58 protein-coding genes (1 of these 58 only partly in view) are annotated in these 53,654 nt (G+C 67.7%); 26 read left to right on the top strand and 32 right to left on the bottom strand.

Annotation, left to right across the window (positions count from 1 at the left end):
• Positions 1-126: 126 nt before the first annotated feature.
• The 14 genes from LPB142_RS11955 to LPB142_RS11905 all read right to left on the bottom strand — a co-directional run bounded on the left by LPB142_RS11955 (position 127) and on the right by LPB142_RS11905 (position 12,209).
• Entirely contained in the window at positions 127-981 is an 855-nt protein-coding gene (locus tag LPB142_RS11955; protein WP_071166510.1) for a ParB N-terminal domain-containing protein, read from the bottom strand.
• The gene (locus tag LPB142_RS11950; RefSeq protein WP_083392681.1) at positions 978-1,517 is read right to left on the bottom strand and encodes a ribonuclease H family protein; all 540 of its coding nucleotides are present in this window, start codon (positions 1,515-1,517) and stop codon (positions 978-980) included. The genes LPB142_RS11955 and LPB142_RS11950 overlap by 4 nt, the downstream gene beginning before the upstream one ends.
• Positions 1,518-1,677: 160 nt before the next feature.
• Complete coding sequence (locus tag LPB142_RS11945; protein WP_071166509.1) at positions 1,678-1,923, bottom strand: hypothetical protein; 246 nt, start codon at positions 1,921-1,923, stop codon at positions 1,678-1,680.
• Complete coding sequence (locus tag LPB142_RS19090) at positions 1,920-2,306, bottom strand: DUF4349 domain-containing protein (RefSeq protein ID WP_156894373.1); 387 nt, start codon at positions 2,304-2,306, stop codon at positions 1,920-1,922. The genes LPB142_RS11945 and LPB142_RS19090 overlap by 4 nt, the downstream gene beginning before the upstream one ends.
• 316 nt (positions 2,307-2,622) lie before the next feature.
• Positions 2,623-3,264 (bottom strand): recombinase family protein, encoded by a 642-nt coding sequence (locus LPB142_RS11935; RefSeq protein WP_071167239.1) that lies wholly within the window; start codon positions 3,262-3,264, stop codon positions 2,623-2,625.
• Between the two features lie 265 nt (positions 3,265-3,529).
• Positions 3,530-3,889 (bottom strand): hypothetical protein, encoded by a 360-nt coding sequence (locus LPB142_RS19085; RefSeq protein ID WP_156894372.1) that lies wholly within the window; start codon positions 3,887-3,889, stop codon positions 3,530-3,532.
• Between the two features lie 406 nt (positions 3,890-4,295).
• The gene (hemP, locus tag LPB142_RS18505; RefSeq protein ID WP_082872887.1) at positions 4,296-4,460 is read right to left on the bottom strand and encodes a hemin uptake protein HemP; all 165 of its coding nucleotides are present in this window, start codon (positions 4,458-4,460) and stop codon (positions 4,296-4,298) included.
• Positions 4,457-4,618 (bottom strand): hypothetical protein, encoded by a 162-nt coding sequence (locus LPB142_RS19080; protein ID WP_156506804.1) that lies wholly within the window; start codon positions 4,616-4,618, stop codon positions 4,457-4,459. The genes hemP and LPB142_RS19080 overlap by 4 nt, the downstream gene beginning before the upstream one ends.
• 212 nt (positions 4,619-4,830) lie before the next feature.
• The gene (gene cydX / locus LPB142_RS11930) at positions 4,831-4,953 is read right to left on the bottom strand and encodes a cytochrome bd-I oxidase subunit CydX (protein WP_068765814.1); all 123 of its coding nucleotides are present in this window, start codon (positions 4,951-4,953) and stop codon (positions 4,831-4,833) included.
• A 15-nt stretch (positions 4,954-4,968) separates the two neighbouring features.
• Positions 4,969-6,132 carry a cytochrome d ubiquinol oxidase subunit II gene (cydB, locus tag LPB142_RS11925; protein WP_068765815.1) on the bottom strand — a complete coding sequence of 388 codons (1,164 nt, stop codon included), beginning with the start codon at positions 6,130-6,132 and terminating at the stop codon, positions 4,969-4,971.
• A 4-nt stretch (positions 6,133-6,136) separates the two neighbouring features.
• On the bottom strand, positions 6,137-7,735 hold the full coding sequence (locus tag LPB142_RS11920; RefSeq protein ID WP_071166507.1) for a cytochrome ubiquinol oxidase subunit I: 1,599 nt from the start codon (positions 7,733-7,735) through the stop codon (positions 6,137-6,139).
• Positions 7,736-7,897: 162 nt separating this feature from the next.
• On the bottom strand, positions 7,898-9,583 hold the full coding sequence (locus LPB142_RS11915; protein WP_071166506.1) for an amino acid ABC transporter ATP-binding/permease protein: 1,686 nt from the start codon (positions 9,581-9,583) through the stop codon (positions 7,898-7,900).
• Positions 9,580-11,250 carry an ABC transporter ATP-binding protein/permease gene (locus LPB142_RS11910; protein WP_071166505.1) on the bottom strand — a complete coding sequence of 557 codons (1,671 nt, stop codon included), beginning with the start codon at positions 11,248-11,250 and terminating at the stop codon, positions 9,580-9,582. Before LPB142_RS11910 ends, LPB142_RS11915 begins: the two co-directional genes overlap by 4 nt.
• A gap of 92 nt (positions 11,251-11,342) precedes the next feature.
• The gene (locus LPB142_RS11905; protein ID WP_198037829.1) at positions 11,343-12,209 is read right to left on the bottom strand and encodes a bile acid:sodium symporter family protein; all 867 of its coding nucleotides are present in this window, start codon (positions 12,207-12,209) and stop codon (positions 11,343-11,345) included.
• A gap of 117 nt (positions 12,210-12,326) precedes the next feature.
• On the opposite strand from LPB142_RS11905, the gene LPB142_RS11900 reads away from it, so the two are divergent.
• Together LPB142_RS11900 and LPB142_RS11895 are read left to right on the top strand one after the other, a co-directional pair.
• Positions 12,327-12,941, top strand: a complete 615-nt coding sequence (locus LPB142_RS11900; RefSeq protein ID WP_071166503.1) for an SCO family protein — start codon at positions 12,327-12,329, stop codon at positions 12,939-12,941.
• The gene (locus LPB142_RS11895; RefSeq protein WP_071166502.1) at positions 12,938-13,489 is read left to right on the top strand and encodes a TlpA family protein disulfide reductase; all 552 of its coding nucleotides are present in this window, start codon (positions 12,938-12,940) and stop codon (positions 13,487-13,489) included. The genes LPB142_RS11900 and LPB142_RS11895 overlap by 4 nt, the downstream gene beginning before the upstream one ends.
• Before the next feature lie 56 nt (positions 13,490-13,545).
• On the opposite strand, the gene LPB142_RS11890 is transcribed toward LPB142_RS11895, so the two are convergent.
• The 10 genes from LPB142_RS11890 to nosZ all read right to left on the bottom strand — a co-directional run bounded on the left by LPB142_RS11890 (position 13,546) and on the right by nosZ (position 23,944).
• The gene (locus tag LPB142_RS11890) at positions 13,546-14,466 is read right to left on the bottom strand and encodes an ABC transporter permease (protein ID WP_198037828.1); all 921 of its coding nucleotides are present in this window, start codon (positions 14,464-14,466) and stop codon (positions 13,546-13,548) included.
• A 13-nt stretch (positions 14,467-14,479) separates the two neighbouring features.
• The gene (locus LPB142_RS11885; protein ID WP_083392679.1) at positions 14,480-14,992 is read right to left on the bottom strand and encodes a hypothetical protein; all 513 of its coding nucleotides are present in this window, start codon (positions 14,990-14,992) and stop codon (positions 14,480-14,482) included.
• Position 14,993: 1 nt separating this feature from the next.
• Complete coding sequence (locus tag LPB142_RS11880) at positions 14,994-15,857, bottom strand: ATP-binding cassette domain-containing protein (protein WP_071166500.1); 864 nt, start codon at positions 15,855-15,857, stop codon at positions 14,994-14,996.
• Positions 15,858-15,866: 9 nt separating this feature from the next.
• The gene (locus LPB142_RS11875) at positions 15,867-16,844 is read right to left on the bottom strand and encodes a NapH/MauN family ferredoxin-type protein (RefSeq protein ID WP_068765824.1); all 978 of its coding nucleotides are present in this window, start codon (positions 16,842-16,844) and stop codon (positions 15,867-15,869) included.
• Positions 16,841-17,656 carry a 4Fe-4S dicluster domain-containing protein gene (locus LPB142_RS11870; RefSeq protein WP_068765825.1) on the bottom strand — a complete coding sequence of 272 codons (816 nt, stop codon included), beginning with the start codon at positions 17,654-17,656 and terminating at the stop codon, positions 16,841-16,843. The genes LPB142_RS11875 and LPB142_RS11870 overlap by 4 nt, the downstream gene beginning before the upstream one ends.
• Positions 17,653-18,936, bottom strand: a complete 1,284-nt coding sequence (gene nosD / locus LPB142_RS11865) for a nitrous oxide reductase family maturation protein NosD (RefSeq protein ID WP_156894371.1) — start codon at positions 18,934-18,936, stop codon at positions 17,653-17,655. The genes LPB142_RS11870 and nosD overlap by 4 nt, the downstream gene beginning before the upstream one ends.
• A 14-nt stretch (positions 18,937-18,950) precedes the next feature.
• Positions 18,951-20,135, bottom strand: coding sequence for a hypothetical protein (locus LPB142_RS11860; protein ID WP_071166498.1), 1,185 nt, complete (start codon positions 20,133-20,135; stop codon positions 18,951-18,953).
• 70 nt (positions 20,136-20,205) lie between these two features.
• The gene (locus tag LPB142_RS11855) at positions 20,206-20,922 is read right to left on the bottom strand and encodes a c-type cytochrome (protein ID WP_068765828.1); all 717 of its coding nucleotides are present in this window, start codon (positions 20,920-20,922) and stop codon (positions 20,206-20,208) included.
• 16 nt (positions 20,923-20,938) lie between these two features.
• Entirely contained in the window at positions 20,939-21,589 is a 651-nt protein-coding gene (locus tag LPB142_RS11850; protein ID WP_071166497.1) for a c-type cytochrome, read from the bottom strand.
• 69 nt (positions 21,590-21,658) lie between these two features.
• Positions 21,659-23,944, bottom strand: a complete 2,286-nt coding sequence (nosZ, locus tag LPB142_RS11845; RefSeq protein ID WP_068765830.1) for a Sec-dependent nitrous-oxide reductase — start codon at positions 23,942-23,944, stop codon at positions 21,659-21,661.
• Positions 23,945-24,145: 201 nt separating this feature from the next.
• On the opposite strand from nosZ, the gene LPB142_RS11840 reads away from it, so the two are divergent.
• On the top strand, positions 24,146-24,601 hold the full coding sequence (locus tag LPB142_RS11840; protein WP_068765831.1) for a copper chaperone PCu(A)C: 456 nt from the start codon (positions 24,146-24,148) through the stop codon (positions 24,599-24,601).
• A 52-nt stretch (positions 24,602-24,653) separates the two neighbouring features.
• Here the strand turns inward: LPB142_RS11840 and menA are convergent, their stop codons facing one another.
• A complete protein-coding gene (menA, locus tag LPB142_RS11835; RefSeq protein ID WP_082872900.1) occupies positions 24,654-25,571 on the bottom strand; it encodes a 1,4-dihydroxy-2-naphthoate octaprenyltransferase in 918 nt (305 codons plus the stop codon).
• A complete protein-coding gene (locus LPB142_RS11830) occupies positions 25,568-26,374 on the bottom strand; it encodes a ubiquinone/menaquinone biosynthesis methyltransferase (RefSeq protein ID WP_068765832.1) in 807 nt (268 codons plus the stop codon). Before LPB142_RS11830 ends, menA begins: the two co-directional genes overlap by 4 nt.
• 162 nt (positions 26,375-26,536) lie before the next feature.
• On the opposite strand from LPB142_RS11830, the gene LPB142_RS11825 reads away from it, so the two are divergent.
• The 6 genes from LPB142_RS11825 to LPB142_RS11800 all read left to right on the top strand — a co-directional run bounded on the left by LPB142_RS11825 (position 26,537) and on the right by LPB142_RS11800 (position 30,606).
• Entirely contained in the window at positions 26,537-27,238 is a 702-nt protein-coding gene (locus tag LPB142_RS11825; RefSeq protein WP_068765833.1) for a Crp/Fnr family transcriptional regulator, read from the top strand.
• Between the two features lie 81 nt (positions 27,239-27,319).
• Entirely contained in the window at positions 27,320-27,760 is a 441-nt protein-coding gene (gene msrB / locus LPB142_RS11820; RefSeq protein ID WP_068765834.1) for a peptide-methionine (R)-S-oxide reductase MsrB, read from the top strand.
• Between the two features lie 66 nt (positions 27,761-27,826).
• Entirely contained in the window at positions 27,827-28,873 is a 1,047-nt protein-coding gene (locus LPB142_RS11815; protein WP_068765835.1) for an aldo/keto reductase, read from the top strand.
• The gene (locus LPB142_RS11810) at positions 28,851-29,207 is read left to right on the top strand and encodes a hypothetical protein (protein WP_068765836.1); all 357 of its coding nucleotides are present in this window, start codon (positions 28,851-28,853) and stop codon (positions 29,205-29,207) included. Before LPB142_RS11815 ends, LPB142_RS11810 begins: the two co-directional genes overlap by 23 nt.
• Positions 29,195-29,704, top strand: coding sequence for a lipocalin family protein (locus tag LPB142_RS11805; protein ID WP_083392678.1), 510 nt, complete (start codon positions 29,195-29,197; stop codon positions 29,702-29,704). The genes LPB142_RS11810 and LPB142_RS11805 overlap by 13 nt, the downstream gene beginning before the upstream one ends.
• Positions 29,701-30,606, top strand: coding sequence for a DMT family transporter (locus LPB142_RS11800; RefSeq protein ID WP_068765837.1), 906 nt, complete (start codon positions 29,701-29,703; stop codon positions 30,604-30,606). Before LPB142_RS11805 ends, LPB142_RS11800 begins: the two co-directional genes overlap by 4 nt.
• Here LPB142_RS11800 and LPB142_RS11795 read toward each other — a convergent pair.
• Positions 30,603-31,331, bottom strand: a complete 729-nt coding sequence (locus LPB142_RS11795; RefSeq protein ID WP_068765838.1) for an NUDIX hydrolase — start codon at positions 31,329-31,331, stop codon at positions 30,603-30,605. The genes LPB142_RS11800 and LPB142_RS11795 overlap by 4 nt on opposite strands.
• Positions 31,332-31,507: 176 nt before the next feature.
• On the opposite strand from LPB142_RS11795, the gene LPB142_RS19430 reads away from it, so the two are divergent.
• From LPB142_RS19430 to LPB142_RS11775, 4 genes are all read left to right on the top strand, one after another.
• Positions 31,508-32,326 carry an EF-hand domain-containing protein gene (locus tag LPB142_RS19430; protein WP_071166496.1) on the top strand — a complete coding sequence of 273 codons (819 nt, stop codon included), beginning with the start codon at positions 31,508-31,510 and terminating at the stop codon, positions 32,324-32,326.
• A gap of 68 nt (positions 32,327-32,394) precedes the next feature.
• Positions 32,395-32,979 (top strand): RNA polymerase sigma factor, encoded by a 585-nt coding sequence (locus tag LPB142_RS11785; RefSeq protein WP_071166495.1) that lies wholly within the window; start codon positions 32,395-32,397, stop codon positions 32,977-32,979.
• Positions 32,972-33,352, top strand: a complete 381-nt coding sequence (locus LPB142_RS11780) for a dihydroorotate dehydrogenase (protein WP_156894370.1) — start codon at positions 32,972-32,974, stop codon at positions 33,350-33,352. Before LPB142_RS11785 ends, LPB142_RS11780 begins: the two co-directional genes overlap by 8 nt.
• A gap of 5 nt (positions 33,353-33,357) precedes the next feature.
• The gene (locus LPB142_RS11775; protein ID WP_071166493.1) at positions 33,358-33,849 is read left to right on the top strand and encodes a periplasmic heavy metal sensor; all 492 of its coding nucleotides are present in this window, start codon (positions 33,358-33,360) and stop codon (positions 33,847-33,849) included.
• A gap of 34 nt (positions 33,850-33,883) precedes the next feature.
• Here the strand turns inward: LPB142_RS11775 and LPB142_RS11770 are convergent, their stop codons facing one another.
• A complete protein-coding gene (locus tag LPB142_RS11770; RefSeq protein WP_071166492.1) occupies positions 33,884-35,281 on the bottom strand; it encodes a diguanylate cyclase in 1,398 nt (465 codons plus the stop codon).
• 99 nt (positions 35,282-35,380) lie between these two features.
• On the opposite strand from LPB142_RS11770, the gene LPB142_RS11765 reads away from it, so the two are divergent.
• From LPB142_RS11765 to dacB, 7 genes are all read left to right on the top strand, one after another.
• Positions 35,381-35,659, top strand: coding sequence for a DUF3572 domain-containing protein (locus LPB142_RS11765; protein WP_071166491.1), 279 nt, complete (start codon positions 35,381-35,383; stop codon positions 35,657-35,659).
• Positions 35,660-35,675: 16 nt separating this feature from the next.
• Positions 35,676-36,377 carry an HAD family hydrolase gene (locus tag LPB142_RS11760; protein ID WP_071166490.1) on the top strand — a complete coding sequence of 234 codons (702 nt, stop codon included), beginning with the start codon at positions 35,676-35,678 and terminating at the stop codon, positions 36,375-36,377.
• A gap of 78 nt (positions 36,378-36,455) precedes the next feature.
• Positions 36,456-38,183, top strand: coding sequence for a DUF4153 domain-containing protein (locus tag LPB142_RS11755; protein WP_156894369.1), 1,728 nt, complete (start codon positions 36,456-36,458; stop codon positions 38,181-38,183).
• A gap of 61 nt (positions 38,184-38,244) precedes the next feature.
• A complete protein-coding gene (locus tag LPB142_RS11750) occupies positions 38,245-38,829 on the top strand; it encodes a heme NO-binding domain-containing protein (protein ID WP_071166488.1) in 585 nt (194 codons plus the stop codon).
• On the top strand, positions 38,826-39,878 hold the full coding sequence (locus LPB142_RS11745; RefSeq protein ID WP_083392677.1) for a GGDEF domain-containing protein: 1,053 nt from the start codon (positions 38,826-38,828) through the stop codon (positions 39,876-39,878). Before LPB142_RS11750 ends, LPB142_RS11745 begins: the two co-directional genes overlap by 4 nt.
• A 71-nt stretch (positions 39,879-39,949) precedes the next feature.
• The gene (locus LPB142_RS11740) at positions 39,950-40,558 is read left to right on the top strand and encodes a nicotinate-nucleotide adenylyltransferase (RefSeq protein WP_071166486.1); all 609 of its coding nucleotides are present in this window, start codon (positions 39,950-39,952) and stop codon (positions 40,556-40,558) included.
• Positions 40,559-40,621: 63 nt separating this feature from the next.
• Positions 40,622-42,049, top strand: coding sequence for a D-alanyl-D-alanine carboxypeptidase/D-alanyl-D-alanine endopeptidase (gene dacB, locus LPB142_RS11735; RefSeq protein ID WP_071166485.1), 1,428 nt, complete (start codon positions 40,622-40,624; stop codon positions 42,047-42,049).
• Here dacB and LPB142_RS11730 read toward each other — a convergent pair.
• Positions 42,040-42,972: a type IV pili methyl-accepting chemotaxis transducer N-terminal domain-containing protein gene (locus tag LPB142_RS11730; protein WP_071166484.1), complete on the bottom strand. Its 933-nt coding sequence runs from the start codon at positions 42,970-42,972 to the stop codon at positions 42,040-42,042. The two genes, dacB and LPB142_RS11730, sit on opposite strands and share 10 nt — an antisense overlap.
• Before the next feature lie 128 nt (positions 42,973-43,100).
• Positions 43,101-43,523, bottom strand: a complete 423-nt coding sequence (locus LPB142_RS11725; RefSeq protein WP_068765928.1) for a tellurite resistance TerB family protein — start codon at positions 43,521-43,523, stop codon at positions 43,101-43,103.
• Positions 43,524-43,631: 108 nt separating this feature from the next.
• Here LPB142_RS11725 and LPB142_RS11720 point away from each other — a divergent pair, with 108 nt between their 5' ends.
• Entirely contained in the window at positions 43,632-45,233 is a 1,602-nt protein-coding gene (locus LPB142_RS11720) for a lysine--tRNA ligase (RefSeq protein WP_068765852.1), read from the top strand.
• A 33-nt stretch (positions 45,234-45,266) separates the two neighbouring features.
• Here LPB142_RS11720 and LPB142_RS11715 read toward each other — a convergent pair whose 3' ends face one another.
• Entirely contained in the window at positions 45,267-46,169 is a 903-nt protein-coding gene (locus tag LPB142_RS11715) for a CHAD domain-containing protein (protein ID WP_068765853.1), read from the bottom strand.
• Between the two features lie 287 nt (positions 46,170-46,456).
• Here LPB142_RS11715 and LPB142_RS11710 point away from each other — a divergent pair, with 287 nt between their 5' ends.
• Complete coding sequence (locus LPB142_RS11710) at positions 46,457-48,745, top strand: glycosyl hydrolase family 28-related protein (RefSeq protein ID WP_071166483.1); 2,289 nt, start codon at positions 46,457-46,459, stop codon at positions 48,743-48,745.
• 60 nt (positions 48,746-48,805) lie between these two features.
• Here LPB142_RS11710 and LPB142_RS11705 read toward each other — a convergent pair whose 3' ends face one another.
• Positions 48,806-49,285 carry a HugZ family pyridoxamine 5'-phosphate oxidase gene (locus LPB142_RS11705; RefSeq protein ID WP_068765855.1) on the bottom strand — a complete coding sequence of 160 codons (480 nt, stop codon included), beginning with the start codon at positions 49,283-49,285 and terminating at the stop codon, positions 48,806-48,808.
• A gap of 420 nt (positions 49,286-49,705) precedes the next feature.
• Here LPB142_RS11705 and acs point away from each other — a divergent pair, with 420 nt between their 5' ends.
• The 4 genes from acs to LPB142_RS11685 form a co-directional block, all read left to right on the top strand.
• Positions 49,706-51,679, top strand: a complete 1,974-nt coding sequence (gene acs / locus LPB142_RS11700) for an acetate--CoA ligase (protein ID WP_197474216.1) — start codon at positions 49,706-49,708, stop codon at positions 51,677-51,679.
• Between the two features lie 4 nt (positions 51,680-51,683).
• Positions 51,684-52,376 carry an adenylate kinase gene (locus tag LPB142_RS11695; RefSeq protein WP_071166482.1) on the top strand — a complete coding sequence of 231 codons (693 nt, stop codon included), beginning with the start codon at positions 51,684-51,686 and terminating at the stop codon, positions 52,374-52,376.
• A gap of 65 nt (positions 52,377-52,441) precedes the next feature.
• Entirely contained in the window at positions 52,442-52,699 is a 258-nt protein-coding gene (locus LPB142_RS11690; protein ID WP_071166481.1) for a DUF4212 domain-containing protein, read from the top strand.
• Between the two features lie 15 nt (positions 52,700-52,714).
• Positions 52,715-53,654, top strand: partial view of a sodium:solute symporter family protein gene (locus LPB142_RS11685; RefSeq protein ID WP_071166480.1) — the 5' portion only. 935 nt of this gene lie beyond the right edge of the window; 940 of the gene's 1,875 nt are visible here — the first part of the coding sequence; the start codon lies at positions 52,715-52,717; the stop codon falls past the right edge of the window.

The raw sequence follows: 53,654 nt of genomic DNA, 5'->3' as shown, positions 1-53,654 counted from the left end.
CACGAAGCGGCCATCTGGGGCTTCGGGAGGTGGATGGGGGCGTGCTAAGCCGCCCCGCCTTTGCGCTATCGGATCGGCGCCAAAAAGGTGCAAATGCACCCTCCTACTACATGCACCCTTCGGGGCTCAGAAGGCTGCATCGGAGTCGTCGTCTAAGTCCTCGGCGTCATAGCTTGTCGCTGCCATCGCCAGCCACTCGTCGGCCTCGTCGTCGTCGCCCCCGAGAAGGTAGGCCAGCATCGCCTTCATGGCTTGCTCGCCCAGCGCGACCTGAATAGCCTCATAGACCGCTTCGCTTTCGCACAGGATCGCCCGTTCGGGATGCTTGCGCCGGTCCACGAGGTCACGAATATCGGCTGCCAGCCTCTCGATTTCAGCGCGGCGCTCGGCCTCGTCCAGTCCTCCTGCCCAGTCATCGCTCTCTGCCATAGTCTTTCGATCTCGCGCCCATGAGCCGGTGATTTCGATCTTCTCCTCGTGCATGGTGCGAAAACGTGAGCGCATGTATTTGACTGCCCGCTCCGAAACGTCAGCCAGAAAGGCGATCTCTCTGACCTTGAAACGAGGCGTCACCGGCTCGCGCACGAAGCGCCATGCGGCGTCCATCCTTTCCGCTTGGGTCAGCCCCAAGGTCCGCTTCGAGTTCGCCTTCAACGCGGCTCCGAGCGCCGCCCTGCGATCCACCCCGACAAGGATCAAGGCAGGGATTTCACCCAGCCATTTTGCCGCCTGATAGGCCGCGACCCGGTGCTCTCCGTCCAGCAAGACGAGCGTTTCGGGCTTGTCGGCGTTCGGTTGCCAGAGAAGAACCGGATCGAGCGCCCGCCCGGTGTTTCTGAGGGTGCTCGCGAGATCTGCCTTGTGGGCCGGATCGGTGCCCCCGGCGCGGAAACAGAAATCGCCGCTGCGCGTGATCTGGTTGAGAGTGACCGAAGCCACTCTCTGGGTGATCGCTTGCGCGGGGTTGGGCACTGCCGTCATCGCGCGCTCATCTCTTCGGCCTTCCGTGCGGCGGCATAGGCGAGTTTGTCGGCCCGCTCATTGTGTTCGGTGCCGTTATGGCCACGAACCCACGCGAACACCACGTTGCGCCCCTCGGCAGCCTGTTCGAGCCGTTCCCAAAGGTCGCGGTTATCGGGTGCCTTGCCGTCGCTCTTCTTCCAGCCGTTCGCCTTCCACTTTTCCAGCCATCCGTTCATGGCGTTCGGTATCAGGTTTGCATCGCAGAAGATGGTGACTTGTTCGGTGGTCGGTGATCCGAGCTGTTCGAGCGCTACACAGGCGGCGGTCATCTCCATACGGATGTTCGTTGTCGGCGCCACCTCGTGCCCCTTGCGCTCGCGCCGCTTGACGAGGCGTCCGTCGGCGCTCAGCCGAAGCGTCAAGATACCGTAGCCACCGGGGCCGGGGTTTCCGATGCAGGAGCCATCGGTGTAAATCTCAATACGGGTCTGGCCCTCGGAGGGCTGGGCACCGCACAGGGTTTTAGCCGAAGAGGTGCAGGTCGTGTTGTTCATGTCAGGTCCTTTCAATGAACACGAAAAAACCGCCACCGGATTGGCCGGGGCGGTTGGCTGATTGCGTTTGTATGGGTTAGGGGTGGCCGATTGTTTGGTCCTATGCTGCGGGGCAAACAGACTTGATTTCGTGCTCCTCCGAAGGTGCGGCAGTGCCCCGTCACGAGGCGCTAACGATCCCCATGTGGTGCTCGGCAACGCGCCGATGCAGGGCCACCTCGGGGTCGTCGAGCTTCCGCCCGTCAGCGATCATCTCTGCGGCATAATACAGGGCGTCAGCTGCGGTCCTGAGCGAGTTCATGGCGTAGAACCTCTGGGGACCGATGCGGTTTGCTCGGGCGGTATCGTCAAGGTGGTCAGCAAGAGCGATTGCAGCGGTTGAGAAGGCTTGGCTCGTGGTGTTCATGTCTCGGCCTCTTTCCTTCTTGCCGCATCATGGAACATCGCGCGCGCCAGAGGGATCAGCCCGTCAATGTCCCTGCCGCTGGGCATAAACCGCTTGGCATCCTCTGCGGCTTCCTCAAACGAGTGAAGCAGGGCTGGCAGATCAGGGTTCCCTGCCTTCAACGCGGCCACAGTTGCTTCCGCCAGTTCTTGCAGCCCAGCCAGCACTTTCTTAGCGCGCTGGAGCGCGAGCAAGTTTTCTTGCAGGGCCGAGAGTCTTTCGTCGATCTGGGCAACTTCACTGTCGCGTTTTCGGATGAGTTCCCGAAGGCGCTCCTCTTGGGCGCGAAGGTGGGCGCGTTCTTCGGATAGGTGGACGAGCTCTTCGGATTTGGTGTCGGACATAGCGTGATCTCCGTTGGTGCAGTTCGGGAGCAACTATGGGAGCCGCCGCAAGTCTTTGTAATGATGCAATTTTACAACCACCAGATAAGTTGTCTGCGCGCGAAATGAGCCCCGGCAGAGGGTTAGCAATCTTCTGGGCCCAAGGAGGGCCGGTTATCCACAGGCTCTGGGCCCAAACAAAAAAACAGATAGTGAGCCGCATGTTGCCAAACTGCAACACATGCTCAATCGTGGAACCAGAGCGTCAGGAGGGCCCCGACCACGAGCACCCCGTTGATCCCCCAGAAGGCCACATTCAAGATCGTCTCGACCATGTTCACGCTCCCCTCACGGCCCACCGGGCGAGCGCGGCCAGTGCCGCCGCTGGGTCCTGTATGATCCGCCTCACGGCCCCACGGGATAGCCCGAGCTCCTTGGCGATGGTGGGCGTGCCTGTGCCGCTACGGTGGCGCTCAAGGACACGCTCTAGGGTATCCCGGTCATAGCTTGGCTTCCTGCCCCGGTATGCGGCGATATTCTCCCGTGCGGCCGCTATGCCCGCCTTCTGGGCCTCTTTGGTGGCCTCGGCCTGTGCCTGTGCGGTGGCCGCCATGAAGGCTATCAGCGCGTCTCTCACGGCCTCCTGCATGGGGTCCTTGGTGGCCCCGTCAAAGGTCAGCCCGTTGATGACGGTGCGGATGACGACCCCCTTGCGCATGAAGTGGCGAATGGTGTCGGTCACGTCCTGATAGTTGCGCCCGAGACGATCCACCCAGCGGACCACAAGGGTGTCACCCCGGCGCAGCATATCAAAGAGACGCTTACCTTCCGGTCGTTCGGCTAGCGTCGTGCTCACCCCGGATACGCCGTGGTCCGCCAATACCTCGTCAATGACAAAGCCCGCAGCTTCGGCTTGGGCCTTCTGGTGGGAAAGGTTTTGCTCCGCGGTCGAAACACGCGCGTAGAGGATCGTTGCCATGCTCATTCTCCTATGGCCTCAAGGGTAATGGCTTTTGATATTGTGGCCGTAGATGCAAGTCAACAGTCAACGGCCATCCCTGACGGCGCTAACCGTGGTGGCCTCTGAGGTATACCCTAGGCGCCACTTCGTGTGGGCCTGTTAGGTCAGCCTGAAAAGCGCGCGAGGCACACTCCGCGCGCAGTTAAGTGGGCGCCGGGGGGGGGCTGGGGGGTAGCGCGTGGCATCAACTGTCGAGTTCGGCGTCTCAGATTTTTGCAGCGAACTACGCCGATCGTTCTCGCTCTCGCCGCCATCGCCCTTCTTCAGCCTCAAGTGCGCGGGTGAATGCTGCGTAATGAGCCTTCTCTTTAGACCGAATGTAGAGATAGCCGACGACACCGCACGCCAAACCGGCAAGTATCGCCGGTCCCTCAAAGGTCGGATTATCTGCGTCGAGTCCAGCGAGGCCAACCAACTCTGACATTCCCAAAAAGAAATAGGTAGCAGTGAACCCGCCGAACAATCCGCCAAAGCCAGCTATTGCGGCTGAAGTTTTTGGACTGGGCGATGCCTTTTCGGCTTCGACTTTCGCCGCTTTCCAGCGTTCCAGTGGCAGCAGAGCTTCCCGTCTTTGCTCGGTCATGTAACCCCTCAATGCTAGTTCGCTGAAAAGATTCCAGCAATTACCCGATTAGACAAGATACCGCGCCACGGTTGAATCGTCGCAAAGAACTACTATGTCTGGGCACACATCTTCACCACGCCGAGCACACACGGCGCAAATTTCCGGGCGAGCGGTGTCTGGTAAGTTTTTGAGAGAAATGGAGAATAATGCGCTCGGCCGGAGTTCGATTTCCGAAAGTGCAGCGCGCCGCCCGCTCCAGGAAATCCCCCCTTCAGATCGACCCGGCGCGGCTCTGGCCTGTGCGGTATGCCGCGCGAGCGGGTTCCGGCCGGCTGATCGCAAATGAAAACGGGCCGGATCACCGGCCCGTTTTCGGTTTGCGCGATGCGGTCCTCGGAGGGACGCTGACGACCGCCGGCCGCGCTCACTTCGTCAAGATCAGCTTGCCCGCGCGGGTGATGCGCAGGGTGTAGACCTGTCCGTGCAACACGATATTGGCCTGATTGCCGCCGCCGGTGAGCTCTTCGGCGTCATGGGCGGGCAGGGCGGCCACGCGCGTGGGCGCGGTGAAATCTTGCAAGATCGTCATGGCATCCTCTCGATACGGTCCAGCATCATCTCAAGCCCGCCGCCTGCGGGCGGCAGCGAGCTGCACAGCGCCTCGACGATATCTCGCAGGCTGAGCGCGGGGCGCTGGATCAGGTCTGCGGCCCCGGGGATGGGGCCGGGAAGCGGCGGTCGGTTCATGTCCGGTCTCCTTTCGGGTGCTGGTCGGTGCGACTGGCGATGCGGATAACCTGACTTAATAACTCAGGTTTGTAAAGCCTGATTCTTTTACTTTGTTATTTTCGGGCGGTCACAAAAAGGCGGGGCCGCCCCCGGCGGCTGGAAACCGGAGGCGGCCCCTGAACCGGGCCACGCGGGACGGCGCGGCCCGGAAGGCGCGAGGCGGGCAGGCCTCAGGGCTCGGGGTCGTGATCGCCGGCGAGGCGGCGATCCTCTTGCATCTCGAGCCACATCGCATTCACCACCGCGATCAGCGCGGCGAGCGGGAGCCCCAGGATCCAGGCAAAATACCACATGATATCAATCCTTTCTCAGTAGAGGGTGTCGCCGTGCTCGGTGACTTCGGCCACCGTCACCTTGCCCCAGAGCACTTTGTAGACCCAGGCCGTATAGGCGAGGATCAGCGGCATGAAGATCACCGTGACGATCAGCATCACGAAGAGCGTCAGATGCGAGGAGGAGGCATCCCAGACGGTGAGCGAGGCCGAGGGCATGGTCGAGGAGGGCAGGATGAAGGGGAACATCGTCAGCCCGACCGAGGCGATGACGCCGAAGATCCCGAGTTTCGAGAACAGCAGCGTCGAGACCTCGCGCCCGGCGCGCAGGCCGAGCGTGGCCAGCGCGATGCCGAGGAAACCCAGCGCCGGGGCGACCGCGATCCAGGGCCGCGCGGCATAGGCCGAGAGCCACGAGCCCTCGCGCACGACCTCGGTCAGGAGCGGGTTCGAGGGCCCGTTCGCGACCACCGGCGAGACGATGTGATAGCCCGGGATCGCGGCGCCGAGCCAGAGCCCCGCGAGCGCATAGGTCAGGAGCGCCACCCCCCCCGCCACGGTGCCGATCTTGCGCGCGCGCATCTGCACCGCGCCTTCGGTCTTCAGCGTGAGCCAGGCCGCGCCATGCATCAGCAGCATCGAGAGCGACACCACACCGGCGAGGAGCGCAAACGGGTTCAGAAGCCCGAGGAATTTCGCGTAAAACGCACCGGGGTAGAGCGGCATCAGATCCTCGGTCAGCTCGAAGGGCACGCCTTGCAGCACATTGCCCACCGCCACGCCGAAGATCAGCGCCGGCACCGCGCCGCCGACGAACAGCGCCCAATCCCAGCCCGAACGCCACGCCGGCGAGGGCCGTTTCGAGCGGTATTTGAACCCCACCGGCCGCAAGATCAGCGCCGCGAGCACGGCAAACATCGCCAGATAGAAGCCCGAGAAACTGACCGCATAGAGCGGCGGCCAGGCGGCGAAGATCGCGCCGCCGCCGAGGATGAACCACACCTGGTTGCCCTCCCAGACCGGGCCGACGGTGTTGATCACCACCCGCCGCTCGGTATCGCCCTTGGCGACGAAGGGCAAAAGCGCGCCCACGCCCATGTCGAACCCGTCGGTCAGCGCAAAGCCGATGAGCAGCACCCCGAGGAGCCCCCACCAGATCAGGCGCAGCAGGTCAAAGCTGATAAGCTCATGCAAGATCATGATGTTACTCCGCCGGGTTGAGGGTGGGTTTGGCGCTCAGCCGCGCTTCGTGGCGGCGCTGCCAGGTTTCGGTGAGCTCGACATCCTGCACCGGGCCCTTGCGGATATATTTCACCATCAGCCCCATCTCGATGATGAACAGCACCGTGTAGAAGGCGACAAACCCCGCCAGCGTGATCAGGAGATCGGCGACGGAGAGATGCGAGACCGAGAGCGCGGTCGGCAAGATCCCGTCGACCGTCCAGGGCTGGCGGCCGAATTCCGCGGTGAACCAGCCAAGCTCGGCCGCGATCCAGGGCGCGGGGATCACCGCCACCGCGAGGCGCAGCGCCCAACGCGGGTAGGTCATGCCCTTGAAATTCGTCACCACGAAGAAATAGCCGAGCACCAGGATGAAGCTGAAGCCGAGCGCGACCATGATCCGGAAGGACCAGAAGAGCGGCCAGACGGTCGGCACCGTATCCCAGGCGGCTTTCTCGATCATCTCGGGCGTCGCCATCCGCGGGTCATCGACATAGCGTTTGAGCAGGAACGCAAAGCCGAGGTTCGGCGCATGGGCCTTGAAGGCCTCGAGCTCTTCGGGCGTGGCCGTGCCCTTCGCCGCGCGGATCTTCATCAGCTCGTCATAGGCGACGATCCCGTCGGCCACCCGCACCTTCGCCTGCGCGACCAGATCCTTGATCCCGGGGATCTCGGTGGTCAGCGAGCGGGTGCCGATCAGCCCCATCGCATAGGGGATATGGACGGCATATTTCGTCTCGCGATCCTCGTTCGAGGGCAGGCCGAAGAGCGTGAACTCCGCCGGCGCGGGCTGGGTCTCCCACATCGCCTCGATCGCGGCGAGCTTCATCTTCTGGTTATGGGTGGCCGAATAGCCCGATTCGTCGCCCAGGATCACCACCGAGAAGGCCGAGGCGAGCCCGAAGGACGCCGCCACCGCGATCGAGCGGCGGGCGAGCTCGGTATGGCGCCCCTTGAGCAGATACCAGGCCGAAACGCCCAGCACGAAGATCGAGGCGGTGACATAGCCCGCCGAGACGGTATGGACGAATTTCGCCTGCGCGACCTCGTTGAAGACCACATCGAAGAACGAGGTCATCTCCATGCGCATCGTCACCGGGTTGAACTCGGCGCCGACCGGGTTTTGCATCCAGCCGTTCGCGATCAGGATCCAGAGCGCGGAGAAGTTCGAGCCGATCGCGACGAGCCAGGTTACCGTCAGGTGCCCGACGCGGGAGAGTTTCTCCCAGCCGAAGAACATCAGCCCGACGAAGGTCGCCTCCATGAAGAAGGCCATCAGCCCCTCGATGGCCAAGGGCGCGCCGAAGATATCGCCGACATAATGGCTGTAATAGCTCCAGTTCATGCCGAACTGGAATTCCATGGTGATGCCCGTGGCCACGCCCAGCACGAAGTTGATGCCAAAGAGCGTCGCCCAGAATTTGGTGATCTGGCGCCAGATCGGCCGCCCGGTCATCACATAAACCGTCTCCATCACCGCCACCAGGACCGAAAGCCCGAGCGTCAGCGGCACGAAGAGGAAGTGATAAAGCGCGGTCATGGCAAATTGCAGCCGTGACAGCTCCACGATATCGAGATCCATCCGTCCTTCCTTTCTGTCGAAACCGCGGGGAGGCCGCGGGGAAAGGTGCATCTGTCTAAAATATTTTACAAAGATGCATCTTGATCTGTCTTCTGCCTTCCCGGGCCGTGGATCAAATGCGCTTTTCGTCGCAGCGGGCGGCTCGGGGCGATGTGTGCCCGCTCAGCGCCCGGGCAGCGCGAGGCGGCGGTCGGCGCGGGCGAGGTCTTCGGGGTGGTGCGAGACGAAGAGGATCGCCGTCGCGGGCAACAGGGTGCGCAGCGCGGTGAGGGTGGTGGCGGCGGTGGCGAGGTCGAGCCCCTCGGTCGGCTCGTCGAGGAGCAGAACCTCCGGGGCGCGCACCACCGCGCGGGCGAGCGCGAGGCGCTTGATCTGGCCGCCCGAGAGCCCCGCGCCGCCTTCGCCGAGCCGCGCCGAAAGCCCGCCGCGGGGGGCGAGATCGGCCCAGAGATCAAAGGCTTCGAGGAGGGCGCGGGCGCGACCCGGGTCGAGCGCCGCCCCCTCGGGCAGCGCCAGCGCAAGGTTCTCGGCGATCGTGCCGCCGATCAGCTGCGGGCGCTGCGGCACGAGGGTGAGGCGGGCGCGCAGATCCGCCTCGGGCCAGGCGCCAAGCGGCGCGCCAAGGAGCGTCAAGCGGCCCGCGCTCGGCGTGAGGAGGCCCGCGAGCGTGGCGAGAAGGGTCGATTTGCCAACCCCCGAGGGGCCGGTGAGCGCCACCGTCTCGCCGCGCGCGAGGGCGAGATCGAGCGGGCCGAAGAGCGCGCGGGCCGCGCCCGGGCGGGTGAAGGCGAGGCTTTCGGCGCGGAGAACCGGCCCGGCGGCGGTCGCGGGCGGCGCGGCGGGCGCGGGGGCGGGGGCGGCGCCGGGGGCGGCGCCCGCTTCGGGGCCGGTGAGGTCGAGCACGCGCGCGCCCGCGCCGCGGATCCGCCCGAGATCGGCCATGCCGCGCCGCAACTGGCCGAGCGTCTCGCCAAGCGCGAGCGCGACGAAGATGCCGATCGCGGCGCGGGGGGCGCTGAGGCTCCCCGCCTCGACCAGCGTGACGCCGATCGCGAGGGCGAGCGCGGTGGCGGTGGCGGTGGTGAGAGCGAGCAGGGCGCCGTCCTGCCGCTCGATGCGGGCGGCGGTGCGGCGGGCGTCATGCTCGGCGCGCGCCTCGTCCAGAACGCGGGCGAGCGCGGCGGTGAGCGCGCCCGCGGCGGCAAGATCGACGCGCGCGCGCCCGAGATCGAGCGCGCCCGCGCGCAGCGCCTGCGCGGCGGTCTCGGCGGCCTCGGCCGGCGGCGCGCCCGCCCGCGCGGCATGGGTTAAAAGCACAGCGCCGCCAAGGGCATAGCTTGCCGAAACCGCGAGCGCGATGGCCGGCGCGGTGAGCTGCCACAGCGCCACGGCCGCGCCCAGATGGGTCGCCGCCGCCGCCAGCCCCGGCAGCACGAGGCGCAGCATCAGCCCGTCGAGCGCATCGACATCGGCGGTGAGGCGGTTGAGCGCGCGCCCCGAGCGCAGCCGCGCCTGCGCCTCATGGGGCAGGCCCGCGATACCGCCGAGCACCGCAACCCGCAGCGCCGCGAGCGCGCGCAGCGTGGCGTCATGGGTGACGAGCCGCTCGCCATAGCGCGCCGCGGCCCGGCCGAGCGCGAGAAAGCGCACCCCCGCCGAGGGGCGGAAGAAATCGAAGCCGATGCCGACGCCCGCGAGCCCCGCCGCCGCCGATGCGGTGACGAACCACCCCGAGAGGCCGAGGAGCGCTGCGCCCATGACGAGCACCAGCGTGGCGAGCGCGAGCCCGCGGCGGAAGGCGCGCGGATCGGCGGCGAGCAGCCTCCGGGTGAGGCGCCAAAGCGTCATGGCCGGCCCTCCGGCGTCAGCGCGATTTCGCGGTCGAGCCGGGCGATCAGCGCCGGGTCATGGGTCGCGATCAGGAGCCCCGCGCCGCGCGCGCGCAGCGCCAGCAGGCTCTCGGTCACCGCGCGGGCGGTCTCGGGGTCGAGATCGGCGGTGGGTTCATCGGCGAGCACGAGCGCGGGCTGGGCGAGATGGGCGCGGGCGAGCGCGAAGCGGCGCGCCTCGCCGCCCGAGACGCCGCCGCCGAGCTCGCCCAGCCGCGCCGCGAGCCCGCCGGGCAGCGCCGCGACGATCTCGCTCGCCTGCGCCGCCGCGAGCGCGGCCGCGAGATCGCCCGGGCGGCCGAGCGCGATCGCCGCGCCGAGCGGGGCATCGGGGAAGCGCGGGGCTTGCGGGACGAAGGCGAGCCCCGCGCGCAAGCCATCGGCGCTGGCATCGGTGAGCGGGGTCGCGCCCCAGCGGACCGTGCCCGCCTGCGCCTCGATCAGCCCCGCGAGCACCGCCAGCAGCGTCGATTTGCCCGCCCCCGAGGGCCCGGTGAGCGCCACCGCCTCGCCGGGCGCGACCGCGCCATCGGGGAAGCTCAGCGCCGCGGCGCCGGGCGCGGGGGCGGCGCGCAGGCCCGTCCAGGCGAGCGGCGCGGGGGCGAACGCGGCGGCGGGCGCGCCCTGGCCGAGGATCGGGCGCGCGGCGGCGAGGGCGGTTTGCGCGCCGCTCAGCTCATCGGCCACCGCGATCGCCGCGGCGCGATCATGCCAGGCGCTCGCAAGATCCCGCAGGGGTTGGAAAAATTCCGGCGCGATCAGGAGCAGGAAGATCCCCGCCGGCGCCGAGAGCGGCCCGCCCCAGGCGCCAAAGCGGATCTCGCCGAGCAGCGCGAAGCCGACATAGACCGCGACCAGCGCCACCCCGAGGGCGGCGAAAAGTTCGAGCACGGTCGAGGACAGGAAGGCCACGCGCAGCACCGCCATGGTGCGCGTGCGCAGGGTTTCGGCGGCCTGGGCGAGATCGGTGCGTGCGCGCGCCGTGGCGCCAAGTAGGCGCAGATCGGTGATCGCGGCGATCCGGTCGACGGCGAGGCTCGAGAGCGAGCCGATCTCGCCCATCTGGCGGCGCGCGGCATCCTCGGCGGCCATGCCGACCAGCGCCATGAACAGCGGGATCAGCGGCCCGGCGATCGCGAAGATCAGCGCCACGACCCAGCTTTGGCTGAGCGCGAGCGCGAGGTAGAGCGCAGGAACCCAGCGCGCGCGCGCCATTGCCGGGCGGAAGCGCGCGGCCCAGGGCGCAAGCAGCGCCGCCTTTTCGCCCGCGAGCGCGGCGAGGGAGGCGGGGCTGAGCGCCTCGGCGCCGGGCTGTTGGCGGGCGGCGGCGCGCAGCAACCCCGCGCGCGTGGTCTCGACGAGATCGAGCGCGGCCTCTTCGGCGCGGCGCTGCGCGAGCGCCTCGAGGCCTGCGCGCAGGGCCGCGAGCGCGAGAAAGCCGAGCGCCGCGGTCAGCGGCGCGAGCCGCGCGCCCTGCGGGGCGACGAGCCCGCCCAGCGCGAGGGCGATCAGCGCGGCCTGAAACGGCCAGACGAGCGCCGCAAGGACCGACAGCCCCGCCGCGCGCCCCAGCCGGGGGGCGACGGGGGCGGCGAGGCGGTCAAGCGGGCGGGCGGTGCGGGGCATCGGGCTTTCCGGGGCAGATCCCTGCGCGATTTAGCCCCTCGGCCGCGCATGGCAACCGCGCGCGGCCGCACTGCGACATTTGGGCGCGCGGATCAGCGCGGGGCGGGGTCGGGCTCGGGCGCGGGTTCGGGGGCCGGGGCGCTCAGGATGAAGCCGAGCGCGACGATATTCATCATCACCGCATAGATCAGCCCGGGGATCGCGAGCTCGGGCGCGCCGAGGAGCTTGCCCGCGACGAAGATCGTGATCGCGACATTTTGCAGCGAGATCTCGATGGCGATGGTGCGCCCGGCCGCCGCGCCGAGCCTGAGCGCGCGCGCCGCGCCGAGCGCCATCGCCGGCGCCAGCACCGCCAGCGCGATCACCGCCGGCCCCGCGCCGGCAAAGCCCGCCCGCATCGCGCCCCAGTTCTGCACGAAGGTCGCCCCCACCATCAGCGCGAAGAGCCCGCGCGCGAGCGGGTCGAGCAGGCGGCTCGCGCGCGCCGCGAGGGCGGGCGCGAACCGGCCCACCGCCATGCCGAGCGCGAGCGGCGCCAGCGCCACCGCGCTCATGCCGAGCGAAATGCGCCACAGCGCCGCGCTGTGCGGCGCGGCAACCCCCGAGAGCGCGAGCACCAGCGGCAGCGAGAGCGGCGCGAGGAGCGAGGTGACAAGCGTCATCGTCACCGAGAGCGCCACCGAGCCGCGCGCCAGATGGGTGATGTAGTTCGAGCTCACCCCCCCGGGGCTCGCCGCGACGAGCATCAGCCCCGCGCTGAGCGGCGCCGAGAGCCCGAAGCCGCGCGCGAGGCAAAACGCGAGCACCGGCAGCGCCAGCATTTGCAGCGCGAGCCCCGCGCCGAGCGCCCGCGGCGTGCGCACCGCCGCCACCAGCGCCCCGGGCGCCAGCCGCAGCCCGAGCGCGAGCATCAGAACCATCATCGCCACCGGCAGGAACGCCGCCATGAGTGCCGCCATCCGGGCCTCCTCTTTTTTCCCTCGATGCCGGCTTTGCGCGTGGCGCGCCCTGATCAAAGTCAAGGCCGGGGCGCGGGCGGGGCCGTAGGTTCGGCGCAAAACCGGAAGGATCCGCCGATGCTCGACCGTCGCTTTTTTCTCGCCGCCGGGGCTGCGCTTGTCGTGGCCGGGCCGCTCTTTGCCCAACATGCCGATCTCGAACCCGGCCCCGAGGCGGCCACGGAGGCGCCTGTGCCGCGGCGTTACCTGATGGAGGATGCCTGGGGTAACGCTTTGACGGATGAGGATTTTCTGGGCAAGTTCGTCTTGATCTACTTCGGCTATACCGGCTGCCCCGATGTCTGCCCGACGACGCTTTCGGTGATCGCCGATGCGCTGGCGGGGCTCGATGAGGCGCAGGCCGCGCGCGTCGCGCCGCTTTTTGTCACCGTCGACCCCGATCATGACACGGCCAAGCTCCTGCAAGAGTATACCGCCGTTTTCGATAGCCGGATCATCCCGCTGCGCGGCCCGAAGGCCTATACCGACCACATGGTCGCGGCCTTCAATGCGCGCTATGAGCGGATCGTGCCCGATCCGGCGCAGCCCGAGCGCTATTCGATCGACCATACGGCCTCGGTGGCGCTGGTGGGGCCCGACGGGCAGCTGATCAAGCGCTATCCGCATGGCACGACGGGCGCCGAGATGGCCGCGGATCTGAAGGTCCAGATCGCGGCGGTGCCCGAGCAATGAGCGCGCTGACGCGGCGCGGGGTGCTGGCGGCGGGGTTTGCCTGCGCGGCCTTCGGGGGCGCGCGGGCGGCGGGGGCGGCGCCTTCGGCGGCGGCCCTGGCCCGGCCGTTCGCGCCGCCGCGCCCGGCGGGCGAGCTCACCTACAAGACCGGTGACGGGGTGCCGGGCACGCTCTCCGAGCACCGCGGGCGGGTTCTGCTCGTCACGCTCTGGGCGCCCTGGTGTCTGCCGTGCCGGCGCGAGATGCCCGAGATCGCCCGGCTCGCGGGGCGGGTGGCGGCCGAGGGGCTCGCGCTCGAGATCTTGCCGATCAGCTTCGACTGGCGCGGCGCGGCCGGGGTGCGGCGGTTTTATGCCGAGGAAGGGATCGAGGGGCTGCCGGTGCTGCTTGGCGAGGGGGAGAACCTTGCCGCGGTCTTTGGCCTCGAGAACCTGCCGAGCTCGGTCGTGGTCGATGCCGGGGGCGCGGCGGTGGCGCTGGTTGCGGGCGAGGCGCGATGGGATGACGCGGCGAGTTTCGACTGGCTCGCGGCATTGGCGCGCGGCTGATCCCTGGGCGGCGCGCCACGGACTTGAGGGGGCCCACGGGCCCCCTTCTTCTTGTCTCAGACCAGATCCGAGCGCGAGAAGCGCCAATAGCCGAGCGCCGCGAAGACGAGGCCGAGCCCGGCCGGATAGGCCAGCGCCCAGGCGACATAGCCGCCCACGCCGAAATGGTCGAGGATCACATAAGACGCCGGGCCGAGCAGGATCAGCTGCGGGTCGAAGAGGATCATCGAGGCGGTGCGGAAGGCCTGCAACGGGTTCGCAAGCGCAATGCCGATCACCACCTCGGGCACGATCTGGTTCTGGATCAGGATCGACAGGAGCAGCAGATCGAGCAGCGCGACGAGCGTGAGCCAGACCAGCAGCGAGGCGCCGAGCGCCACCTCGGTCGAGCGCGAGAGCGCCGAGATCAAGAAGCCGATGCCGAGAAAACAGCTCGCCAGCGCCGCGATCAGCCCCGAATAGAGCGCGATCGGCGCCCAGGGCACCTCATGGCCACGCGCGAGCCCATAGCCCGCCGCAAGGCCGAGCGCGAGCGCGACGGGCGCGAGCGTCAGCACCAGCCGCGCCAGAAACCGCCCCCAATACCAGACCCGCAGCGAGACCGGGAAGGCGAGCATGTATTCGAGATTGCCCGCCTCGCGATCGCCCACCATCGAGCGCGCGGTGGTGACCACGATGAAGAGCGGCAAGATCGCCATGGCGAGCTGGATATAGGTCACCAGAAGCCGCGACAGGCCGGTGAAGCCGAGCACCCGGCTCTCGGAGATGCCGGTGGTGATCAAAAGCGCCATCAGCCCGATCACCACGACGGAATAGAAATGGAACCAGCGCGAGCGCAGGCTCTCGGAGAGCTCGAGCCGCATCGCGAGCCCGAGCCCGGTGCGCGGCGGCGCCTCGGGGCGGGCGGGGTGCACCGCGGCGCGCGCGGGCGTGGCCGCGGCCGCTTCGGCGGCGGTGTCGATCTGGGCAGAGGTCATCGCGTTCATCCTGTCAGCCTTTCCCTATCTCGTCCGGGTGGCACCGCGAGGTCAAGCCGCGCGCCAAGACCGCCTTGTGCATCGCGGCGAAATCGACGGTATCGGAGGCGGGCAATTTCACCGCCGCAAAGCCGTAATCCATCGGGCTGACGACGCCCGAGCGGAAGTGGGCCTTTCGCGCATCGAGCCATTGATCGCCGGCAAAGCCGCTGTCGTAATCCATCACCCAGAATTCGATCCCGGGGTCGTCCTTCCACTCCTTGCCCTCGAGCCAGTGGACCGCATCGCCGATATCGTCGAATTTGACCAGCTTGGCGTCCGGGCCGCCCCGGATCTCGGCGGCATATTGCGGCTCGGAGATGATCATCCCGCAGATCTCGCAGGTCTCGCGGCCCCAGCGGATCGGCTCGGGGCCCTCGGTTTGCGGCTTGCAGGCGGCCAGAAGCGGCGCGCCGACGAGCAGCGCAAGCATCGCGCGGCGGCTCGGGCCGCGGGCGCGGGAGAGGGGGGGGCAGTGGTGGCACATGTCAGATCTCCTCCGGGGTGTCCTGCTCGAGGCTGAGGCTCTCGATCAGGCTGCCATAGCGGGCGACGAGCCCGAGGAAGCGGAAGGTCTCGGCGGCGGGCACCGGGCCGGCAAAGCGCAGCCCCGAGGGCGCGGCGGCAAAGCCCCAGCCGGTGAGCGCGCGCGCGAGCGGCTCGTGGGGCGCGTCGAGGGTGATCACGGCGCGATGCGTCGCGCCCGCGCGCAGCCGGTCGAGCACCGCCTCATCGAGCACCACGCGCCCGCGGTCGAGCTCGATCACCCGGTTGACGAGGCCCGCCACCTCTTCGAGCCGGTGGCTCGCGATCAGCATCGAGGCCTCGCGCCGCTCGGCCAGCAGGTCGATGAACACCGCCCGCGCGGCCGGATCGAGGTTGGCGGCGGGCTCGTCGAAGATCATCAGATCGGCCGCGCGGCCGAGCGCCACGGTGACGAGGATCTTCTGTTTCTGCCCGCCCGAGAGCCGGAAGAACGGCCGCGCGCGGACCTCGTCGAGGTCGATCCCGAGCCGCCCGGCGATCTCGCGCATCGCGCGCGGATCGGCGCCCGCGCCCTTTTCGGCGAAGCTGAGAAGCTCGCCCACCGGCATCCGCAGGGGCGGCGGCAGTTGCGGCACGAAGGCCACCCGCGAGAGCGCCGCGGTCTCGCGCCGCCGGCCCGCGACGCCATCGAAGGCGATCGTGCCCTGATGGCCGTAATGGCCGAGCAGGCAGCGAAAGAGCGTGGTCTTGCCGGCGCCGTTCTGGCCGATCAGCGCGATGCGGTCGCCGCGCTCGATCGAGAGGGTGAGCTCGTCGAGCACCGCGCGGCGGTCGAAACGTTTGGAGAGGCGGTCGATGGAGATCATGGCTTGCCCTCAGAGGATCTTGTCGAGCCCGCGCAGGGTGAAGCTCAGCGCTTCTTGCGGGCAGGCATCGACGCACAGACCGCAGCGCGTGCAATCGGGGCCGATGAATTCGGTGGTGTCCTGAGCATAGCCCATCTTGGTGATCTCGAGAACATGCGGCACGAGGCAGACCGCGCGGCATTCGCCCTCATGGACGCATTTCGAGAGGTCGTATTTGATCTGCACGGGCGCGATGGCGCCGGTGATGCCATAGGTCAGCCCGATCGGGCAGACATAGCGGCACCAGAAGCGCCGCGAGAAGAAGATCTCGACGCCGAGGAGGAAAATCACCCAGATCACCGCGAAGGTGGGCCCATAGATCAGCGCGCGCGAGACGATGCCGACGGGGTTGATATATTCAAAGACGGTGTAGCCGGTCAGGAAGGCCAGCGCCATGAACGCCACCCAGAGCACGAGGCGCATGCCGCGGTGGAACGGGTGATCCTTGACCCAGCCGCGCCGGGCGAGGAAGAGGTGGATCGCCTCGGCCCATTCGGCCAAGAGGTGATAGGGGCAGGCCCAGGAGCAAAACGCCCGCCCGCCGACCAGCCACCACAGGAACACCACCGTCACCGTGCCGATCACGAGGTTGAGCATCACCTCCTTGAAGGCGAGCATCACCTGCAGCGCGGCGTTCGGGTCGGCCATGTGGAAGCCCAGAAACCGCGAGGCGGTCAGCGCGCCCTCGACGAGCTGCACATCGAACTGGAAGGACAGGATGAAAAGCGCGTTGATGCCGAGGATCGAGGCCCAGCGCAGGTTGCGCCATTTGTGGCGGCCGGAGATCAGATTGGCTTCCTCGGCGATGATTTCCTTGCGTTTGATCACCTCGGCCGGGGTCTTCTTGAAGCGCTTCATCTCGCGCGCGGCCTCGGTCTCCTCGGCGGCGGTGGGCTTGCGCGGCTCGGCGCCGAACATCATCGCGAGTTTGTGCAGGAACCAGCTCATGCCAGGGCCTCCTTCTTCTGCGCCTCGAGGGCGAGGCCCATCTCGGTGTCGATGATGATCGCGGCGGGTTCGGCGGGGCAGATCATCTCGCAGGTGCCGCAGCCGACGCAGCTTTTCGCGACGACCGGCATGCGGCGCTTGTCGGCCGGGTCGGCGGAAAGGGGCGCGAGCGCGATGGCGCCCTCGATCGGGCATTCGCGGACACAAAGGTCACAGATTTCAAGATCATAGGGGTGTTCGGCCACGGGCAGCGGATCCCAGCGGTCGATCTCTTCATAGCGCAGCTTGCCGGTGAAATCATAGCCGCGCGCGAGGCCGCGGAAGCCCTCGCCGCGCATCGCCAGGCAGCTTTCGGGGCGCGCCAGACGCGCCACGCCCATCGTCACCTCCTCCTTCGTCGCGATCAGATGCGAGAGCGCGCCGGTCGGGCAGGCGAGCACGCATTGCACCGCGTCGCAGGAGAAATCGCACGCCTGCGCGCGCGCATCGATATAGGGCACGCCGAGGCCGTAGCCCTCTTCGCCATCGCCGAGCTTGATCGCCTCGACCGGGCAAACCTGGACGCATTGGCCGCATTTGATGCAGGCGGCGAGGAAGTCGCGCTCATCGAGCGCGCCGGGCGGGCGCAGCCGGTCGAAGAGGTCGCGCCCGGTCGGATACCAGCCGACGAGGCCTGCGCCGAGCGCGGCCACCGTCGCGCCGAGCGAGCGCAGGAGCAGCCGGCGGCGCTCCAACTCGCGGCGGGTGAGGCGTTTTTGCGGTTTGGCCGCAGGGGCGGCAGGGGCCGTTTCAGGGGCGGAGGGGTCGCTCATTGCGTCAACATCTCCAAGGCAGATTTCGGGTTCTCGCGCGGCGCGGTTTCGGCGCGCGCGGCGGCATGGTCGAGGGGCCGGGCCATCGGGCGGGCCTCGCGCACCAGAAGTTGCGGCTCGGTGAAGGGCGCCAGACGTTCGACGAAATCGAGCGCCGCAAGCGCCAGCCCGCCGCGGAAGAAGGCCGCGGGCGGCAGGTCCATCCAGAGCACATCGGCGTAATTGTAGATCTCGTAGGGCGCGTCGCCGATGCCATCGCCATCGCGGTCGAAGCCCGCGTAATCTTCCCAGTAATTGCCGTTCCAGCCCTCTTTCAGCGCCGTGCCGCGGCCGCGCACCGAGATTTGGGTGAAATTCGAGATGAAGTTGTTGTCGCGGAAATCGTTGCCGGTCCATTCGGTATGGAACTGCACGCCGATGCCGTTATAGGCGATCTGGTTGCGGTGGAAGGCGTTGGGGCTGTCGGGATCCCAGGGCGAGGGGTCGAGATAGATGCCGACCGCATTGCCGAGGATCTTGTTGTCCTCGACGACGGCGCCGGAGGTCTCCTTGAAGCCCACCCCCATGCCCGCCGCGCCCCAGGACCGCAGGATCTGGTTGCCGCGCACGGTGATGTCATTGGCATACATCAGGAAGATGCCCACCACGCAATCCGAGATCTCGTTGTTTTCGACAAGGTTTTCATGGGCATACATGAAGTGGATGCCATAGCGGCCGTGCTGGATGCGGTTATCGCGGATGATGTTGCCGGAGCTGTACCAGACCACGAAATCGCGGGCGTTCTCGACGTGGTTCTGCTCGAAGAGGTTGTCGTTGGAATACCAGATCCGCACGGAATCGCCGCGGATCTCGAGGGGGACGTGTTTCGACGAGATATAGTTGCGGCGCAGGACGTTGTTGTTGGCCTGGGTCAGGTCGATGCCGAAGAGGGAGTTCTCGATACGGGTGTCGCGCACCACGTTGAACGCGCCCTTGATGCGCAGGCCGGCGTTGACCTCGTTATGGAGCCGGCCGGAGTTGCGCAGGGTCACGTTCTTCACCGTCGCGCCATCGGTTTCGAGCGTCAGCACCGTGCCCTTGCCGCCGCCGTCGATCACCGCCGAGCCCTGGCCGTCGATCACCACCGGGTGGCGCACGACGACCGGGCCCATGTAGACCTCGCCCGGGGTCAGGGTGATCTCGGCGCCATCGGGGGCGGCGTCGATGCGCTCTTGCAAGGTCTCGGCCAGCGCCGCGGGGGCGGCGAGGGCAAGACAGGCGATGAGCAAGGCAATACGCATCGAAGCCTCCGAGGTCACATCCGCGCGGCGCGGTCGCCCGCCAGCCGCAGCTGTTTGAGCCGGATCAGCGCGGCTAGCACGAGGAGCGCCGAGGAGCCGAGCATCAGGAAGAAGCCCTGCGCGGGGTAGGAATGGGTGGTGAACTGCGCCACCTTGCCGTCGCCAAAGACGGTGGGCATGAAGGGTTTGAGCGTGAAGGCGCCCATTTCGTTGAGCGAATGCCCATACCACCACAGCCAGCCGGCATATTCGGCGATGAACCCCACCGGCAGCGCCATCGGCACCAGAACCAAGAGCCAGTAGAACACGGAGCGCGCCGAAAACGCCGCGAAGATCATCAGCGCCATGAAGGCCAGCACCACGACGTAAAGGATCTGCGCCACCGAGCTCATCGTCGCGACGAGCGGGTCGTTGCGGGCGGGTTCGTTGAACCAGCGTGCGAGCGATTTGGCGTAATGCCACTGGAACACCTGCATGATCGAGCCATTCCAGGCCACTTGTTCATGCATCGGTTTCTTCTGTTCGTCGATCTCGTAATTGGCCTTGAGGTTGGCGATCAGGCTGGCGCGGTCGCCGGCGACGGCGGTGGTCTTTTGCTCCTTGTCGGCGCTTTCGGCGAGCGATTGCTTGAGCATCTTGACGATCGGCGAGAGGTTCTGATCGGCCTCGACCTTGTCGCCGCTATCTTGGCCGAGCGAGACGACGAGGCCCTTGAGATAGCCCGAGGTGGTCAGCCCGACGCCGTTTTCGCCATAAAGCGCGAGGCTCATCCAGACCGCGATCGCGCCATAGCCCGCGACCGAGACGCCGATGCGCGCCGCGCGGCCGGGGGCGGCGAAGGCCAGCGCCATCACGCCGAGCATCGCGAAGAGGAAGGGCGAGAAGGCTTTTTCCACCGGCCCGCCCGAGGCGATCGGATACATGCCGACGTAATGGTTGATGGTGTCCATCTCATGGACGCAATCGAGGGCCTCGTTCTCCTCGACTTCCTGGCTGGCGCGGATATCGCAGCCGTTGCGCACCGAATCCATGTGGAAGAGGATGCGGATCCCCTGCGGGAAGGTCGCTTCGGGGTAGTTCGGCGCGGTCAGCGACACCCACCAGCCGGGGCTGAAGAAGGACGCGGCGATCAGGCAGACGGAGAGGAGCGTGAGCACGCGGTAGAGGAGGCCGCGTTTGTCGAGGGGGGCCTTGTCCATGGGTGAGATCCTGTCAGGCTATGTCGGTCAGGCGGGGCGCCGGGGGGAAAGCCCCCCGGCGCCCGCGCGGTCATTCGAAATCGGGGTTGACCCAATCGGGCGCGGCCACCAGCTCCGCCGGCGGTTTGAGCCGCGAGACGTAATCGAGCACGGCCTCGGTATCGGCGTCGGTGAAGCCCTGGATCTGCTGGACCATGTCGGGGTTGGCGTTGCGCCGCTTGCCGGTCTTGATCCATTCATACTGGCGCATCAGGTAGTTGAAATGCTGGCCCTGGATGCGGGGGTAGAATTTCGCGTCATCGCCCTCGCCCTCGGCGCCGTGGCAGCGCACGCAGTTATCCTTGTAGAGCTGTTCGCCGAGCGCGAGATTGGTGCCCGGGCCCTTGCCGTTGTTGGGGTTCATCGGCAGTTTCGAGATATATTCCGCCACATCGGCGATCGATTGCGCGCCGCCGATCTCGGAGGGGAGCGCGAAGGGATACATCGTCGGGTTGTCGCGGTTGAGCGCGCGGATATCGGCGAGCTGCTTGATGATCACGTCCTTGTGCTGGCCGGCGATCTGCGGGAAGGTGCCGTCCTCGAGGCCCCAGCCGTTGAGCTGGTGGCAGGCCGAGCAGACCTCATAGACCTCGATGCCGTTTTCATGGTTGGGGGTGAGGTGGAGCGCCTCATCCTGTTCGCCGCCGCCCTGGTTCCAGGAGGAGGTGTCGACGGTGCCCTCGGCCAGGGCGGGCAGCGCGAGCGCGAGCAGCGCGGCGGCCGAGATCAGGGAAATGCGGGTTTTCATCTGGGATATCCTTTCGTTACTCGGCGGAGCGGTCGATTTGCGACAGCCAGCTCGCCATCGCGGCGATCTCTGCGTCGGAGGCTTTCTTGATCGTGCCGAACATCAGTTTCGACTGGCCGTTGACGCGGGTCTTGTCGCGGATTTCGGTCATCGCGCGGATCAGATAAGCGCGATTCTGACCGGCGAGGAAGGGGTAGGTCTTGGTCGAGGGTTTCATCCCGTCCTTGCCGTGGCAGGATTTGCAGCCAAGGCTGTTATAGGCGGCCTCGCCCGCGGCGATCTCCTCGGGCGCGGGGGCCGGGTCGAGGGCCTTCGGCGCGCCGGGTTTTTGCTCGGCGAGATATTTCGCGACATTCTTGAGGTCGTTTTCATCGACGAGATGCATGATGTCGGTCATGCCCTGCACGAAGGGGTGGCCGGTGGTTTCATCAATGGTGCCGACGCGTTTGCCGGCCTTGATGTCCTTGAGCTGGTTGAGCAGGTATTTCTCGTTCTGCCCGGCGAGCGCGGGATAGGTCATCACCGGCTTGGCGCCCTTCATGCCGTGGCAGGCCATGCAGGATTTGGTCATGTAGACCTTCTTGCCGTCGTCGGTGCCATCGGCCAGCGCGGGCAGCGCGGCGGCGAGGGCGGCGGCGGTGAGAAGGGTGCGGAAGATCAGGCGCATCGGCACTATCCTCGGAGCGGAAGCTGACAGGGGAGAGGCGCGGCGGAGAACCCGCCGCGCCCTTTGGCGTTATTGTTTCACAGCGCCATGTTCATCGAGGAAGGTCTTGGCACGCAGGCCGATATCGGCCGCCTTGACCTGATATTGCCACCACTGGCCGGCCCAGAGGGTCGCGCCCTGCCAGTCTTCCTTGGCCGCGGCTTCCTCGGCCTTGGCCTTGGCATCGGCGGCGAAGTTCAGCTGGTCGGTGGCGTCTTCGACGAGCGAGACGACTTCCGGGAAGTCCTTGAAGTTGCGTTCGGTGATATAGGCCACCACCGAGTCGATGACTTCCTGGGTCGCGACGTTGTTCGCGGTTTGCTTGTCGTAGTCGTCCTTGGTGTAGGCCTGGCCTTCCGACACCGCGCCCGCCTCTTCGACATAGCCCTTCGGCTTGACGGCGAGGAACCCGGTCATCTCGAGGTGCAGCGCCGAGCAGAACTCGGTGCAGTAGTAGGAGAACACGCCGGGTTTGTCGGCAACGATCTTCGCGGTCGCGGTCTTGCCCGGTTCGAGCGAGAGGTTGACGTTGTAGGTCGAGACCGAGAAGCCGTGGGTTTCGTCTTCGGCCCGTTCGGAGTTGGTGATGATGAACTCGACGGTATCGCCCTCGTTCACCTCGACGATTTCCGGGGTGAAGTGCGAGCGGATCGCGGTCATGTAGACCTTGACGTTGGTGCCGTCACGCTCGATGCGTTCCTGGCCCGGACGCACCGCCCCTTCGTGTTTCTCGCCGGTGCGCGAGTTCGTGCCGTATTTGTAGCGCACGAGCGGCTTGAGTTTCTCGGCCGAGATCGCGGTGACGTAGTGGGGCTCGCCCAGCGGCACCGGCATGTCGTAGAGAAGCTCCATCTTGTCGCCGGAAATGTCGATCAGCTGGTGGTTTTGCGGGTGCAGCGGGCCCACCGGGTTGAACCGGTCGATGGCGAGCTTGTTGAGCGAAACCAGATACTTGCCAGCCGGGTGGACGCTTTCGCCCTCCATCGCGACGAGGTGGCCGACGTTATAGTGGATCGAGAGCTTGTCGAGGACCTTGCCTTCGCAATAGTCCCATTTCGCGATCTGGCTGTCGACATAGAGCGAGGTGTAGACCACGCAGGGTTTGCTGTCGAACTGGTTGTGCAGCGGCCCGAGGCCGAGCGCGACCTGTTTGTGCAGCGCATCTTGCATCGCGATCACCGGGATCCCGTAGGGGTCGGTGCCGACGAAATTCTTGTCCTCGACCGCCTTCATGATCTTCTCGAAGGAATAGACCGAGGCCTGGGTGTCGAGCTTGCCGCCCACGACGATATATTTGCCGTCGGGCGAGACATCGACGCCGTGGGGCGATTTCGGCTCGGCGATCAGATAGACGAGGCCTTCGTCGATCGCGGTCTGCATCGAGATCACCGGATGGTCATTGATCATGGTGACCTTGCCGGCCTTGTAGACCTCTTCGGCCTTCTTCCAGTTGATCACATGCAGATAGTCGGTGTCGTTTTGCGAGCAGCCCGCTTCAAACGGCGGACGGCCCGATTCGATGCCGCCGACATAGCGTTCGGCGCAGAAGGAGTTGGTGAAGGACCAGCCGTCCGAGACCAGTTTGCCGGCGTCCGACAAGTCCTGGCTATAGGGCGGCAGCTCGATCGAGAAGGACTTCGACGGATCGATCCGGCCGGCCTCGCGGTCGAATTTCCAATAGGTGACCGCGCCGCGGAACTTCTCGTTGAACTGGCTCAGCGGCGCATAGCCGCGGCCCAGAACGCCCGGATATTGCGCGGCTTCGATCACATATTCCGAGTTCGGGGTCACGAAGGTGCCGCCGTGTTCGGATTGCAGGATCGGGTTCACCACGATCTGCTGGGTTTCGAAGTCATGCAGCGAGATCACGCCGACGCGCGGCGCGGATTTGTCGTTGATGAACAGATATTCGCCGTCGAGATCGCCGTTGGTCTCGGTGATCGCCGGGTGGTGGGTGTCGCCCCATTGCAGGGTGCGGCCATCGACCTTGCCCTCTTCGAGGATCTTCTTCGATTCCTCGTCGAAGCCGAAGCCCTGCCAGGGCTCGGGGGTGAAGACCGAGATATATTTCAGGATCCGCATCGAGGGGATGCCATAGACCATGATCTGGCCCGACTGGCCGCCCGACGAGAAGGCGATGAATTCATCGCGCCCGCCGGTCGGGGTATAGGTTTTGGCGGCGGCGACCAGATCTTGCTGGGTCAGCCCGCGGCGCGCCATCACCTCATCGAGCGTTTCCGCAGAAGCGCCCATCGCCATCGACATCGCCACGATTCCCGTCGTGGCAAGCAGGCGTTTGTGAATGGTCTTGACCATTGTTTGCCCTCACTTTCGAGCCGTTCTTGCATGAATGCGTTTCCCGATGACGCAGACGGCTCGTGAGCTGCGCCGTGCCCCTCTTCACACGGGCGTGAGGCGGACGCCTTGACATTTGTTAAGGCTTGGATGTCCCTTTGGCGGCAACTTGCGACGGAACCTTCCGGGAAGAGGGTTTTCGTTCCATCAGAAGGGTTTGGCATGAAACAACGTTCTCTTATTTCTGCGGCGGCGGCGATGGTTGTCCTTGGCGCTGCGGCGACTCAGGCGCAGGAGGCCAGCGCGCCCGGGCTCGAGATCTCGGGCGGGTTCTTCCGCGCGGCGCCGATGGCCGGGGGCAACGGGGCGGGGTTCGTGACGATCCATTCGACCGGCCCGGCGGATGTGCTTCTCGCCTTCTCGACGCCCGCCTGCGAGCGGCCCGAGCTGCATACCCATCTCAACGAGGACGGGATCATGAAGATGCGTCAGGTGCCCTCGATCGAGGTGCCGGCGGGGGGTAATGCGGTGTTGCAGCCCGGTGGTCTGCATCTGATGTGCATCGGGCTGACGGCGAAGCTCGCGATGGGCGATCTGGTGCCGGTGACGCTCGAATTCCAGAACGCGGGCAAGGTCGAGGTGAACCTGCCGGTCAAGGGCCCGGGCGCGATGAACTGAGCGCCCGCGCGGGGGCAGATACGGCCGTCGGGAGACCGGCGGCCGTTTTCTTTCACCCGCCGAGCGCGACGCCCAGGAGCAGCAGGAGCTGGAAGAGCGCGGTCTGGCCCAGGAGCCGGTTGAGATCGGCCGAGATCGGCCAATGCGCCATCGCATGACCGAGCCAGAGGGCGAGCCCGCCCGCCGGCGCGAGCCAGGGGCTCGGGCCCACGGCCGCCGCCCCGAGCGCGAAGGCGCCTGCGAGAAAGCCGAAATAGAGCGCGCGCGAGGCCGTGGGCCCGATCACGATTGCAAGCGTGCGCCGCCCGGCGCGGGCATCCTGGGCGCGGTCGCGGTGGTTGTTGAGGATCAAGACCGCCGCCGCAGGTAGCCCGATCATCGCGCCAAGGCGCAGCGTTTCGGGGGCGAGCGGCGCGACGCCTTGCAGCCAGGCGGTGCCCGAGACCGCGACGAGGCCGAAGAACAGGATCACCAGCGCCTCGCCGAAGGGCAGCCCCGACATCGGCCAGGGCCCCATCGAATAGAGATAGCCCATCAGGAGCGAGGCCAGCCCGATCGCCACGATCGGCGCGCCGCCGAGCGCGGTGAGGTAGAGCCCGGCGAGGGTGGCCAGCCCAAAGGCCGCGAGCGCCGCGCGGCGCACCTGCGCGCCCTCGAGCAGGCCGAGCGCGGTGAGCCGCGGCGGCCCGAGCCGGTCGGCGCGGTCAACCCCGCGCGCGGCATCGGCGGCGTCGTTCCACAGGTTGGTGCCGATCTGGATCGCGGCGGCGGAGAGGCCGGCGGCGAGGGTGACATCGGGGCGCCAGAGCCCGGCGCGGGCGGCCAGCCAGCTGCCCGCGAGCACCGGCGCGAGCGACAGCGAGACGGTTTTCAGCCGCGCCGCGATCACCCACAGAAGCGGGCGCGGCAGGGCGCCGAGGCGGGCGCGCAGCGCCTCCTGGGCGGCGGGGGCGGCGGGCTGGGCACTCATCGGGCGGTCTCCTTGGCGGGCAGGGGGGCGGCGGCGGGGGCGGGCGGTGTTTCGGGGCGGCGCGCGCATTGCAGCCGCGCGATGCCGAACATGAAAGCACGCTCGGCCTCGAGGTGGAACCCCGAAGCGGCGAGTTCGCGGGCGATATCTTCGCGCGCGGGGAAGCGCGCGATCGACTCGACGAGGTAGCGATAAGCGCCCCGGTCGCCCGCGATCAGCGCGCCGAGCGCGGGGATCACATAGCGCGCATGGAGCCCGTAAAGCGGCGCGAACCACGCGGCCGGGCGCGAAAACTCGAGCAAGATCAACGCGCCACCCGGCGCGAGCACGCGCGCCACCTCGCGCAGGCCGGCGCCCGGATCGGTCATGTTGCGCAGCCCGAAGGAGAGCGTGACCGCCGCGACCGAGCCGGTCTCGAGCGGCAGATCCTCGGCGGGGGCGTGCAGATAGCCAAGCCGCGCGCCGCCCCGCCGCCGCGCCTGGGCGAGCATCCCCTCGGAGGCGTCGGCGACCAGGATCTCGCGCCCGGGCGCGCGCGCGGCGAGCGCGAGCGCCAGATCGCCGGTGCCGCCGGCGAGGTCGAGATGGGGCCCCGTGCGGCCCCCGAGCGCGCGCGCCGCCCAAGCCACCGCCACCGATTTCCAATAGCGATGCAGCCCGAAGCTCATCAGATCATTCATCAGATCATAGCGCGGCGCGATCCGGTCGAAGAGCGCCGAGACCCGCGCGCGGCGGTCCTCGGGCGTGGTCTTCTCGGCGCCGAAACTGGTGCGCATTTCCTCAAGCGCCTTGGCACGTTGCATGGCCTCACGACCCTCCTGAGCGGGCAAATTCCGCCCCCGGTCTAGCGCGCCCTGCGCGCCGCGCCTTTGACTTTTCTCAACCCGCTTCGCGACGTCATGCGGGCGGTTCCGGCTTTAACCTTGGGGTCAAACATGCGACAAAACGGCAGCAAAGGGCCGCGCATGAACTTCGATTCCGAAAATATCACCCGCAAATCGCTGCTTCTGGCCTCGGTGCCGCGGGCGGCGCAGGACAAGATCCTCGCCACCGCGCGCGAGCGCGAGATGGAGCGCGGCGCGACGATTTTCCTGCAAGGGGAGCGCGCGAGCTCGGTCTATATCGTCGTCGAGGGCTGGGTGAAGCTCTACCGGATCGCGCCGAGCGGCGCCGAGGCGGTGGTGGGGGTCTTCACCCGCGGCCACAGTTTCGGCGAGGCGGTCGCCTTCACCCATGACACCTACCCGGTCTCGGCCGAATGCGCGACCGATTGCCGGCTGGTGCGGGTCGATACCGAGGCGATCTTGCGGCTGATCCGCGAGGAGCCGGGGCTGTCGCTGGCGCTTCTGGCGGCGACTTTTGCGCATTTGCATCGGCTTGTCGCGCAGATCGAACAGCTCAAGGCGCAGACCGGCGCGCAGCGGGTGGCGGAGTTCCTGCTCGAGCTGGCGCCCTGCGGCGAGGGGCGGTGCGAGGTGACGCTGCCCTATGACAAGGTTCTGATCGCGGGGCGGCTCGGGATGAAGCCCGAGAGCCTGAGCCGGGCCTTTGCCAAGCTGCGCGACTATGGCGTGACGGTGAAGCAGAACCTCGCCGAGATCGAGGAGATCGCGGTGTTGCGCGATTATGCCGAGGAGGATCCGGCCGCGGCCTGGGCGAAGGGCTGAGGGGCGGGGCTGCGCGCGCGGGCGGGGCTTTTCTTGGCCGGGCGATGCGCTATGTCTGCGGGGAGCCGAAGGAGGGCCCTGATGACGAGCTACCGCAAGACCGACGAGGCGCTGGCGCGCCTGACCCCCGAGCAATATCGCGTGACGCAGGAAAGCGGCACCGAGCGGCCTTGGACGGGCGAATATCTGGGCGAGAAACGGCGCGGGATCTATGTCGATGTGGTCTCGGGCGAGCCGCTCTTTGCCTCGTCGGACAAATATGAATCGGGCTGCGGCTGGCCGTCGTTCACCCGCCCGATCCGGGCCACGGCGGTGGCCGAGCTGCCCGATACGAGCCTCGGTATGGAGCGGATCGAGGTGCGCTCGAGCCAGACCGACAGCCATCTGGGCCATGTCTTCGAGGACGGCCCGCCCGAGGCGGGGGGCTTGCGCTATTGCATCAACTCGGCGGCGCTGCGGTTCGTGCCGCTCGAGGCGATGGAGGCCGAGGGCTATGGCGATCTGATCGGGCTCGTCGGCTGACCCTTTTCCCCGGCGCGCGGGCGTGGCAGGGTCACGCCGGAGCCGGGGCTCACGATGGAGAGTGACATGAACAAGCGCGAGATTGGCGCGACGGGGCTGATGGTCTCGGAGCTGTGCCTTGGCTCGATGACCTGGGGCACGCAAAATACCGAGGCCGAGGGCCATGCGCAGATCGAGCGCGCGCTCGAGCGCGGCGTCGATTTCATCGACACGGCCGAGATGTATCCGGTCAACCCGGTGAGCGCGGAGACCTCGGGGCGCACCGAGGAGATCATCGGGAGCTGGTTTGCGAAGACCGGGCGGCGGGGCGATGTGGTGCTCGCGACGAAGGTCTCGGGGATCGGGCTGCAGGCGGTGCGCGCGGGCGCGCCGATCACGCCGGCCAATATCCGCACCGCGATCGAGGGCAGTTTGCGGCGGCTCCAGACCGATCATATCGACATCTATCAGTTCCACTGGCCGAACCGGGGCAGCTATCATTTCCGCCAGAACTGGGGCTTTGCGCCGGTCAAACAGCCCGCCAAGGCCGAGATCGAGGCCGATATGGTCGCCTGTCTCGAGACGCTCGCGGCGCTGAAGGCGGAGGGCAAGATCGGCCATTTCGGGCTCTCGAACGAGAGCGCCTGGGGGATGGCGGAATGGATCCGGCTGGCCGAGGCCGGGCATGGGCCGCGGCCGGTCTCGCTGCAGAACGAATATTCGCTGATGTGCCGGCTTTACGACACCGATCTGGCGGAGCTTGGCCATCATGAGCGGGTGACCTGTCTGGCCTATTCGCCGCTCGCGGTGGGGATGCTCTCGGGCAAATATTCGGGCGGCGCGGCGCCCGCGGGCTCGCGCCGTTCGATCGTGCGCGAGCTGGGCGGGCGGTCGAACGCGCGCGCCTTCGAGATCGCCGATCTTTATGTGGGCGTGGCGCGCGAGGCGGGGCTCGACCCGGTGTCGATGGCGATCGCCTGGACGCTGACGCGGCCCTTCCCGATCATCCCGATCATCGGCGCGACCTCGGTGGCGCAGCTCGAGAAATCGCTCGATGGCGCGGATCTGGTGCTCTCGGCGGAGGTGCTGCGGGCGCTCGAGAAGGTGCATCATGCGCATCCGATGCCGTTCTGAGGGCGCGCGCCGGCTCGCGCTCGGGGGGCTCTTTGTGCTCGCGCTCGCGGGCTGCCGGGAGGCGCGCGAGGCGCCCCTGCCGCCGGTGGGCGCGGCGAAAATGGAGCTCGAACAGGCCGCCTGCACCGCACGCGGCGGGCAATGGCTGGCCGAGGGCGCGGCGCGGTTTTGCCTCGATCGCACCCGCGATGGCGGCGAGGCCTGCCGCACGAGCGCCGATTGCGAGGGGAAATGTCTCGCGCGATCAATGACTTGTTCGCCCGTGCAGCCGCTGGTGGGCTGCAATGAGATTGTAACCTCCGCCGGTTTGAGGGTGAGCGAATGCGTAAACTGATCTGGGGCGCGGGGCTGATCGCTCTGGCGGGGTGTTTTGGCGGCAAGCCCGCCGAGGCGCCGAGCCTGCGCGACCCGAAGGGGATGATTTCCTCGGCGGTGATCTTTGATCCGGCGCGCTTTGGCGGGCGGTGGTTCGTGGCGGCCTCGGGGGTGCCGGGCTGTGCGGGGGCGGCGCAGGACTGGGCCTGGGACGGGCGCGGGGCCTATCAGCTTTCGGGCGTCGATTGCGGCGCGGGGGCGAAGCCTGCGCGGCTCTCCGGGCGGGCGGTGATGACCGGGCCCGGCGCGCGCTTCACGCCCGATGCGGGCTTTGCCAAGGCGCCGGTCTGGGTGCTGTGGATGGATCAGGATTACCGCGTGGCGGTGCTGGGCACGCCGGGGGGCGGCTTTGGCATGGTGCTCACGCGGGAACTGCCGATGCGGGCCGATCTTGGCGCGGCGGCGCGCGAGGTTCTGGGCTTCAACGGCTATGACGTGGCGCGGATCGGGCGGTGAGCCTGCTCTGGGTCTGGGTGACGCTGGCCGCGGCCGCGGCGCAGACGCTGCGGTTTCTGTTGCAACGCCAGCTTGCCGGCGCGGGCCGGGGCGGCGGGCTCTCGGCCGGGGGGGCGACGTTTTCGCGCTTTCTCTTCGGGGCGCCGATCGCGAGCCTGATCGCGGCGGGGCTTTTGGCCGCCGGGGCGCGGGTGGCGGTGCCGGGGGCGGGGTTCTTCGGCTTCGTTCTGCTTGGCGGCGCGGCGCAGGTGGTGGCGACCTTTCTCACCGTGCGGCTCTTTTCGTTGCGCAATTTCGCGGTGGGGGTGGCCTTCACCAAGACCGAAGCCGTGCAGGTCGCGATCCTCTCGGCGGTGTTGCTGGGCGAGCGGGTGAGCGCGCTCGGTTGGGCGGGGATCGGCGTCGGGCTTCTGGGCGTGTTGCTTCTGTCGCGCCCGCCCGAGGGGTTTTCGGCCCGCGCGATGGTTTACGGCGTGGCGGCGGGCGGGCTCTTCGGGCTCTCCTCGATCTGCTACCGGGGCGCCACGCTCGCGCTTGAGCCAGCGCCGTTTCTGGCGCGGGCCTTTGTCACGCTGGCCTGTGTCACGCTCGCGCAAAGCCTTGGAATGGCGCTTTATTTGCGGCTGCGCGAGCCGGGTGAGCTCGGCCGGGTGCTGGGCTCGTGGCGGCGCACGGTCTGGGTGGGGGTGACCGGGGTCGCGGGCTCGGCAGGCTGGTTCACGGCGTTTGCGCTGATGAACGCGGCCTATGTGCGCGCGCTGGGCCAGGTCGAGATGGTGTTCACGCTGCTCGCCTCGGTCTTTTGGCTGCGCGAGCGGCTCTCGGCGCGCGAGGGCGCGGGGATGGCGCTCGTCGTGGGGGCGCTTCTGCTGATTGTCGCCGCGCAGGCGGGCGGCGGCTAGGCGAGGCGGCGAAACACCGAGCGCGGGCCGGAATTGTCGAAAAACGGCACGCTTTGCGGCGGCGCGATCGGCTCGGGCGAGGCGAGAAGCGCCTGCACCTCGGCCAGCACCACCTCGGTGATGAACGGCAGGTTGAGCGCGCGGGCCTGCGCCATCGGCACCCAATGCAGATGCGAGAGCTCATCGCAGGCGCGGGTGAAATCCTCCGGGTCGGAGGCCAGATCGACGGCGTCGATCAGGAAGAAGCGCGCGTCGAACCGGCGCGGGCGGCCGGGCGGGGTGATCGCGCGGAAGACGAAGGTCAGCGGCGCGGCCGCAGGGCGGAAGCCCGCCTCGGCAAAGCCCGCCCAATCGGCGGGCGGGGCGGGCCAAGGCGCGCGCTGGCCGAGGATCTGGCCGGTTTCCTCCCACAATTCGCGCACCGCGGCGGCGGCGAGCGCGGGGCCGAGGCCGGCGGGCGCCTCTTGCGCGAGGCGGCGCGCGCAGATCGGGTTGAGCGCGGTCGCGAGCGGGATTTCGGCATCGGCCGCATCGAGCGCACCGCCGGGGAAGACGTATTTCGAGGGCATGAAGGCCGCGCCTGCGCCGCGCATCCCCATCAGCACACGCGGCCCCTCGGGCCCATCGCGGCGCACCACGAGCACGGTCGCGGCATGGCGCAGGGCGGATTTGTCGGGGGCGGCAGTGGCGCCGGCGGAGGCGGCGGGGTCGGCGGTGGTGGTCATGAAAGTCTCCCTGCGCCGAGTATTGGCCGAATGCGGCGCGCAGGGAAGCGAAATTGCACGCGCGCGGGCGATCACATCGGTGTCACGCCTTGGTGAGGGGCGACGGAAGGGGCGCGGGCGGGCGTTTGGTGAGTATCCAGGGCGCGACGGGCGCCGCAGTTCGAGAGGAGACCGAGATGAACCGCACGATCCGCAAGACGATCATGGCCGCCCTGATGGCGGGGACGGCGCTGGCGATGGCCGCGCCCGTGGGGGCGCAGACCGCGACGCCGCAGCCCCCCGTTCAGGCGCAAAAGCAAGATGGCACGGGCCCGGTGGGCGCCGGGCCGATGGGCCAGATGGCCGGGGGTCAGATGGGCGCCGGGCCGATGGGCGCCGGGCCGATGGCTGGGGGCGCGCCGGGCATGGCGCCGAAGGGGGTGTTCGATTTCGCCCAGTTCGACACCGATGGCGATGGCGCGGTGACGATGGATGAGATCAAGGCCAAGCGGGCCGCGGATGCGGCGGCGCTCGATGCCGATGGCGATGGCAAGTTGAGCGCCGAGGAGCTCGTGGCGGCGGATCTGGCGCGGGCCAAGGCGCGGATCGAGGCGCGGGTGGCGGCGAAGATCGCGGCGCAGGATCTCGATGGCGACGGGATGCTCTCGGCGGCCGAGCTCGAGGCGAAACCGCTGCCGCAGGGGCTGTTTGCGCGCTTTGACCGCGACAAGGATGGCAAGATCAGCGCCGAGGAGCGCGCGGCCGGGGTGGCGCGGATGCAAAAGGCGATGCGTCAGGCCCAGAAGGGGCAGGGCGACCGCGGCGGGCGGCATGATCACCACGGGCAGGGGATGATGCAGGGCCACGGCATGATGCAGGGCCAGGGCATGGGCCAGGGCATGATGCAGGGCCAGGGCCAAGGGATGATGCAGGGCATGGGCCAGGGCATGGGCGCGCCGATCGGTCAGCCCGATGGCAGCTGGCAGGGCTGGATGCAGAACCGGCAGGCGAACTGAGCCCGCACCGATCGGCCGGCCCGGCGTGAATTGCGCCCGGGCCGGTTCTGGTCTAGGTCTTCACGGGTATGACGATGGCATTCGACGCGCTTTCCGATGTCTCGGACGAGGCTTTGCTGGTCCTCTATGGCAATGGGGACCCGGAGGCCGCGCGCGCGCTGAGTTTGCGCTTTGCGCCGCTGGCGTTTCGGATCGCGGTGCGGATGCTTGGCGACCGGGCCGAGGCGGAGGATCTGGCGCAGGAGGCGCTGCTGCGGCTGTGGCGGATCGCGCCGGAGTGGCGGGCGGGGGAGGCGAAGGTGTCGACCTGGCTCTACCGGGTGGTGACCAATCTCGCGACGGATCGGCTGCGGCGGCGGCGCGGGGTCGGGCTCGACGAGGCGCCCGAGATCGAGGATGGCGCGGCCTCGGCGGTCGAGCGGATGATCGAGCACGACCGGGCGGAGGCCTTGCAGCGCGCGCTCGATCTGCTGCCCGCGCGGCAGCGTCAGGCGGTGGTCTTGCGGCATCTGGAAGGTTTGTCGAACCCGGAGATCGCGGCAGCGATGGAAATCGGTGTCGAGGCCGTAGAAAGTCTGACAGCGCGCGGAAAACGCGCTCTGGCGGCCCTGTTGGCGGGGCGGCGGGAAGAATTGGGGTATGGTCATGACTGACATGCACAACGGGAACGGGATCGACGCGCTGGAGGGGGTTTTCGCGGCCGCCCGGCAGACTGCGCCGGAGCCTTCGGCGGCGTTTCTGATGCGGGTCATGGCCGAGGCCGAGGCGGTGCAGGCCGCGCGGCAGGCGGCGCCGGCGGCGGCCCGGCCCGCGGCGCGGGGCGGCAGGCTCGCGGGGCTGATGGCGCTCGTGGGCGGCTGGCCGGCGCTTGGCGGCATGGTGGCGGCGGCCGCGACCGGGCTTTGGATCGGGTTCATCGGGGGCGAGCGGATCGACGGGTTCACCGCGGTCTATCTCGGGGCCTCGGACAGCGCCTCGGCGGTCAGCTTGCTGCCCGAGGGCGATCTGTTTGCGTTGATGGAGTGAGGGCGATGGCGGAACAACAGCCGGGACGCGCGGCGATGCGGGGCTGGGTGCGGGCGTTGTTTGTCGCCTCGCTGACGCTCAACCTTGCGGTGGCGGGGGTGGTGATCGGCGGCCTCGTGGCGCATGAGCAGCACCCGCCGCGCCCGCCGGTGGGGGATATCGGGCTGGGCCCGTTCACCGAGGCGTTTTCCTCCGAGGACCGCGGCGCGCTGCGCCGGGCGGCAAAGGCGGAAGGCTTGAATTTCAAGGCGATGCGCGACGAAGCTCAAGCGGATCTGGCGGCGCTGACGCGGGCGCTTGAGGCCGAGCCCTGGGATGAGGCGGCGGTGCAGGCGGCGCTCGGCGCGCATCGGGAGCGGACGCTCGAGCGGATCGAGATCGGCGAGCGGCTGATGGTGGACCGGCTGCGCGCGATGAGCCCGCAGGAGCGGCACGCCTTCGCCAAGCGGTTGGGCACGGTCTTCGCGCGGTTTGAGCGCAAGCCGCCGGAGAAGTGAGCGGCCGCGTCGCGGCGGCCCCCGAACGGGGCGGTCAGGCGGCGGTCGAGCGGGCGGAGACATTGACCTGATTGCGGCCATCGGCCTTCGAGGTCAGCAGCGCATGGTCGGCATCCGAAATCAGCGCATCGACCGGATCTTCATCCGCGAGGCCGCCGCCGATCGCGAGGCCGATCGAGACGGTGACGCGCAGCTCGCCCTCGGGCAGCGTGAAGGGCTCCGATTCCATCACCCGGCAGAGCCGCTCGGCGGTGGTGCGCGCGGCCTCGAGCGATGTTTCGGGCATCGCGACGAGAAACTCCTCGCCGCCGATCCGCGCGATCAGATCGACCTGGCGCAGGTTGAAGCTCAGCCGCTGCGCGACCTCGACGAGCACCGCATCGCCCGCGGCATGGCCGAAACGGTCATTGATCGATTTGAAACGGTCGAGATCGAGGACCATGACGGCGAATTTGCGCCCGGTGAGGCGCGAGCGATCGGCCATGCGGGCCAGATGCGGCATGGCGTAGCGGCGGTTGTAAAGGCCGGTGAGCGGGTCGGTGACCGCGAGGCGCAGCCCGTCGGCGACGCTCTCGCGCTGGCGGTCGAGGGTGCGTTTGCGCGCCAGTTGCGCCTGCAGGCGCAGCGCGGCCTCCTCGGCGGAGGCGGCGGTTTCGAGATCGACTGGCAGCAGGTCATTGGCGCCCAGATCGAGCGCGACGGCGGCGGTTTCGCGGCGCGGCTCGGCGACGGCGACGCAGATCACCGCATGGCGCGAGGCCGAGCGCGAGCGCAGCTCCGACATCAGCCGCAGGCCTTCGCCCGGGCGGGTGAGGTCGGCGGCGATGATATAGCCATCGGGGGGCAGCACGTCGCCGGAGGCTGCGAGCGCCTCCTCCGGGTCGCAGACCGAGAGCCGACAATCGGGCAGGAAGCGCATCAGCGCGTTTTTCCAGCCAAGGCTCGCGTTGCGTTCGGCCGAGATCAGCGCGATGCGGGCGGGGGCGGAGAAGGCCGGCGCCGGTTCGGCAAAGCCGAGCTCGCGGCAGGTGCTTTCGCGCAGGCGCAGCTCTTCATCGGTTTCGCGGCTGCGCAGCAGGCTGCGCAGGCGGGCGAGGAGCACCAGCTCGTCAAAGGGTTTGACGAGGAATTCATCGGCCCCGGCGCGCAGCGCGGCGAGGCGGGTTTGCGGATCGGCGACGGCGGAGATCAGGATCAGCGGCGTCGCGGCCGTATCGGCGGAGGATTTCAGCGTGCGGCACAGCTCGATCCCGTCGACATCGGGCAGTTGGGCATCGAGCAAGATGAGGTCGGGCCGCTCGCGCGGCAAGAGCGCGAGTGCCTCCGCGCCGGAGGCCGCTTGAATCGTCTCGTAACGGGCGCCGGAAAGTTTGACTTTCAGGACGATCCGATTCGTTGCGACACCATCCACGATCAGGATTTTTCCTGCCATGGGCCCCGACACTCCCTGTAATCAGCACATCTGATTAGTCTAGAATATGCTACACGATAGGTTAACAAACTCTTTCACAAATCTTAACGGGGCCGGACAATGCAGCAGGAAACCGCCCATGTCACGGGAATTCGCGCCTTGGCATGGTTGGCGAGCGAGGATGAGCTTTTCGACGCGTTTCTGGGGGCGTCGGGGGCGGATGCGGGGAGCGTGCGGGCCCTGGCGGCGGAGCCCGGGTTTGCGACCTCGGTCCTTGATTTCATTCTACAAAGTGACGCGTGGGTGATCGCCTGTGCGGAGGCGATCGGGGCGCGGCCCGAGGAGCTCGTGCAGGCGCGCGCGGTGCTGGGCGGCGGGGATCAGCGGCACTGGACCTGAAGGGGGAGGAGCGAATATGTCGCAGATCTGTGCGATTTTGTTCGATAAGGACGGGACGCTGTTCGATTTTGAGGCGACCTGGGGCGGTTGGGCGCAGCGGGTGGTGACGCGGCTCGGGGGGGGCGATGCGGCCTTGGCGGGGCGGCTCGCGGGCGCGATCCGCTTCGATCTCGCGCAGGGGCGGTTCGATCCGAGCTCGCCGGTGATCGCGGGGACCTCGGAGGAGGTGGTGCGGCTGCTGGCGGCCGAATTGCCCGGCCATGATTTCGACGCGCTGGTGGACGATCTCGACCGCGCCGCGCAGGAGGCGCCGCTGGTCGAGGCGGTGCCCTTGGGGGAATGTCTGAGCGAGTTGCGCGCCCGCGGGCTGCGCCTTGGGCTGTGCACGAATGATTCCGAGGCTTCGGCGCGGGCGCATTTGCGCGCGGCCGGGGTCGAGGAGCTGTTCGAGCGGATTTTCGGCTATGACAGCGGCCATGGCGCCAAGCCCGAGCCCGGGCCGCTTCTGGCCTTTGCGGCGGGGCTCGGGGTGGCGCCGGAATGTGTCGCGATGGTGGGCGACAGCCGCCATGACCTGCGCGCGGCGCGGGCGGCGGGGATGAAGGCAGTGGCGGTTCTCACCGGGCCGGCGCGGGCCGAGGATCTTGCGGATCTCGCCGATGTGATCTTGCCCGATATCGGCGGCTTGGCCTGCTGGATCGGGGGCGGCGCGGTCTGAGGCGGGCGCGCGGCGCGGTGGCGGGGCTGGCCTTCGGGGCGGGTGCGCGGTAGCGTGGCGCAAACGGAGGAGGGCGCGATGTTCGTCAAACGTCTGCATTTCACGGCTTTGGGCGCGGCCGCCGGGGCCTCGGCCTGGGGCGTGTGGGAGATCTCGGATCGGGTGGATGGCGAGCGGCTCGTGCTGGGGCTGGCGGTCCTCGCGGCGTGTTTCTTCTTTGCGGCGCTTTCGATGCTGCGCGAGCTCGGGATCTGGCGCGCGCTCGTGGCGGCGGCCGGGCTCGGGGTTTTGGTCTCGGGGCTTTCGCTCTTGAAATCGCTCGGGTTTTCCTCGGTTCGGGAGATGTTCGAGGCGGGGCATGTGGCGGTGGCGCTGACGGTCTTGGGGGCGATGCCGGTGCCGTTTCTGATCGCGGCCCTGGCGCGCGAGACGGCGGGCTGGCGCGATTACCGGGTGCTGTTTGTCGAGAGCTGGACGGTGCTGGTGCGCTATGCGGCGGCGACGATGTTTCTGGGCATGATCTGGGTGGTGATCTTCCTTGGCGACGGGATGTTGCGGCTCGTGGGGGTGGATCTCGTCGAGACGCTGTTCTCCGAGGATCTGGTGGTTGCGGTGTTCAACGGGGCGGTTCTGGGGCTTGGGCTCGCGGTGGTGTCCGAGCTCTCCGATCTCGTCTCGCCTTACCTGTTGTTGCGGCTGTTGCGGCTGTTGACGCCGGTGGCGCTCGGGCTGGTGGGGGTGTTCTTGCTGATGCTGCCGCTGCGCGGGCTCGATCAGCTCTTCGGCTCGATCTCGGCGGCGGGGGTGCTGCTGGCGATGGCGGTGGTGGCGGTGTCGCTGGTCACGATCGCGGTCGATCAGGATGATGTCGAGGCGGCGCATGGGCCGGTGGTGAGCTGGGCGGCGCGGGGGCTGGCGGTGGTCGTGCCGGTTCTGGCGGTGATCGCGGGCTGGGCGATCCTCGAGCGGGTGGGCCAATATGGCTGGACGCCGGCGCGGGTTGCGGCGGCGGCGGCGGCGGCGATCACGCTGGGCTATGGGGCGTTTTATCTCGGCGCGGTGGTGCTGATGCGCGGCTGGCGGGCGCGGATCCGGCGGGCCAATATCGTGATGGCGGTGGCGATGATCGGGCTGGCGGGGCTGTGGCTGACGCCGGTGATCAGCCCGGAGCGGATCGCGGTGAATTCGCAGATGGCGCGGTTTGCGGCGGGGGAGGTGGCGACGCGGCTGCCGCTTTGGGAGTTCGCGCATGACTGGGGCGCGCCGGGGCGGGCCGCGCTCGAGACGCTGCGCGCGCAGGCCGCGCAATCGCCCGATCTGGCGGCGCAGCTTGCCCGGCTCGACCGGGCGGGCAGCCGCTATGACCTGACGCCGCCGACCGAGGCGCAGGTCGATCAGGCGCGGGCGCTGCGTGAGGAGCTGCGGGTCTTGCCGGCCGGCGCGGAGGTGCCCGAGGCGCTTTACGAGGCGGTGGCGCGCTGGAGCGACGATATCGGGGCGGGCTGTGCGCGCCGCACGCCGGCGGGCAACCCGGGCTGTGTGCTGGTTCTGGCGCCGTTCTCGGGCGCGGCGCCGCAGGCGCTGGTGCTGTGGGTGCGCGCCTATCCGGGGCTCGGGCGGGCGGGGTTCGTCGAGCGCGCGGGCCTGTGGGAGGCCGGCGAGACGGCGGTGTTCGGCGGCGCGCCGGAGCTCGAGGAGGATGCGGGCGCGCAGATCGATGCGGTGATCGCCTCCGGGGCGGGTTTGGTGCCCTCGGGGATCATGGCGCTCGATCTGGGCGGGGCAAAGGCAACAATCTTGCCCTGACCCCGGCGGTAATTGGCGTTTTATTAACGTGCGTGGACTAAGTTGACCCCATGGAGGGCACATGCACGGGTTGGTCAACAAGTCTATCCAGTCGTTCCTGCGCGACAATTACGGTCAGGCGCTCTGGGTAAGGGTTTCACAACAGATCGGCGTCGATCCCGAGGGGTTCGAGGCCATGCTTCATTATGACGATGCGCTCACCGAGGAGCTGCTGGGGGCGGCCACGCGCGCGCTCGACCGGCCGCGGGGGGTGTTGCTCGAGGATATCGGGGCCTATCTCGCCTCGATCGAGGAATTGCGCCGGCTGCTGCGGTTCGGCGGCGGGGATTACTGGGAATTTCTGTTTTCTCTCGATGAGTTGCAGGGGCGCTCGCTGATGGCGCTGCCCGATCTCGACCTGCCGGAGCTGGCGCTCGAGGTCGAGGGCGGGGGGCAGTTCCGGCTCTTTGTCTTCGGGCCGATGCCGGGCTGGGGGGCGGTGATGACCGGGCTCTTGCGGGCGATGGCCGATGATTACGGCGCGCTCGTGCTGATCGAGCAAGATGGTGGCGGCGAGAGTTATGAGCGGGTCAGCGTGACCTTGCTCGAGGCCGCGTTCAACGAAGGGCGCGGGTTTGATCTCGCCCAACCTCTGGGGGCCACATGAGCATGCATGGAGCGCTCGAATCGGGGCGGCTGGAGCTGCCGCCCGAGGTGATGGGGCAATTGATGCCGATGTTCCTCTGGCTCGACCGGCACGGCGGGATCCGCTGTCTCGGGCCGACGATGGCGAAGGTGATCGGGGAAGATGTGATCGGCACGCGGTTCGAGACGCATTTCAAGCTCGGTCGCGCCTGGTCGCGGCGCGAGGTTGGCGCGGGGGAGGTGGGCGCGACGCAGGGTCGGCGGCTGCATCTGTCCTTGCTGCGCCATCCCGATATCAGCTTGCGCGGGCGCGCGGTGGAGATCGGGCCGAACGGGCGCGAGGGCGTGCTCTTGAACCTGACCTTCGGGATCCATATCGCGGATGCGGTGCGGATCTTCGGGCTGACGGAGGCGGATTTCGCGCCTTCCGACCTTGCGATCGAACTGCTTTACCTGCGCGAGGCGAAAGCGGCGGTGCTGGGCGAGTTGAAGGCGCTCACCGGGCGGCTCGAGGAGGCGCGGCGCTCGGCGATGTCGCAGGCGCTGACCGACCCGCTGACCGGGTTGGCGAACCGGCGCGCCTTCGATCTGGCGCTCGACAAGGCGATCGCGGGGCTGGCGCATGGCGGCGGGGCATTTGCGCTCGCGCATCTCGATCTCGATCATTTCAAGGCGGTCAATGACACGCTCGGCCATGCGGCGGGGGATCATGTGCTCGGCTGCGCGGCGCAGATCCTGCGCGAGGAGACCCGCGGCGGCGATGTCGTGGCGCGGGTGGGCGGCGACGAGTTCGTGTTGCTGTTGCGCGGGGCGTTGCAGTCCGAGCGGCTGAAGGCGCTCGGCGCGCGGATCATTGCGCGGCTCGAGGCGCCGATCGCGGTGGAGGGGGCGGTGTGCCGGATCTCGGGCTCGATCGGGATCGCGGTGTCGAGCGATTATGAGAGCCATGATGCGGAGGCGATGCTCGCCGATGCGGATGCGGCGCTTTATGAATCGAAGCGCAACGGGCGGGGGCGGTGCATGTTGGTGCGCGATCTGCGCCCCGATGCGGAGGTGTCGCAGGCGGGCTGAGGCGGCGCCGTCGTCGTGCAGATGTCACATTTTGCTTTCTCTGCGCGCGGCCGATCGGGTAAGGCAGGGCGATGCGACAGGGCTTTCCCATAGCGACGCGCGGCCAGCGGATCGGACTGCTCGGCGGGTCTTTCGACCCGGCCCATGAGGGGCATGCGCATATCACCCGCGAGGCGCTGCGCCGGTTCGGGCTGGATCAGGTCTGGTGGATGGTCAGTCCGGGCAACCCGTTGAAAGAGCATGGCCCGGCGCCGATGTCGGCGCGGATGGCCGAGGCGCGGCGGGTGATGGCGGATCCGCGGGTGGTGATCACCGATCTCGAGGTGCGGCTCGGCACGCGCTACACGGCGGCGACGCTGCGCCGGCTCTTGCCGCTTTACCGGGGGGTGCGGTTTGTCTGGCTGATGGGGTCGGACAATCTTGTGCAGTTTGACCGTTGGGACGACTGGCGGGCGATCCTGGCGATGGTGCCGGTGGGGGTGATCGCGCGGCCGGGCTCGCGGCTGGCGGGCAAGGGCGCGCGGGCGGCGCGGATCTTTGCGGGGGCGCGGGTGCCGCAGGCGGCGGCGCGGGCGCTCGCCGGGGCGGCACCGCCGGCCTGGTGTTTCCTCGATGCGCCGATGTCGCCGCTCTCCTCCTCCTCGATCCGGGCGCGGGGCGGTTGGCAGCCGCGCGGCTGAGGGCGGCTTGAAGCCGGGGCGGGGCGGCCCTAGCCTACGGATCATCGCGTTCGGAGGCGAATCGTGGCTATTGATCGAAGACATTTCCTGACCGCGGCGTCGGCGGCGGCGCTGACGGCGGTTGGCGGGGGGGCCGGCTGGGCGGCGGGCGGGGCGGAGGATCTCGTCGCGCAGGCGGGGCTTTCGGGCGAGGTGAGCTATCTCGTGGCCGATCTGAAGAGCGGGCTCGTGCTTGAATCGCGCAACCCGAACCTCGGGATGCCGCCGGCCTCCACGGCGAAGGCGATCACGTCGCTTTATGCGCTCGAGACGCTGGGGCCGGAGTATCGGTTCCGCACGCGGGTCATTGCGACCGGGCCGGTGCGCGGCGGCACGCTCGAGGGGGATCTTGTTCTGGCCGGCGGGGGCGATCCGACGCTCTCGACCGATGATCTGGGCGATCTCGCGGCGCGGCTGGTCGCTAAGGGGGTGCGCGCGGTGCGCGGGCGGCTGCTCGTCTGGGGCGGGGCCTTGCCTTACGCGGCGCAGATCGCGGGCGATCAGCCGGTTTATGTGAGCTACAACCCCTCGGTGTCCGGGCTGATCCTGAATTTCAACCGGGTGTATTTCGAGTGGCGGCGCGCGGGGAGCGGCTATCAGCTCGGGATGGATGCGCGGGGCGAGCGGTTCCAGCCGCGGGCCTACAGCACCGATGTGGCGCTCGCGCAGCGGCAAAGCCCGCTGTTCACCTATTCGGAGCAGGGCGGCAAGGAGCATTGGACGGTGGCGGCCGGGGCTTTGGGGCGCGGTGGGAGCCGGTGGTTGCCGGTGCGCCACCCGGAGCTTTATGCAGGCGATGTGTTTCAGACGCTGGCGCGGGCGCAGGGGCTCGATCTGCCGGCGCCGCAGCCGGTGAGCAGCTTGCCGCGCGGCGAGATCCTGGTCGAGCGCGGCTCCGATCCGCTCGGGCGGATCCTCGTCGACATGCTGAAATATTCGACCAATGTCACCGCCGAGGCGGTCGGGATGACGACGAGTGTGGCGCGCGGTGCGCCGGCGGCGCTCGGGCGCTCGGGGGCGTCGATGAGCGGGTGGTTGACGCAGCGGCTGGGCGGCGGCGGGGCGCGGTTTGTCGACCATTCCGGCCTCGGGGCGGAGACGCGGATCTCGGCCAGCGAGATGGTTCATGCGCTGGCGGCGCTTGGCCCGCGGGTCGGGTTGCGGGGCCTGATGAAAGGTTTCAAGCTCCGCGATGACGATGGAAAGATCTTGCAAAATCAGAGCCTTCGGGTCGATGCGAAGACGGGGACGCTGAATTTCGTCTCGAGCCTTGCGGGCTATATGACGGCGCCAGATGGAACCGAACTCGTGTTTGCGATCTTCACCGGGGATCTCGCGCGGCGGCGCGCGGCGGCGCAGGTCGAGCAGCCCGCGGGCGGGCGCGACTGGGTGCGGCGCTCGAAGATCTTGCAAAGCCGGTTGATCGAGCGCTGGGCCGCGCTTTACGGCTGAGGCGGGCGGGCGCGGGCCGCGACATATTCGGCCACCACATCCTCGATTTGCGGCAGGAGCTCGCCATAGGCGACGGCGAGGTCGTCGAGCTCGGCGATCCCCATGCTCTCGCCCTCGATCGCCGGATCGAGGAGCGCGCGCATGTCTTGCCAGGCGGTGAGCACGCGGTCGATCGCCTCTTCGGTGGCCAGATTGGGCGGCGGGGCGATCTGGAGCTCTTCATCGCCGACCCGCAGGAAGGTGGTTTCCAACTCGAAGAGGTCGAGGCGGTTGTTCAGCGCGCGGACATGGGGCGGCACGGCGAATTCCGAGACATTGGCGCGCGAGATCAGGCAGGCCTCCTTGACGACGGCTTGTGAGAGCATGCGTTGGCGGCCGGCCATGTCGAGGGCGCGGGCGAGATCGGCATCCTCGCTGACATCATCGCCGAGCTGGTCGGTGAGGGCGGTGACGACGGCTTGCGAGGCGGAGAGCAGCGAGGGCTCCAGATAGGAGAGGTTTTCGAGGATGGCGGGATCGGTGTTGCCGTCGAGGGCCTGGCGGGCGAGGGGTTCGACGGCGTTCCAGACCACGCGGGCCTGATCGAGGGCGAGGATCAGGGACGGGTCGGAGGCCGGGGGCAGGCCGAAGACCGGGTGGCCGTCGCGCAGCAATTTCAAGGTGTTGGCGTAGATCTCGGTCGATTCGAGGAGGATCAGATGTTGTTCATCGGTATCGACGCCGAGGCTGAGGAAGCAGACCGCGGCGGTGAGGCGTTGCGAGATCAGGCGCTGACGGCCGGCGAGGTTGAGCTGGCGCGGCAGGGCGGCGGGGGCGGCATCGACCGCGAAAGCCGGCGCCGGGGCCAGCGCCGCGGCCGCGAGACCGACCGCGAGGACGAGGCCGGAGAAGGGTTTGAACAGACCAGACACGGGCACAAGCATGGACGGACCTCCCGCTGACGTTTCCCGAAAGGGTTAGCAGGGGTGTCCCACTGAAACGTTAACGCCGGCGGCCAAAACGGCGCCGGCGCGAAACTCAAAGGATAAAATTCTCGCAGTTATTCAGGCGCTCAGAGGGTGAGGTGGCGCACCCGCGCGCCCCATTCGATCGCGACGGCATGGAGGCGGTCGATGGCGAGCTCGCCGCGGATCTCCTCGAGCATGCGCAGCTCGGGCTGGTGCAGCACGCCGTCAGCCGCCGCGACATCGCAGGCGAGCGCATAGGCGGTCTCGTGGAGCTTCTCGGGCAGCGCCTCGCGCACGAGGCCAAAGAGCGCCTCGAGGCCCTCTTCCTCCTCGAAGAGCGCGTAGACGGTCTGCGCGATGGTGCGGATCCGGTCGATATCATAGGCGGCGAAGACCGGCATGTGGTTCACCATCCGCTCGATCGCGACGAGTTCGGAGGTGCGGATCGTTTCGTCCGAGGCCGAGACCGCCACCATCACGGCGATCAGCGCATCTTGCGGGGAGAGCGAGGGCAGGGTGTCGGGCACGGAACGCATCCTTTCAAGGGTTACGCGGTGCAAATTATTGACGATTGGCCCCCCGTTCAATAGGTGGGGCGCGAAAGGGTGCGACGGGCGCGCCCGGAGAGGTATGAGATGACGAGCCTTCGTGACGCTGCGATGAAATCCAAAGCCTGGCCCTTTGAAGAAGCGCGCCGGGTGCTCAAGCGTTACGAGAAGAAGGCCCCGGAGAAGGGCTATGTGCTCTTCGAGACGGGCTACGGGCCGTCGGGGCTGCCCCATATCGGCACCTTTGGCGAGGTCGCGCGCACGACGATGATCCGCCGCGCCTTCGAGGTGATCTCGGATATCCCGACGAAACTTTTGTGTTTCTCGGACGATATGGACGGGATGCGGAAGGTGCCGGAGAATGTGCCGAACCAGGAGCTTCTGAAGGCCAATATCCAGAAGCCGCTGACCTCGGTGCCCGACCCGTTCGAGGAGTTCGAGAGCTTCGGGCATCATAACAATGCGATGCTGCGCCGGTTCCTCGACACCTTCGGGTTCGAATATGAGTTCGCCTCGGCGACGGACTATTACAAGGCGGGCAAGTTCGACGCGATCTTGCTCAAGGCGGCCGAGAAATATGATGAGATCATGGCGATCATGCTGAAATCGCTCCGCGAGGAGCGTCAGCAGACCTATTCGTGTTTCCTGCCGATCCACCCGGAGACCGGGCGGGTGCTCTATGTGCCGATGAAGGCGGTCGATGCGAAGGCGGGCACGGTGACCTTCGACGACGAGGACGGGCGGGAGTGGACGCTGCCGATCACCGGGGGCAACGTCAAGTTGCAGTGGAAGCCCGATTTCGGCGCGCGCTGGGCGGCGCTCGATGTCGATTTCGAGATGTATGGCAAGGACCACAGCACCAATACGCCGATCTATGACGGGATCTGCCGGGTGCTGGGCGGGCGCGCGCCCGAGCATTTCACCTATGAGCTGTTCCTCGATGCGAGCGGCGAGAAGATCTCGAAATCGAAAGGCAACGGGCTTTCGATCGACGAGTGGCTGACCTATGCCTCGACGGAATCGCTGAGCTATTTCATGTATTTGAAGCCGAAGACGGCGAAGCGGCTGTGGTGGGATGTGATCCCGAAGATGGTGGATGAATATCACCAGCAGCTGCGCGCCTATCCGACGCAGGACATCGATCAGCAGGTGAACAACCCGGTCTGGCATATCCATGGCGGCAACCCGCCGGAGAGCAAGATGGTGGTGCCGTTTGCGATGTTGCTCAATCTCGCCTCGGTGGCCGGGGCGGTCGACAAGGCGGGGCTGTGGGGCTTCATCAAGCGCTATGCGCCCGAGGCCGCGCCCGAGACGCACCCCGATCTCGATCAGGCTGCGGGGTTTGCGGTGCGCTATTTCCACGATTTCGTGCGCCCGGAGCTGACCTTCCGGCTGCCTTCGGATGCGGAGCGGGCGGCGATCGAGGATCTGGTCGGGCGGCTCGAGGCGCTGCCGGCGCAGGATCTGCACGAGGTCTTTGCCGACCCTTCGGAGGAGCTGCAATCGATCGTCTTTGCGGTCGGCAAGGAGCATGGGTTCGAGAACCTGCGCGAATGGTTCCAGGCGCTTTACGAGGTGCTTCTGGGGCAAAGCCAGGGGCCGCGGTTTGGCGGGTTCATCGCGCTTTTCGGGGTGCCGGAGACGATTGCGCTGATGAAGCGGGCGCTTGCGGGCGAGCTTGCAAAGTAACCCGAAAGGCCGCCCCCGGGGCGGCCTTTTCGTTTAGCGCGCGGCGCGCCAGAGGCGGAACCAATGCCCCCAGCGGCGGGTGAGCGCCTCGGGTTCCTCGGCGAAGAGGCGCGCGCCGAGGCGGAAGGCTTCGGTCTCCTCGCGGGCCTGACGGGCGCGCAGGAGCCGGGTGAGGGGGGCGAGATCGACCTCGGCCGCGGCGCCGAGGCCGGCCTCGAGCGCCTCGGCGAGCATGGCGAGATCATGGTGATCGCCCAAGGTCTCGCCCAGCCGGTCGGTCGCCTCGATCCGGGGGGCGAGCATCTCGGGCCAGATCGGCGCCAGCAGGCGGGCATGATACCAGTGATGTTTCGCGCGCGAGCGCCAGGCGTGGCAGGCTTCGTCGGTGCCGGCGGCGCGGGCGGCGAACATGCGCGCCTGGCACTGGGCGTAGCTCGTCGCGAGGCCCGGGGCGAAGGCGGACCAGCCCTTGTGCGCAAGCGACCAGTGGCGCGCGCGTTTGCGGATCTCGGCGGTGGCTTCGGCAAAGGCGGTGAGCGCGGCGGGGGCGACGGCGGCGTGGTGGTCGGGCAGGGCGGCGAGCACGCGGCGCGCGGTGGCGGCGCCTTCGGGGTCGCTCTCGTCGGCGCCCAGTTCGATCAGCACCTGACGTTGCACCTCGGCATCGCGCAGCGCCGAGATGCCGAGCGCGGCGGCGCCGAGGGCCGCGTTTTCCTCGGCGAAGGGGGCAAAGCCCGGGCGCACGAGACGCAGCAGGCCGCGCATCCGCTTGATGCCCTTGCGCAGGTCATGGACGAGGAGCGCCGCGGCCTGCGGATCGGGCGCGCCTGCGGCGCCGGCCTCGGCGGCGGCGTGCAGCGCGCCGAGCTCCGCGCGCGCGATGCGGCGCAGGGTGTCGGTCGCGGTGTCATCCTCGGGGGCGAGCGAATAGGACATGGTGGCTCCAGCGTGATCCTCTGCGCCCCGCCTAGCAAGCCTTTGCTGCGGTTTGGTGACGTTTCGCTGCGGTGCGGCATCGTGGCGCCCAAGGCTTGGGCAGCGCACGGTCATCTCAGCAATCCTTTAACCTTTCCGGCTAGTTCTGTCGAAGCCGGGGCAAGACGCGCCGGTGCATTCCCGAGATGAGCGACGGCGCGTTTCCCCGCGGGCCGCGCGGGCGGCTGGCCCGCGCAGGGGGCGCGCGCGCGTTCTCCCGGGCGGGCCGGAACAAAGAGGATTCTCGGATGAACATTGCGATTACCGATGGGCTGGTGCTGACCCCGCCCGCCTTCGAACTGGGGCTCGACGTCTGGTCGAGCGAGGACGGCACGGCAGGTTCGGCGACCTATGACGGCGCGGCCAATGCCGCGATCGTCGCGGCCGATCAGGATTTCGGATCGTGTCTCGAGCTGACCAAGACGGCGGCCACGCAAAAGCTGCGCTACATGGGCCAGACGCCGATCCTGCCGGGGGTTTACCTGCGGGTGAGCGCGCGGATCAAGGCGGTGAGTGGCAACCTGCCGGCGGTGCGCGTCGCGGGCTATGCGATGTCGGCCTCGGGGCATGTGGCGGGGCTGGTCGAGGTCGGCACCTCGACCGCGCTCGACAGCTATGGCGAGGTGATCACCGTCAGCGCGATCATCGGCACCGGCAACCGCGGCGGCGTCAACATGGTCTGGGGCACGACCCCGATCTACGGCCATTTCGGGCTCGATCTGACCGGGCAGAACGGCGGCGTGGTGCGCATCGACGATCTCCAGATCGACGATGTGACCGAGGCCTTCCTGCGCGAGATGATGGATTGGGTCGATGTGCGCGATTTCGGCGCCAAGGGGGACGGCGTCACCGACGACCGGGCGGCCTTTGCGGCGGCGGATGCGGCGGCGGCGGGTCGGGGCATCCATGTGCCCGAGGGAAGCTATTACATCGGCTCGACGCTGTCGATCGACGCGCCGATCCGGTTCACCGGCACGCTGGTGATGCCTACCGCGGCGCGGCTCTCGCTGATGTCGAGCTATGATTTCCCGACCTATGCGGAGGCGTTCGGCGACGAGCAGCTGGGGCTCGAGAAGGCTCTGCAGGCGCTTTTCGCCTATACCGACCACAACACGCTCGACCTCAAGGGGCGGCGCGTCGAGATCACCCGGCCGGTCGATATCAAGGCGATCGCGCCCGATATCACCTCGTTCTCGAACCGCCGGGTCTTGCGCAACGGCCAGTTCAACGTGATCGACGGCACCGCCTGGGATACCGTCACGGTGACCTCGCAGGCGACCTATTCGACCGCGAATGACACCACGCTGACCGGCGTCGTCAATATCGCCAATATCCCGGTCGGCGCGCGGGTCTCGGGGACCGGGGTCGGGCGCGAGGTCTATGTGCGCGCGGTCAATGTCGGCGCGGGGACGCTGACGCTCTCGATGCCGCTCTATGGCGGCTCGGGCACGCGGGTTCTCACCTTCACGCGCTACAAATATGTGCTGGATTTCTCGGGGCTTGCCAAGCTCGACCGGTTCAACATCGACGATGTCGAGATCCTGTGCAACGGCGAGGCGAGCGCGATCTTGCTGGCGCCGTCGGGGCAGATGTTCTGCGTGCGCGACAGCTATATCAACGCGCCGAAGGATCGCGGGATCAGCTCGATCGGCACCGGCTGTCAGGATATCCTGATCGACCGCTGCCAGTTCCTGTCGAACGAGAGCCAGGTGCCGGCGCAGGACCGCGTCTCGATCGCCTTCAACGTCAACGCCAATGACGCCAAGATCCGCGACAGCCGGTTCGTGCGCTTTGGCACCACCATGGTGCTGCATGGCACCGGGCATCTGATCGTCGGCAACCACTGGTTCCAGGGCGACGAGGAGGAACCCGGCGTGCGCGTGGCGGGGCTGGTCTTCACCCAGACCAACGTGCAATCGGCGGTGACGGGCAATTACATCGACAACTCGGTCATCGAATGGACCAACGAGCACGATGCGACGCCCGATTACAATTCGGAGTTCTCGTTCGGCGGGCTGACCGTCACCGGCAACACCTTCGTGGCGATGAATGCGGCCAACTGGTTCACCTGGTTCTCGCTCAAACCCTATGGCGACGGGCATTTCATCCAGGGGCTCAACATCTCCTGCAACGTGTTCCGCGCGATCAACGGCACGCTCGACCGGTTCGAGAAGGTCGACACGACCTTCGCCGATCTCGACCGCACGCGGTTCCGCAATATCCTGATCGAGGGCAATGCCTTCAACGGGGTGACGCAGTTCGTCTGCAACCCGGTGTTCGTGCAGGTCGATCAGGCGACCGCGCAGACGACCTGGACGGTGCAGCCGGGGCCCTATCTGCCGTTTGGCGGCTATGCGCGCAATGTCGAGAGCCTGGTGGCCGAGGGCAAGATCACCAATGCCTCGAACGCGCGGGTGAGCACGATGCCCTATATCGAGGTCGAACAGGGCACGAGCCAGCAAAACGTCACCGTCAACTGGGCCGAGGCGGCCAAGGGGCGGGTTCACATGCGCATCCGCTGCGATAACCCGAACTGATCGGGCCAGCGGTGGCATCGGCCCAGCGGGGCCAGAGCGGGCGCCTTCGGGCGCCCGTTTTCATGTCAGATCATCGGCGGTGAGCCGATAGGCGCGGGCAAAGCCGCCGTTGAGCGCGCCCGCGAGGATCTCGAATTCCACGAAGAAGAAATCGGGCAGGTCGATATAGATCTGCGCCTTGGGGTGATCGGCGAGCCAGCGTGCGCGCAGCGCGGCGCGGCGCGGGTCGGTATCGGGCAGGGGATGGGCGCGCAGCTGCAGGCTCAGCCGCGGATGGGCGAGCGGGTCGCCCTTGCCGGGCTCGCCGAGCAAGAGCCCCGCGCGCGGATCTTGCCCGAGCGCGCGGCTATGCGCCGAGAGCCCCGAGATCAGCGTGAAGAGCCCGCCCTCGGGGCCCGGGCCCACCGCCACGCGGCTCACCGCGGGGAAGCCGGTTTGCGGGTCGAGCACGGCCAGCGCGCCAAAGCGCGCCTCCTCGATCAGCCGGCGGGCAAGCGCGCGCGCCTCGTCATCGGTCTCGCGGATCGGATCGGTCGTCATCTTGCCCTCCCGGCGGATCTTGCGTTTCGGACGCCGGTTTGACCGGGCCTACCCCCAGACCTAGGGGCGGGGGCGGGGCGAATCAAGCCCGGGCGAAGCCGGCGTGTTCAGCATGATTCGGAAAATGCTGCAATGCGGAAAGTTTCTTGACCGGCCTGTCATGCGCAACAACGTTGCGTCACGAAACACGGGTCCGTGAACAGGCAAGCGCTTGAAAGAACTTGTCAAAATTCGGAACAAATTCGTCACATTTACAACCTTATCCCGTCACCTGTGAAATAATTTACAGAAAAATTCAATGCACGTAGGGGGTTACATGAAAGGCAATGTTCGGTTTACACTGAGGCGGGGTAGAGCGCTTTTGCCGAAAGGCGGGAGCTGAAGGCGGCGATTGCCGCAAGGTTTTCTAGGGAGGACATCATGACGGCTGTTCAGGAACAGACCCTCGTTGCGCCGGAGATGCGCGACATTCCGGCGGGCTTCGAAAACGCCCATGCGAATACGCAGAAATATCTCGAGATGTATCGCGAATCGATCGAGAACCCGGATGCGTTCTGGGGCCGCGAGGGCAAGCGTCTCGATTGGATGACCCCCTATACCAAGGTCAAGAACACCGATTTCACCTTCGGCAAGGTCTCGATCAAATGGTTCGAGGACGGCGTTCTGAACGCCTCGGTGAACTGCATCGACCGCCACCTGAAGGACCGCGCGCTGCAAACCGCGATCATCTTCGAACCCGATGATCCGGAAGAGCCCGCCCAGCACATCACCTACAAGGAGCTCTCCGAGAAGGTGAACCGCATGGCCAACGTCCTGCTCAGCCAGGGCATCATGCGCGGCGACCGCGTCGTCATCTACCTGCCGATGATCCCGGAAGCGGCCTATGCGATGCTCGCCTGCGCGCGCATCGGCGCGATCCATTCGATCGTCTTCGCGGGCTTCTCGCCCGACGCGCTGGCCAACCGGATCAACGACTCGGGCGCCAAGCTCGTGATCACCGCCGACACCGCCCCGCGCGGCGGCAAGCGCACCCCGCTCAAGGCCAATACCGATGCGGCGCTGCTGCACTGCTCGGACAAGGTGCGCTGCCTCGTGGTCAAGCGCACCGGCGATCAGATCTCTTGGGTGCAGGGCCGCGATGTCGACCTGCTCTACCTGATGGATCACGTCTCGCCCGAGTGCCCGCCGCGCCCGATGAACGCCGAAGACCCGCTCTTCATCCTCTACACCTCGGGCTCGACCGGCAAGCCGAAGGGGGTCGTGCATTCGACCGGCGGCTATCTCGTCTATGCCTCGATGACCCACCAATACACCTTCGATTACCATGACGGCGATGTGTTCTGGTGCACCGCCGACGTGGGTTGGGTCACCGGCCACAGCTATATCGTCTATGGCCCGCTCGCCAATGGCGCGACGACGGTGATGTTCGAAGGCGTGCCGACCTACCCGGATGCGGGCCGGTTCTGGGCGGTGTGTGAAAAGCACAAGGTCAACCAGTTCTACACCGCGCCGACCGCGATCCGCTCGCTGATGGGGCAGGGGCCGGAATGGGTCGAGAAATACGACCTGAGCTCGATCAAGGTGCTCGGCTCGGTCGGCGAGCCGATTAACCCGGAAGCCTGGGTGTGGTATGACAAATATGTCGGCAAGGGCAAATGCCCGATCGTCGACACCTTCTGGCAGACCGAAACCGGCGGCCACATGCTCACGCCGCTGCCGGGCGCCACGCCCACCAAGCCGGGCTCGGCCACCAACCCGTTCTTCGGGGTGAAGCCGGTGGTTCTCGACCCGCAGACCGCGGTGCGGATCGGCGAGACCGAGGCGGAAGGGGTGCTGTGCATCTCCGACAGCTGGCCGGGCCAGATGCGCACCCTCTGGGGCGACCATGACCGCTTCCAGGAAGCCTATTTCGCCCAGTATCGCGGCTATTACTTCACCGGCGACGGCTGCCGGCGCGACAAGGACGGCTATTACTGGATCACCGGCCGCGTCGATGACGTGATCAACGTCTCGGGCCACCGGATGGGCACCGCGGAAGTCGAGAGCGCGCTGGTGGCGCACCAGGCCGTGGCCGAGGCCGCCGTGGTGGGCTATCCGCATGAGCTCAAGGGCCAGGGCATCTATGCCTATGTCACGCTGATGAACGATGTCGAACCGACCGACGCGCTGCGCAAGGAGCTCGAGAAGTGGGTGCGCACCGAGATCGGCCCGATCGCGAAGCCCGATATCATCCAATGGGCCCCGGGCCTGCCGAAGACCCGTTCGGGCAAGATCATGCGCCGCATCCTGCGCAAGATCGCCGAGAACGACTTCGGCGCGCTGGGCGATACCTCGACGCTGGCCGATCCTTCGGTCGTCGACGATCTGATCGCCAACCGCGGCAACAAGGGCTGAGCCGATGACGGGGGCGCTCAACACGGTCGAGACCAAGCCTGCGGTGCTGATCCTGCTCGGCCCTCCGGGGGCGGGCAAGGGCACCCAGGCGCGGATGCTCGAGGAGCGGTTCGGGCTCGTGCAGCTCTCGACGGGCGACATGCTGCGCGCGGCGGTGGCCGCGGGCACGCCCTCGGGGCTCGCGGCGAAAGCGGTGATGGAAGCGGGCGGGCTCGTCTCGGACGAGATCGTGCTCGGCATCTTGCGCGAGCGGCTCGGCCAGCCCGATGTCAAGGCGGGCGTGATCCTCGACGGCTTTCCCCGCACCGCGGCGCAGGCCGAGGCGCTCGACAAGCTCCTGGCCTATGGCGGCCAGCGCGTCACCGCCGCGATCTCGCTCGAGGTCGACGACGAGGCGATGATCGCGCGCGTTGCGGGGCGCTATACCTGCGCGGGCTGCGGCGAGGGCTATCATGACGATTTCAAACACCCCGAAACCGCGGGGGTTTGTGACAAATGCGGCGGCACGGAGTTCAAGCGCCGTGCCGACGACAATGCCGAAACGGCGCGTGCCCGGCTCGAAGCCTATCACGCGCAGACGGCGCCGCTGATCGCCCATTACGGGGCTCTTGGCGTGCTCGAGACGATCGATGCGATGGCTTCCATCGACACGGTCGCCACGGGTCTCGGGTCGATCGTGGAACGCGTTTCGGCTTGAAACATGGGAGGGGCGGGCCCCGGGGAGGGGGCCCGTTCGGAGGTATAAAACAGGGAGTAACGCTCATGGCGGACAAATCTTCGTCCAACGCCTACTGGAAAGCGAATATCCGGACCATCCAGGTCTTTCTGGTGATCTGGTTCGTCTGTTCCTTCGGCTTTGGCATTCTGCTGCGCCCGATGCTGTCGGGTATCGGCATCGGCGGCACTGATCTGGGCTTCTGGTTCGCCCAGCAAGGCTCGATCCTCGTCTTTCTCGTGATCATCTTCGCCTATGCGGCGCGGATGAACAAACTCGACAAAGAACACGGCGTGGAAGAGTAAGGGAGCATCGGGACAATGGATCAGTTTACCCTCAACCTTATCGTGGTGGGTGCGACCTTCGCGCTCTACTTCGGTATCGCGATCTGGGCCCGTGCCGGCTCGACCGCGGAATTCTATGCCGCCGGCGGCGGCGTGCACCCGATCGCCAACGGCATGGCCACCGGCGCGGACTGGATGTCGGCGGCCTCGTTCATCTCGATGGCCGGCATCATCGCCTTCGGCGGCTATGACACCTCGGCCTATCTGATGGGGTGGACCGGCGGCTACGTGCTGCTCGCCATGCTGCTCGCGCCCTATCTGCGCAAGTTCGGCAAGTTCACCGTGCCGGAATTCATCGGCGACCGCTTCTACTCGGGCACCGCGCGCGTCATCGCCGTGATCTGCCTGCTGATCATCTCGATCACCTACGTGATCGGCCAGATGTCGGGCGTGGGCGTCGCCTTCTCGCGCTTCCTCGAAGTGTCGAACGCGACCGGCCTCTATATCGGCGCTGCGGTGGTGTTCGCCTATGCCGTGCTCGGCGGCATGAAAGGCATCACCTATACCCAGGTGGCGCAATATGTCGTGCTGATCATCGCCTACACGATCCCGGCGATCTTCATCTCGCTCAACCTGACCGGCAACCCGATCCCCCCGCTCGGCCTCTTCGCCGATGCCAAGGCCACCGGCACGCCGCTCTTGACCACCCTCGAAGGCCTCGTCGCCGACCTCGGCTTCAAGTCCTACACCGCGCAATCGGACACCACGCTGAACATGTTCCTGTTCACGATGTCGCTGATGATCGGTACCGCGGGTCTGCCGCACGTGATCGTGCGCTTCTTCACCGTGCCGAAGGTCGCCGATGCGCGCTCCTCGGCGGGCTGGGCGCTGGTGTTCATCGCGCTGCTTTACCTCACCGCCCCGGCGGTTGCGGCGATGGCGCGGATGAACCTGATCAACACCTTCTACCCGAACG

It is taken from the genome of Rhodobacter xanthinilyticus (assembly GCF_001856665.1).
GTDB lineage: Bacteria > Pseudomonadota > Alphaproteobacteria > Rhodobacterales > Rhodobacteraceae > Rhodobacter > Rhodobacter xanthinilyticus.
The sequence above is the reverse complement of the archived record's forward strand: the minus strand, read 5'-3'. Positions and strand labels throughout refer to the sequence as shown.

What these genes read in the sequence shown, in the direction of transcription:
- LPB142_RS11955 (WP_071166510.1), bottom strand. Translation starts at nt 981, where the DNA reads ATGACGGCAGTGCCCAACCCCGCGCAAGCGATCACCCAGAGAGTGGCT.
- LPB142_RS11950 (WP_083392681.1), bottom strand. Translation starts at nt 1,517, where the DNA reads ATGAACAACACGACCTGCACCTCTTCGGCTAAAACCCTGTGCGGTGCC.
- LPB142_RS11945 (WP_071166509.1), bottom strand. Translation starts at nt 1,923, where the DNA reads ATGAACACCACGAGCCAAGCCTTCTCAACCGCTGCAATCGCTCTTGCT.
- LPB142_RS19090 (WP_156894373.1), bottom strand. Translation starts at nt 2,306, where the DNA reads ATGTCCGACACCAAATCCGAAGAGCTCGTCCACCTATCCGAAGAACGC.
- LPB142_RS11935 (WP_071167239.1), bottom strand. Translation starts at nt 3,264, where the DNA reads ATGGCAACGATCCTCTACGCGCGTGTTTCGACCGCGGAGCAAAACCTT.
- LPB142_RS19085 (WP_156894372.1), bottom strand. Translation starts at nt 3,889, where the DNA reads ATGACCGAGCAAAGACGGGAAGCTCTGCTGCCACTGGAACGCTGGAAA.
- hemP (WP_082872887.1), bottom strand. Translation starts at nt 4,460, where the DNA reads ATGACGATCTTGCAAGATTTCACCGCGCCCACGCGCGTGGCCGCCCTG.
- LPB142_RS19080 (WP_156506804.1), bottom strand. Translation starts at nt 4,618, where the DNA reads ATGAACCGACCGCCGCTTCCCGGCCCCATCCCCGGGGCCGCAGACCTG.
- cydX (WP_068765814.1), bottom strand. Translation starts at nt 4,953, where the DNA reads ATGTGGTATTTTGCCTGGATCCTGGGGCTCCCGCTCGCCGCGCTGATC.
- cydB (WP_068765815.1), bottom strand. Translation starts at nt 6,132, where the DNA reads ATGATCTTGCATGAGCTTATCAGCTTTGACCTGCTGCGCCTGATCTGG.
- LPB142_RS11920 (WP_071166507.1), bottom strand. Translation starts at nt 7,735, where the DNA reads ATGGATCTCGATATCGTGGAGCTGTCACGGCTGCAATTTGCCATGACC.
- LPB142_RS11915 (WP_071166506.1), bottom strand. Translation starts at nt 9,583, where the DNA reads ATGACGCTTTGGCGCCTCACCCGGAGGCTGCTCGCCGCCGATCCGCGC.
- LPB142_RS11910 (WP_071166505.1), bottom strand. Translation starts at nt 11,250, where the DNA reads ATGCCCCGCACCGCCCGCCCGCTTGACCGCCTCGCCGCCCCCGTCGCC.
- LPB142_RS11905 (WP_198037829.1), bottom strand. Translation starts at nt 12,209, where the DNA reads ATGGCGGCACTCATGGCGGCGTTCCTGCCGGTGGCGATGATGGTTCTG.
- LPB142_RS11900 (WP_071166503.1), top strand. Translation starts at nt 12,327, where the DNA reads ATGCTCGACCGTCGCTTTTTTCTCGCCGCCGGGGCTGCGCTTGTCGTG.
- LPB142_RS11895 (WP_071166502.1), top strand. Translation starts at nt 12,938, where the DNA reads ATGAGCGCGCTGACGCGGCGCGGGGTGCTGGCGGCGGGGTTTGCCTGC.
- LPB142_RS11890 (WP_198037828.1), bottom strand. Translation starts at nt 14,466, where the DNA reads ATGACCTCTGCCCAGATCGACACCGCCGCCGAAGCGGCCGCGGCCACG.
- LPB142_RS11885 (WP_083392679.1), bottom strand. Translation starts at nt 14,992, where the DNA reads ATGTGCCACCACTGCCCCCCCCTCTCCCGCGCCCGCGGCCCGAGCCGC.
- LPB142_RS11880 (WP_071166500.1), bottom strand. Translation starts at nt 15,857, where the DNA reads ATGATCTCCATCGACCGCCTCTCCAAACGTTTCGACCGCCGCGCGGTG.
- LPB142_RS11875 (WP_068765824.1), bottom strand. Translation starts at nt 16,844, where the DNA reads ATGAGCTGGTTCCTGCACAAACTCGCGATGATGTTCGGCGCCGAGCCG.
- LPB142_RS11870 (WP_068765825.1), bottom strand. Translation starts at nt 17,656, where the DNA reads ATGAGCGACCCCTCCGCCCCTGAAACGGCCCCTGCCGCCCCTGCGGCC.
- nosD (WP_156894371.1), bottom strand. Translation starts at nt 18,936, where the DNA reads ATGCGTATTGCCTTGCTCATCGCCTGTCTTGCCCTCGCCGCCCCCGCG.
- LPB142_RS11860 (WP_071166498.1), bottom strand. Translation starts at nt 20,135, where the DNA reads ATGGACAAGGCCCCCCTCGACAAACGCGGCCTCCTCTACCGCGTGCTC.
- LPB142_RS11855 (WP_068765828.1), bottom strand. Translation starts at nt 20,922, where the DNA reads ATGAAAACCCGCATTTCCCTGATCTCGGCCGCCGCGCTGCTCGCGCTC.
- LPB142_RS11850 (WP_071166497.1), bottom strand. Translation starts at nt 21,589, where the DNA reads ATGCGCCTGATCTTCCGCACCCTTCTCACCGCCGCCGCCCTCGCCGCC.
- nosZ (WP_068765830.1), bottom strand. Translation starts at nt 23,944, where the DNA reads ATGGTCAAGACCATTCACAAACGCCTGCTTGCCACGACGGGAATCGTG.
- LPB142_RS11840 (WP_068765831.1), top strand. Translation starts at nt 24,146, where the DNA reads ATGAAACAACGTTCTCTTATTTCTGCGGCGGCGGCGATGGTTGTCCTT.
- menA (WP_082872900.1), bottom strand. Translation starts at nt 25,571, where the DNA reads ATGAGTGCCCAGCCCGCCGCCCCCGCCGCCCAGGAGGCGCTGCGCGCC.
- LPB142_RS11830 (WP_068765832.1), bottom strand. Translation starts at nt 26,374, where the DNA reads ATGCAACGTGCCAAGGCGCTTGAGGAAATGCGCACCAGTTTCGGCGCC.
- LPB142_RS11825 (WP_068765833.1), top strand. Translation starts at nt 26,537, where the DNA reads ATGAACTTCGATTCCGAAAATATCACCCGCAAATCGCTGCTTCTGGCC.
- msrB (WP_068765834.1), top strand. Translation starts at nt 27,320, where the DNA reads ATGACGAGCTACCGCAAGACCGACGAGGCGCTGGCGCGCCTGACCCCC.
- LPB142_RS11815 (WP_068765835.1), top strand. Translation starts at nt 27,827, where the DNA reads ATGAACAAGCGCGAGATTGGCGCGACGGGGCTGATGGTCTCGGAGCTG.
- LPB142_RS11810 (WP_068765836.1), top strand. Translation starts at nt 28,851, where the DNA reads ATGCGCATCCGATGCCGTTCTGAGGGCGCGCGCCGGCTCGCGCTCGGG.
- LPB142_RS11805 (WP_083392678.1), top strand. Translation starts at nt 29,195, where the DNA reads ATGCGTAAACTGATCTGGGGCGCGGGGCTGATCGCTCTGGCGGGGTGT.
- LPB142_RS11795 (WP_068765838.1), bottom strand. Translation starts at nt 31,331, where the DNA reads ATGACCACCACCGCCGACCCCGCCGCCTCCGCCGGCGCCACTGCCGCC.
- LPB142_RS19430 (WP_071166496.1), top strand. Translation starts at nt 31,508, where the DNA reads ATGAACCGCACGATCCGCAAGACGATCATGGCCGCCCTGATGGCGGGG.
- LPB142_RS11785 (WP_071166495.1), top strand. Translation starts at nt 32,395, where the DNA reads ATGACGATGGCATTCGACGCGCTTTCCGATGTCTCGGACGAGGCTTTG.
- LPB142_RS11780 (WP_156894370.1), top strand. Translation starts at nt 32,972, where the DNA reads ATGACTGACATGCACAACGGGAACGGGATCGACGCGCTGGAGGGGGTT.
- LPB142_RS11775 (WP_071166493.1), top strand. Translation starts at nt 33,358, where the DNA reads ATGGCGGAACAACAGCCGGGACGCGCGGCGATGCGGGGCTGGGTGCGG.
- LPB142_RS11770 (WP_071166492.1), bottom strand. Translation starts at nt 35,281, where the DNA reads ATGGCAGGAAAAATCCTGATCGTGGATGGTGTCGCAACGAATCGGATC.
- LPB142_RS11765 (WP_071166491.1), top strand. Translation starts at nt 35,381, where the DNA reads ATGCAGCAGGAAACCGCCCATGTCACGGGAATTCGCGCCTTGGCATGG.
- LPB142_RS11760 (WP_071166490.1), top strand. Translation starts at nt 35,676, where the DNA reads ATGTCGCAGATCTGTGCGATTTTGTTCGATAAGGACGGGACGCTGTTC.
- LPB142_RS11755 (WP_156894369.1), top strand. Translation starts at nt 36,456, where the DNA reads ATGTTCGTCAAACGTCTGCATTTCACGGCTTTGGGCGCGGCCGCCGGG.
- LPB142_RS11750 (WP_071166488.1), top strand. Translation starts at nt 38,245, where the DNA reads ATGCACGGGTTGGTCAACAAGTCTATCCAGTCGTTCCTGCGCGACAAT.
- LPB142_RS11745 (WP_083392677.1), top strand. Translation starts at nt 38,826, where the DNA reads ATGAGCATGCATGGAGCGCTCGAATCGGGGCGGCTGGAGCTGCCGCCC.
- LPB142_RS11740 (WP_071166486.1), top strand. Translation starts at nt 39,950, where the DNA reads ATGCGACAGGGCTTTCCCATAGCGACGCGCGGCCAGCGGATCGGACTG.
- LPB142_RS11730 (WP_071166484.1), bottom strand. Translation starts at nt 42,972, where the DNA reads ATGCTTGTGCCCGTGTCTGGTCTGTTCAAACCCTTCTCCGGCCTCGTC.
- LPB142_RS11720 (WP_068765852.1), top strand. Translation starts at nt 43,632, where the DNA reads ATGACGAGCCTTCGTGACGCTGCGATGAAATCCAAAGCCTGGCCCTTT.
- LPB142_RS11715 (WP_068765853.1), bottom strand. Translation starts at nt 46,169, where the DNA reads ATGTCCTATTCGCTCGCCCCCGAGGATGACACCGCGACCGACACCCTG.
- LPB142_RS11710 (WP_071166483.1), top strand. Translation starts at nt 46,457, where the DNA reads ATGAACATTGCGATTACCGATGGGCTGGTGCTGACCCCGCCCGCCTTC.
- LPB142_RS11705 (WP_068765855.1), bottom strand. Translation starts at nt 49,285, where the DNA reads ATGACGACCGATCCGATCCGCGAGACCGATGACGAGGCGCGCGCGCTT.
- acs (WP_197474216.1), top strand. Translation starts at nt 49,706, where the DNA reads ATGACGGCTGTTCAGGAACAGACCCTCGTTGCGCCGGAGATGCGCGAC.
- LPB142_RS11695 (WP_071166482.1), top strand. Translation starts at nt 51,684, where the DNA reads ATGACGGGGGCGCTCAACACGGTCGAGACCAAGCCTGCGGTGCTGATC.
- LPB142_RS11690 (WP_071166481.1), top strand. Translation starts at nt 52,442, where the DNA reads ATGGCGGACAAATCTTCGTCCAACGCCTACTGGAAAGCGAATATCCGG.